Source organism: Frankia nepalensis (genome assembly GCF_016786325.1).
GTDB lineage: Bacteria > Actinomycetota > Actinomycetes > Frankiales > Frankiaceae > Pseudofrankia > Pseudofrankia nepalensis.
The window spans coordinates 1-57,671 of sequence record NZ_JADWYU010000140.1 but is presented as its reverse complement, the minus strand read 5'-3'; the positions used below and the strand labels follow the sequence as shown (position 1 = coordinate 57,671).

42 protein-coding genes, 1 tRNA gene and 1 pseudogene (1 of these 44 running past the window's edge) are annotated in these 57,671 nt (G+C 72.8%); 19 read left to right on the top strand and 25 right to left on the bottom strand.

Annotation, left to right across the window (positions count from 1 at the left end):
* From msrA to trhA, 4 genes are all read right to left on the bottom strand, one after another.
* Positions 1-639 carry the 5' portion of a peptide-methionine (S)-S-oxide reductase MsrA gene (gene msrA, locus I6A81_RS20635; RefSeq protein WP_203002072.1) on the bottom strand. Its footprint begins 21 nt before the window's first position, so 639 of the gene's 660 nt are visible here — the first part of the coding sequence; it begins with the start codon at positions 637-639; the stop codon falls past the left edge of the window.
* Positions 640-848: 209 nt separating this feature from the next.
* A complete protein-coding gene (locus I6A81_RS45690) occupies positions 849-2,141 on the bottom strand; it encodes a PhoH family protein (protein WP_203002071.1) in 1,293 nt (430 codons plus the stop codon).
* A gap of 464 nt (positions 2,142-2,605) precedes the next feature.
* A complete protein-coding gene (locus I6A81_RS20625; RefSeq protein ID WP_203002070.1) occupies positions 2,606-4,666 on the bottom strand; it encodes a thioredoxin domain-containing protein in 2,061 nt (686 codons plus the stop codon).
* A 183-nt stretch (positions 4,667-4,849) separates the two neighbouring features.
* Positions 4,850-5,575: a PAQR family membrane homeostasis protein TrhA gene (gene trhA, locus I6A81_RS20620; RefSeq protein WP_203002069.1), complete on the bottom strand. Its 726-nt coding sequence runs from the start codon at positions 5,573-5,575 to the stop codon at positions 4,850-4,852.
* A gap of 306 nt (positions 5,576-5,881) precedes the next feature.
* Between trhA and I6A81_RS20615 the strand changes: the two genes are divergently transcribed.
* Positions 5,882-7,705 (top strand): phosphoenolpyruvate carboxykinase (GTP), encoded by a 1,824-nt coding sequence (locus I6A81_RS20615; protein ID WP_203002068.1) that lies wholly within the window; start codon positions 5,882-5,884, stop codon positions 7,703-7,705.
* Positions 7,706-7,826: 121 nt separating this feature from the next.
* On the opposite strand, the gene arfB is transcribed toward I6A81_RS20615, so the two are convergent.
* The 4 genes from arfB to mca form a co-directional block, all read right to left on the bottom strand.
* Positions 7,827-8,279: an alternative ribosome rescue aminoacyl-tRNA hydrolase ArfB gene (gene arfB / locus I6A81_RS20610; RefSeq protein ID WP_203002067.1), complete on the bottom strand. Its 453-nt coding sequence runs from the start codon at positions 8,277-8,279 to the stop codon at positions 7,827-7,829.
* 119 nt (positions 8,280-8,398) lie between these two features.
* On the bottom strand, positions 8,399-11,380 hold the full coding sequence (locus tag I6A81_RS20605) for a leucine--tRNA ligase (RefSeq protein WP_203002066.1): 2,982 nt from the start codon (positions 11,378-11,380) through the stop codon (positions 8,399-8,401).
* A 209-nt stretch (positions 11,381-11,589) separates the two neighbouring features.
* Positions 11,590-11,895: a hypothetical protein gene (locus I6A81_RS20600; RefSeq protein ID WP_203002065.1), complete on the bottom strand. Its 306-nt coding sequence runs from the start codon at positions 11,893-11,895 to the stop codon at positions 11,590-11,592.
* Positions 11,896-11,967: 72 nt separating this feature from the next.
* Entirely contained in the window at positions 11,968-12,906 is a 939-nt protein-coding gene (mca, locus tag I6A81_RS20595; RefSeq protein ID WP_407661342.1) for a mycothiol conjugate amidase Mca, read from the bottom strand.
* 749 nt (positions 12,907-13,655) lie between these two features.
* Between mca and greA the strand changes: the two genes are divergently transcribed.
* From greA to I6A81_RS20580, 3 genes are all read left to right on the top strand, one after another.
* The gene (greA, locus tag I6A81_RS20590) at positions 13,656-14,141 is read left to right on the top strand and encodes a transcription elongation factor GreA (RefSeq protein ID WP_203002064.1); all 486 of its coding nucleotides are present in this window, start codon (positions 13,656-13,658) and stop codon (positions 14,139-14,141) included.
* A gap of 129 nt (positions 14,142-14,270) precedes the next feature.
* The gene (locus I6A81_RS20585; RefSeq protein ID WP_407661341.1) at positions 14,271-15,809 is read left to right on the top strand and encodes a magnesium chelatase; all 1,539 of its coding nucleotides are present in this window, start codon (positions 14,271-14,273) and stop codon (positions 15,807-15,809) included.
* A 351-nt stretch (positions 15,810-16,160) separates the two neighbouring features.
* Positions 16,161-18,188 (top strand): vWA domain-containing protein, encoded by a 2,028-nt coding sequence (locus I6A81_RS20580; protein ID WP_203002094.1) that lies wholly within the window; start codon positions 16,161-16,163, stop codon positions 18,186-18,188.
* Positions 18,189-18,208: 20 nt separating this feature from the next.
* Here the strand turns inward: I6A81_RS20580 and I6A81_RS20575 are convergent, their stop codons facing one another.
* On the bottom strand, positions 18,209-18,829 hold the full coding sequence (locus I6A81_RS20575) for a PadR family transcriptional regulator (RefSeq protein WP_203002063.1): 621 nt from the start codon (positions 18,827-18,829) through the stop codon (positions 18,209-18,211).
* 138 nt (positions 18,830-18,967) lie between these two features.
* Here I6A81_RS20575 and I6A81_RS20570 point away from each other — a divergent pair, with 138 nt between their 5' ends.
* From I6A81_RS20570 to I6A81_RS20550, 5 genes are all read left to right on the top strand, one after another.
* On the top strand, positions 18,968-19,423 hold the full coding sequence (locus tag I6A81_RS20570; RefSeq protein WP_203002062.1) for an antibiotic biosynthesis monooxygenase: 456 nt from the start codon (positions 18,968-18,970) through the stop codon (positions 19,421-19,423).
* 320 nt (positions 19,424-19,743) lie between these two features.
* A complete protein-coding gene (locus I6A81_RS20565) occupies positions 19,744-20,802 on the top strand; it encodes a trypsin-like serine peptidase (protein ID WP_307874787.1) in 1,059 nt (352 codons plus the stop codon).
* A gap of 319 nt (positions 20,803-21,121) precedes the next feature.
* Positions 21,122-21,586: a hypothetical protein gene (locus I6A81_RS20560; protein ID WP_203002061.1), complete on the top strand. Its 465-nt coding sequence runs from the start codon at positions 21,122-21,124 to the stop codon at positions 21,584-21,586.
* Positions 21,587-22,000: 414 nt separating this feature from the next.
* Positions 22,001-23,761 (top strand): MBOAT family O-acyltransferase, encoded by a 1,761-nt coding sequence (locus I6A81_RS20555; protein WP_203006704.1) that lies wholly within the window; start codon positions 22,001-22,003, stop codon positions 23,759-23,761.
* A gap of 248 nt (positions 23,762-24,009) precedes the next feature.
* Positions 24,010-25,167, top strand: coding sequence for an SGNH/GDSL hydrolase family protein (locus I6A81_RS20550; RefSeq protein ID WP_307874786.1), 1,158 nt, complete (start codon positions 24,010-24,012; stop codon positions 25,165-25,167).
* 13 nt (positions 25,168-25,180) lie between these two features.
* Here I6A81_RS20550 and I6A81_RS20545 read toward each other — a convergent pair whose 3' ends face one another.
* On the bottom strand, positions 25,181-25,567 hold the full coding sequence (locus I6A81_RS20545) for a hypothetical protein (protein ID WP_203006695.1): 387 nt from the start codon (positions 25,565-25,567) through the stop codon (positions 25,181-25,183).
* Between the two features lie 108 nt (positions 25,568-25,675).
* On the opposite strand from I6A81_RS20545, the gene I6A81_RS20540 reads away from it, so the two are divergent.
* Both I6A81_RS20540 and I6A81_RS20535 read left to right on the top strand, forming a co-directional pair.
* Positions 25,676-25,912 (top strand): DUF4287 domain-containing protein, encoded by a 237-nt coding sequence (locus I6A81_RS20540; protein ID WP_203006696.1) that lies wholly within the window; start codon positions 25,676-25,678, stop codon positions 25,910-25,912.
* A gap of 379 nt (positions 25,913-26,291) precedes the next feature.
* Positions 26,292-26,702, top strand: coding sequence for a PPOX class F420-dependent oxidoreductase (locus I6A81_RS20535; RefSeq protein ID WP_203006697.1), 411 nt, complete (start codon positions 26,292-26,294; stop codon positions 26,700-26,702).
* 73 nt (positions 26,703-26,775) lie between these two features.
* On the opposite strand, the gene I6A81_RS20530 is transcribed toward I6A81_RS20535, so the two are convergent.
* The 12 genes from I6A81_RS20530 to mfd all read right to left on the bottom strand — a co-directional run bounded on the left by I6A81_RS20530 (position 26,776) and on the right by mfd (position 43,753).
* The gene (locus I6A81_RS20530) at positions 26,776-27,612 is read right to left on the bottom strand and encodes a Bax inhibitor-1/YccA family protein (RefSeq protein ID WP_203006698.1); all 837 of its coding nucleotides are present in this window, start codon (positions 27,610-27,612) and stop codon (positions 26,776-26,778) included.
* Positions 27,613-28,404: 792 nt separating this feature from the next.
* Positions 28,405-28,479: transfer RNA gene (locus I6A81_RS20525), tRNA-Leu, on the bottom strand.
* A 290-nt stretch (positions 28,480-28,769) separates the two neighbouring features.
* Positions 28,770-30,182, bottom strand: a complete 1,413-nt coding sequence (locus I6A81_RS20520) for an NAD(P)/FAD-dependent oxidoreductase (protein ID WP_203006699.1) — start codon at positions 30,180-30,182, stop codon at positions 28,770-28,772.
* Positions 30,183-30,590: 408 nt separating this feature from the next.
* Positions 30,591-31,421, bottom strand: a complete 831-nt coding sequence (locus I6A81_RS20515) for a uracil-DNA glycosylase (protein WP_203006700.1) — start codon at positions 31,419-31,421, stop codon at positions 30,591-30,593.
* Between the two features lie 12 nt (positions 31,422-31,433).
* Positions 31,434-32,372 (bottom strand): Ppx/GppA phosphatase family protein, encoded by a 939-nt coding sequence (locus tag I6A81_RS20510; RefSeq protein WP_203006701.1) that lies wholly within the window; start codon positions 32,370-32,372, stop codon positions 31,434-31,436.
* Between the two features lie 102 nt (positions 32,373-32,474).
* Complete coding sequence (locus I6A81_RS20505; protein ID WP_203006706.1) at positions 32,475-33,089, bottom strand: DUF501 domain-containing protein; 615 nt, start codon at positions 33,087-33,089, stop codon at positions 32,475-32,477.
* Positions 33,090-33,172: 83 nt separating this feature from the next.
* A complete protein-coding gene (locus tag I6A81_RS20500; protein ID WP_203006702.1) occupies positions 33,173-33,550 on the bottom strand; it encodes an FtsB family cell division protein in 378 nt (125 codons plus the stop codon).
* A gap of 5 nt (positions 33,551-33,555) precedes the next feature.
* Positions 33,556-34,848 carry a phosphopyruvate hydratase gene (eno, locus tag I6A81_RS20495; RefSeq protein WP_203006703.1) on the bottom strand — a complete coding sequence of 431 codons (1,293 nt, stop codon included), beginning with the start codon at positions 34,846-34,848 and terminating at the stop codon, positions 33,556-33,558.
* Between the two features lie 308 nt (positions 34,849-35,156).
* Positions 35,157-37,721: a signal peptide peptidase SppA gene (gene sppA / locus I6A81_RS20490; protein WP_203010275.1), complete on the bottom strand. Its 2,565-nt coding sequence runs from the start codon at positions 37,719-37,721 to the stop codon at positions 35,157-35,159.
* A gap of 174 nt (positions 37,722-37,895) precedes the next feature.
* Entirely contained in the window at positions 37,896-39,092 is a 1,197-nt protein-coding gene (locus I6A81_RS20485; protein ID WP_203005443.1) for a MazG family protein, read from the bottom strand.
* Complete coding sequence (locus I6A81_RS20480; protein WP_203005442.1) at positions 39,089-39,853, bottom strand: SurA N-terminal domain-containing protein; 765 nt, start codon at positions 39,851-39,853, stop codon at positions 39,089-39,091. The genes I6A81_RS20485 and I6A81_RS20480 overlap by 4 nt, the downstream gene beginning before the upstream one ends.
* 213 nt (positions 39,854-40,066) lie before the next feature.
* Positions 40,067-43,753 (bottom strand): transcription-repair coupling factor, encoded by a 3,687-nt coding sequence (gene mfd / locus I6A81_RS20475; RefSeq protein ID WP_203005441.1) that lies wholly within the window; start codon positions 43,751-43,753, stop codon positions 40,067-40,069.
* A 628-nt stretch (positions 43,754-44,381) separates the two neighbouring features.
* On the opposite strand from mfd, the gene I6A81_RS20470 reads away from it, so the two are divergent.
* Entirely contained in the window at positions 44,382-44,822 is a 441-nt protein-coding gene (locus I6A81_RS20470; protein WP_238429940.1) for a MerR family transcriptional regulator, read from the top strand.
* 59 nt (positions 44,823-44,881) lie between these two features.
* Here I6A81_RS20470 and I6A81_RS45685 read toward each other — a convergent pair whose 3' ends face one another.
* Positions 44,882-46,168, bottom strand: a complete 1,287-nt coding sequence (locus tag I6A81_RS45685; protein ID WP_203005439.1) for a glycoside hydrolase family 26 protein — start codon at positions 46,166-46,168, stop codon at positions 44,882-44,884.
* Positions 46,169-47,017: 849 nt separating this feature from the next.
* Here I6A81_RS45685 and I6A81_RS20460 point away from each other — a divergent pair.
* From I6A81_RS20460 to I6A81_RS20435, 6 genes and pseudogenes are all read left to right on the top strand, one after another.
* Entirely contained in the window at positions 47,018-47,857 is an 840-nt protein-coding gene (locus I6A81_RS20460) for a glucose-1-phosphate cytidylyltransferase (RefSeq protein ID WP_203005438.1), read from the top strand.
* Between the two features lie 14 nt (positions 47,858-47,871).
* Positions 47,872-49,248, top strand: a complete 1,377-nt coding sequence (locus I6A81_RS20455) for a DUF4910 domain-containing protein (protein ID WP_203005437.1) — start codon at positions 47,872-47,874, stop codon at positions 49,246-49,248.
* Positions 49,245-49,895 (top strand): annotated as a pseudogene (locus tag I6A81_RS20450) (IspD/TarI family cytidylyltransferase); the annotation flags it as partial. The gene I6A81_RS20455 and the pseudogene I6A81_RS20450, both read left to right, overlap by 4 nt.
* Before the next feature lie 108 nt (positions 49,896-50,003).
* A complete protein-coding gene (locus I6A81_RS20445) occupies positions 50,004-50,927 on the top strand; it encodes a phytanoyl-CoA dioxygenase family protein (RefSeq protein WP_203005436.1) in 924 nt (307 codons plus the stop codon).
* Entirely contained in the window at positions 50,924-51,664 is a 741-nt protein-coding gene (locus I6A81_RS20440) for an SDR family NAD(P)-dependent oxidoreductase (protein WP_203005435.1), read from the top strand. Before I6A81_RS20445 ends, I6A81_RS20440 begins: the two co-directional genes overlap by 4 nt.
* Positions 51,665-51,855: 191 nt before the next feature.
* On the top strand, positions 51,856-53,124 hold the full coding sequence (locus tag I6A81_RS20435; protein WP_203005434.1) for a glycosyltransferase family 4 protein: 1,269 nt from the start codon (positions 51,856-51,858) through the stop codon (positions 53,122-53,124).
* A 153-nt stretch (positions 53,125-53,277) separates the two neighbouring features.
* Here the strand turns inward: I6A81_RS20435 and I6A81_RS20430 are convergent, their stop codons facing one another.
* Both I6A81_RS20430 and I6A81_RS20425 read right to left on the bottom strand, forming a co-directional pair.
* Positions 53,278-54,186 (bottom strand): PIG-L deacetylase family protein, encoded by a 909-nt coding sequence (locus I6A81_RS20430; protein ID WP_203005433.1) that lies wholly within the window; start codon positions 54,184-54,186, stop codon positions 53,278-53,280.
* A 94-nt stretch (positions 54,187-54,280) separates the two neighbouring features.
* On the bottom strand, positions 54,281-55,258 hold the full coding sequence (locus I6A81_RS20425) for a glycoside hydrolase family 26 protein (protein WP_307874785.1): 978 nt from the start codon (positions 55,256-55,258) through the stop codon (positions 54,281-54,283).
* 599 nt (positions 55,259-55,857) lie between these two features.
* Here I6A81_RS20425 and I6A81_RS20420 point away from each other — a divergent pair.
* Complete coding sequence (locus I6A81_RS20420; RefSeq protein WP_203005431.1) at positions 55,858-57,210, top strand: hypothetical protein; 1,353 nt, start codon at positions 55,858-55,860, stop codon at positions 57,208-57,210.
* Positions 57,211-57,671: the final 461 nt, after the last annotated feature.

Sequence of the window (57,671 nt, the reverse complement as noted above, 5' to 3'; positions counted from 1 at the left end):
GCCCACCGGGCAGGAGACGCCGGTGCCGCCGAGGCCGCAGTAGCCGTTCGGGACCTTGTGCAGGTACTGCTGGTGGTAGTCCTCGGCGTAGTAGAAGGGACCCGCAGGGGCGAGCTCGGTGGTGATCGGGCCGTAGCCGGCTGCCGTCAGCCGCTTCTGGTACGCGTCGCGGGAGCGGGCGGCCGCGGCGGCCTGCTCGTCGGAGTTCGTGTAGATCGCCGAGCGGTACTGGCTGCCGACGTCGTTGCCCTGGCGCAGGCCCTGCGTCGGGTCGTGCGCCTCCCAGAAGACGCTCAGGAGCTGGTCGTAGCTGACCTCGGCCGGGTCGTAGACGACCTGGACGGCCTCGGTGTGCCCGGTCAGCCCGGAGCACGCCTCGTCGTAGGTCGGGTTCGGCGAGTACCCGCCGGCGTAGCCGACGGCGGTCGAGTAGACGCCGGGGGTCTGCCAGAACTTCCGCTCGGCGCCCCAGAAACAGCCGAGGCCGAACACCGCGACCTCGAGCCCGTCGGGGAAGGGGCCCTCGATCGAGGTGCCCAGCACGGCGTGCCGCTCCGGCACGGAGTACAGCCGCCGCTCGTGCCCGGGCAGCGCCTGCTCGGGCGAGACCATGGTCGCCGCGCGCCGTCCGAACAACATGTCGCACCACCTCCGGTGGCTTTGGGGATCTCGCCTAGCGCAACACCCCGAAGTCGCGTTCAGTTCCCCGCGCCACCGGACCGCGACAACCATGCCCGCCGCCTCCGCCGCCACCGCCGACGACGGACGGGCCTGGCCGTGCGCTGTCCGAGGACCTGAGACCGGGCCGCGTGGCCCTCGGACAGCGCGTGGCGAGTGACCCCGCCGGGTTACAGGACGAGGTCCTCCAGCATCGTCGTCACCAGGGCGGCGATCGGCGAACGCTCCGAACGGGTGAGCGTGACATGCGCGAACAGCGGGTGGCCCTTGAGCGTCTCGATCACCGACGCGACGCCGTCGTGCCGGCCGACCCGCAGGTTGTCGCGCTGCGCCACGTCGTGCGTGAGCACGACCCGGGAGCCCGCGCCCAGCCGGGAGAGCACGGTGAGCAGCACGCCGCGCTCCAGCGACTGCGCCTCGTCGACGATCACGAACGAGTCGTGCAGCGACCGGCCGCGGATGTGCGTCAGCGGCAGTACCTCGAGCATCCCGCGGTCGACGACCTCGTCGATGACGGCCTCGGAGACCAGCGCCCCGAGGGTGTCGTAGACGGCCTGCGCCCACGGCGCCATCTTCTCGTTCTCGCTGCCGGGAAGGTAGCCGAGGTCCTGGCCGCCGACGGCGTAGAGCGGGCGGAAGACCACGACCTTGCGGTGCAGCCGGCGCTCCATCACCGCCTCCAGGCCCGCGCACAGCGCCAGCGCCGACTTGCCGGTGCCGGCCCGCCCGCCGAGCGAGACGATCCCGATCTCCTGGTCGAGCAGCAGGTCCAGGGCGACCCGCTGCTCGGCGCTGCGGCCGTGCAGCCCGAACGCCTCCCGGTCGCCGCGCACCAGCCGCACCGACTTGTCCGCGCACACCCGGCCGAGCGCCGAGGCGCTGCCGCCGGCCGAGGTCAACACCAGACCCGTGTGGCATGGCAGCTCAGCCGCCTCGACCAGGCGGAGCTGCTCTCCGGCGTAGATCCGGTCGAGGTCCTCCTGGCTGACCGTGAGCTCGGCCATCCCGCTGAAACCGGTGTCGACGGGCGTCAGCGCCCGGTACTCCTCGGCGGCGAGGCCGACCACGGAGGCCTTGACCCGCAGCGGCATGTCCTTGGTCACCAGCACGACGTCGTCGCCCTCGGCGGCCAGGTTGAGCGCGACGGAAAGGATGCGCGAGTCGTTGTCGCCTACCCGGAACCCCGGCGGCAGCACCGTGGGGTCGGTGTGGTTGAGTTCGACTCGCAGTGTGCCGCCGCTCTCCAACGGCAGCGGGTGGTCCAGGCGCCCGTGCTTGATGCGCAGGTCGTCCAGGATGCGCAGCGCCTCCCGGGCGAACCAGCCCAGTTCGGGGTGGTTCCTCTTGGCCTCCAGCTCCCCAATCACAACGAGGGGGAGCACGACGTTGTGCTCCGCGAATCGCAGCAGCGCGCGAGGGTCAGACAACAGCACGCTTGTGTCGACGACATGCGTTCGTGGCACACGCCCACCCGCTTACTCGGAGTTGTCCGGGATCGGGCCCCTCAGGGGCCGGGTCCCGGCCTCCTGGCGTTGTCGCGACAGCGGCACCGAGGGGCCTCCCAGCGGTCCAGCCCAATGCCAGACCACGACTTGAGACATCGGGCATCACGGTAGCCGCAGGTAGCAGCGTTGGCGACCAACTTTGCCGAACACGTCGGGAAGGTATATCGGTGCCTTCGGTAACGCGGATGGCAAGAAGGGCGCGCAACCGCCCGCACGGGTCACAGATCGTCACAGTACGCGTCCGTCACAAGTCGCGATGTCGTAACCCCGCCCGTCAGGCGGCTGACCCGCCCGCCCCTTGGTCACAGTGAGTTCCGTCACGCGAGAATCACATCCGGATCACAAGAAGATCACACGCCGGCGGCCCGGGGCTACCGTCCGCCGGCGACTCTTCGTGACCGTGGCCGCGGGTTGACTGGAGGTCAGCCGGGAAGGCGGACGCCGAGCAGGCGGCGGACCTCGTCCTCGGTCCTGGCGGGACGTTCGCAGACGAAGTGCCGGCAGACGTAGACGCCGGGCTCGGGGCGGTCAGCGGTCAGCGGGCCGGCGGTCACCACGACCGCGCCGGGCGCCGTGCCCAGCCGCGCGAGCCGTTCCAGGTCGGGGCGGCCGACGACGGCGACCTCCGCGGGCCCGGCGAGCAGCGCCTCCGCGACGGCGCCGGCGTGCCCGGCGAACCGGGCGTCCCGGGCGAGCAGCGGGGCGAGCAGGCTGATCGTCGCCTCGGCGTCCTCGCGGTGCTCGGTGGAGCCGGTGAGCGCGGCATAGGTCAGCAGCGCGCCGGCGAGCGCCGCCTGGCCGGACGGGGTCGCCGAGTCCGAGGACTCCCGGGGCCGGCGCAACAGCGCCGGCGCGTCGTCGGCGGTGTCGTGGAAGCCGCCGTCGCCGGCCCGGAAGTGGGCGCGGGCGACGTCAAGCAGCGTGCCCGCGAGTTCCAGCCACTCCAGGTCGCCGGTCACCTGGTGCAGGGCGAGCAGCCCGTCGGCGACGTTGCCGTAGTCGTCGAGCACACCCACGTTCGGGCCGACCCGGCCGTCCCGGCTGGTCCGGCGCAGCCGGCCGTCCACCAGGTGCACGTCCCGCAGCAGCGCCGCTGCCCCGGCGGCGGCCTCGACCCACGCCGGCTCCTCGAACACGGCGCCGGCCTCGGCCAGCGCCGCGATCGCGAGCCCGTTCCAGCTCGCGACCACCTTGTCGTCCCGGCCCGGCTGAGGGCGGCTCGCCCGGGCGGCCAGCAGCGCGGCCCGCACGCGGGCGTAGCGCCGCGGGTCGTCCGGGTCCGCGCGCAGCGTCAGCACGGACGAGCCATGCTCGAACGTGCCCTCGGCGGTCACCTCGAGCAGCCGGGCCGCCCAGGCGGCGTCGTCCGGCTCGAGCACCGCGGCGAGCTGCGCCGGGGTCCACGCATAGCTCGCTCCCTCCACCGGCAACGGGGGGTGCCCGTCCGCGGACGGGGCCGCGTCCGGGGGGACCGCGTCGGCGTCGAGAGCGGAGGCGAAGCCGCCCTGGGGGGTGCGCAGGTCGGCGAGCAGGAACGCCGCGGTCTCCCGGACCACCCGGGCCGCGAGCGGGCTCCCGGTCGCCCGCCACAGGTGCAGGTAGACGCGCAGCAACTGGGCGTTGTCGTAGAGCATCTTCTCGAAGTGCGGGACGGTCCAGGTCGCGTCGACGCTGTAGCGGGCGAAGCCGCCGGCGAGCTGGTCGTAGATCCCGCCCCGGGCCATCCGCTCGCAGGTGAGGGCGACCATGTCGAGCGCGCGCTCGTTGCCGCGGGCGGACTCGGCGGGCTCGGCGGCCACGGGCCGCGTCCTGGCGTCGTGGCGCAGCAACAGCTCGGCGACCATCGACGGCGGGAACTTCGGCGCCCCGCCAAAGCCGCCGTGGCGCGGGTCGAACCGGGCGGCCAGCTCCTCGACGGCGGTGTCGAGCAGGGTGGCGCTCAGCCGGACGGCGGGCCCGCGCCCACCGCCGACGGGCATCTCGGCCGCCTCGGCGAGCTTGCGGGCGATCTCCGCGCCGGAGGACTCGATCTCCTCCCGCCGGCTCGTCCACGCGCCGGACACCGCGGCGAGGACCTGGCGGAACGAGCCCATGCCCGGCCGCGGCGTCGGCGGGAAGTAGGTGCCCGCGAAGAACGGCTCCCCCGTCGGGGTGAGGAACACCGTCATCGGCCAGCCACCGTGCCCGGTCAGCGCGACCGTCACGTCCATGTAGACGGAGTCGACGTCGGGGCGTTCCTCCCGGTCGACCTTGATGTTGACGAAGTGCTCGTTCATGAAGGCCGCGGTCGTCTCGTCCTCGAACGACTCGTGCGCCATCACGTGGCACCAGTGGCAGGAGGCATACCCCACCGAGAGCAGGACCGGAACCTCCCGGTGGGCGGCCTCGGCGAACGCCGCCGGCTCCCACGGCCACCAGTCGACCGGGTTGTCCGCGTGCTGCAGCAGGTAGGGAGAGGTCTGGCCCGCCAGCCTGTTCGCCACGAAATGCTCCTTCTTGCCCGGTCGCCGACCCGGACGCCATTGCTTGCCGGATTCTGCCCCGCGACGACCGTGTGTATGTCGCGAACCGGGTTGCGCCGGCCGCTGGCGCGCGGCGGCCGGACTGTCGATGTAGTCAGTGGGTCGATGTCATCAGTAGGTAGGACGTCGGTCAGCGGCAGGACGTCAGCGGTAGATGGCGAACATCAGGGCGATGTAGTGGCAACATGCCGCGACCAGGGTGAATGCGTGGAAGACCTCGTGATAGCCGAAGATCCTCGGCGCGGGGTCGGGCCGGCGAAGCGCGTAGACGATCGCGCCGGCGCTGTAGCACACCCCGCCGGCGACCAGCAGGGTCAGCGTGGCGACCCCTGCCGTGTGCAGGACCTCGGGGAAGACGAAGACCGCCACCCAGCCGAGGGCTATGTAGAGCGGAATGATCAGGTAGCGGGGCGAGTGCAGCCAGAGCATCCGCAGCACCACGCCGAGCGCGGCGCCGCCCCAGACGACAGCCAAGATCGGCCGCGCGATGTGCGACGGCATCGCCAGCAACGCGAAAGGCGTGTAGGTACCCGCGATGAAGACGAAGATCATGGAGTGGTCGAGCCGCTTCATGACCGAGCGTGCCCGGGCCGTCGACCACAGCGTGCGGTGGTAGAGCGCACTGGTTCCGAACAAGGCCGTAATGCTGATCGCGTAAACGCCGACCGCTAGCCGGGCGCCGAGCGTCGTCGGGAGCGCCACGGCCACCACGCCGAGCGCCAGGCTTACCGGAAATGCCCCCGCGTGTAGCCAGCCCCGCATGCGCGGTCGCACGATGTCACGCGGATGCGTGCCGCGGGCGGCGCGGTCGTCGTCCGGCTTGTCTGCCGGGTCGGGGGCGGTCGGATGCGTCGCTGCCTGAGTGACCACGTGAGAACGATAACCGCACCTGCCGTGACCATGCGGTGCTGGTCGGCCGCGTCGCGGGGGCGATCCGTCCCGATGCGTGATGGAACCAACGTTTCCGCCCCGGCCGTACCGCGCGACTGCGCACGGAAAGAGCGGTACAGTCTAATGATCCTGAACGCGGCCTCGAACGCACCCTCTTGTACCGGTGGCCCAACCGGTTGTGACCTCCGGTACACGAGGACGTTCGGGTGCGTACGCTGCACGCAAGCTGCACCTGTATACCGAGGCGAGAACGCGTCAGGTTCGACGCGACCGGAGGTGTGAGCTGTGACGACCGCGGCACAGATTCCCGGGCTGGATGCCGCCCCGACCAAGCACGCCAGGCTGATCGCCTGGGTGCGAGAGATCGCCGAACTCACTCAGCCGGACAAGGTGGAGTGGTGCGACGGCTCCGCCGAGGAATTCGAACGGCTCACCGACCTGCTCATCGAGCGGGGCACCTTGGTGAAGCTGAACGAGGAAAAACGTCCCAACAGCTTCTACGCCGCCTCCGACCCGAGCGACGTCGCCCGGGTCGAGGACCGCACCTACATCTGCTCCGACAAACGCGAGGACGCCGGCCCGACAAATAACTGGGTCGAGCCGGCGGAAATGCGTGGCACGCTTCGCGGCCTGTTCAGCGGGTGTATGCGTGGCCGCACCATGTATGTCGTCCCGTTCTGCATGGGGCCGCTTGGTTCGCATATTTCCGCGCTTGGCGTCGAAATCACCGACTCGGCCTATGTCGCCATCTCGATGCGCACGATGACCCGTATGGGTGCCCCCGCGCTCGAGCAGCTTGGCGAGGATGGCTTCTTCGTCCCGGCGGTGCACTCGCTTGGCGCCCCGCTGGAGCCTGGTCAGGCCGATGTTTCGTGGCCGTGCAACAGCACGAAGTACATCGTCCACTACCCCGAGACCCGGGAGATCTGGTCATACGGCTCGGGTTACGGCGGCAATGCCCTGCTCGGTAAGAAGTGCTACGCGCTGCGGATCGCCTCGGTGATGGCCCGGGACGGCGGCTGGCTCGCGGAGCACATGCTGATCCTCAAGCTCACCTCGCCCAAGGGCAAGGTCCACTACGTCGCCGCCGCGTTCCCGTCGGCCTGCGGCAAGACCAACCTGGCCATGATCATTCCGACCATCCCCGGCTGGAAGGCCGAGACGGTCGGTGACGACATCGCCTGGATGCGCTTCGGCGAGGACGGCCGGCTCTACGCCGTCAACCCGGAGGCCGGCTTCTTCGGTGTGGCCCCCGGCACCGGCGCCGACACCAACCCGAACGCGGTCGCGACCCTGTACGCCAACGGCGTCTACACCAACGTCGCCAGGACCGACGACGGCGACGTCTGGTGGGAGGGCCTGACCAAGGACAAGCCGGCCCACCTGATCGACTGGAAGGGCCGCGACTGGACGCCGGACTCGACCGAGCCGGCCGCGCACCCGAACGCCCGGTTCACGGTGCCCGCCGGCCAGTGCCCGACGATCGCGTCCGAGTGGGAGGACCCGCGCGGCGTGCCGATCTCGGCGATCCTGTTCGGCGGCCGCCGGGCCACCGCGGTGCCGCTGGTCACCGAGGCGCCGGACTGGCAGCGTGGCGTGTTCTACGGCTCGATCGTGTCCTCGGAGACGACCGCGGCGCAGGCCGGCGCGATCGGCCAGCTGCGCCGCGACCCGTTCGCGATGCTGCCGTTCTGCGGCTACAACATGGCCGACTACATGGCCCACTGGCTCTCGATCGGCCAGAAGGCCGACGCCTCGAAGCTGCCGCGGATCTACTACGTCAACTGGTTCCGCAAGAGCCAGGAGGGCAAGTTCCTGTGGCCGGGCTACGGCGAGAACAGCCGGGTCCTCGCCTGGATCGTCGGCCGGCTGGAGGGTGAGGCCGACGGCGTCGAGTCGCCGCTCGGCGTCCACCCGACCAGGGAGTCGTTCGACACCGCGGGTCTGGACGTCGCCGAGGCCGACCTGGACGCTCTGCTCACGCTGGACGTCGACGTCTGGAAGCAGGAGGCGTCCCTCATCCCGGGGCACTACGAGACCTTCGGCGACCGCCTCCCGGCGGAGCTCTGGTCCGAGCAGCAGGCCCTCGTAGAGCGCCTGGGCAGCTGAGCTCGCCTCACGTAGTTCAGCGGCCCGCTCTTTGACGATCGCCCCCGTCGGTCCCGCCGACGGGGGCGATTGTCATGTGGGTCCCTGGTCGAATGCCCGACCGAGGGATCCCCGGACGAAACTAGTGATCACGGTCCCGGGGCACGCGGCGGGCACTCTTGGCTTCCGAACGGTGGCGTTTGGCGGCCAGGCGGCGTTCGACGGAGCCCTTGGTGGGCTTGGTGGGACGGCGGCTCCGGGGCGGCGGGGCGGTCGCCTGCCGCAGCAGCCCCACCAGACGGTCCAGCGCCGTTTCTCGGTTGCGCAGCTGGGAACGCTGCTCGGACGAGGTGACCGCGAGGACTCCGTCGACCAGGCGGCCCTCCAGCCGGGCGAGCGCCCTGGCCCGCAAGGGCTCGGGGACGCTCGGCGAGCGGGCGAGATCGAAGCGGACCTCGACGCGGCTGTCGGCGGTGTTCACTCCCTGCCCGCCGGGGCCCGATGACCGGGAGAACCGCCACTCCAGCTCGGCCCCGGGCAGCACGAAGCCCGATCGGATCTCGCGCGTGGCGCGCGCGCTCACCTCGTCAGGCATGGGCCCCATGGTGTCACCGATGACACGGCGCGCAAAACGGAAAAACCGACATCGCCTGTCTGTCGGGCGTCCTGGACCGAGCGCCGCGCTCGGTCCAGGACGCCCCGCGGAAGATCCCCCTAAGCGACGGCGATGTTGACGATGCGACCAGGGACGATGATCAGGCGCTTCACCGTCTTGCCGTCGGTGTACTTGGCATAGTCCTCGTGAGCCGTCAGCGCGGACCGGATGTCGTCCTCGCCGGCAGCGGCGGGGACGGACAGCGTGAAGCGGACCTTGCCGTTGACCTGCACCGGCAGCGTCACCGTCGACTCGGCCGCCAGTGACTCGTCGCCCACCGGGAACGGCTCGCGGACCAGCGACCCCTCGTGCCCCAGCCGGGACCACAGCTCCTCCGCGACGTGCGGCGCCAGCGGGGCGATCATCAGCGCCATCGCCTCGGCCAGCGCCCGCGGCGGGCGCCTCGCGTCGCCGTAGTGCTTGCTGACGAAGTTGGTCAGCTCGATCAGCCGGGCGACGGCGGTGTTGAACCGCAGGCCGGCGTAGTCGGCGCGAACCGCCAGGATCGCGCGGTGCAGGGCCCGGTTCGCCTCGTCGTCCAGGTCGGCGTCGACGAAGCGGGGCTCGCCGGTGGCCTCGTCGACCAGGTTGCGCCACAGCCGCTGCAGGAAGCGGTGCGAGCCGACGATGTCGTCGGTCCGCCAGGGCCGGTCGGCGTCCAGCGGGCCCATCGCCATCTCGTAGACGCGCAGCGTGTCGGCCCCGTACATGTCGTACATCTCGTCCGGCGTGACGCTGTTCTTCAGGCTCTTGCCCATCTTCCCGGAGCGCCGGGTGACGGGCTCGCCCTCGTGGCGCGGCGCGCCGTCGGGATCGATCGTCACCTCGGCCGCCGGGACGTACATGCCCCGGGAGTCCAGGAACGCGTCCGCCTGGATCATGCCCTGGTTGAACAGCCGCTTGAACGGCTCCTTCGTCGACACCAGGCCCAGGTCGTACAGGACCTTGTGCCAGAACCGGGCGTACAGCAGGTGCAGGACGGCGTGCTCGACGCCACCCACGTACAGGTCGACGCCGCCGTCGCCCGCGGGCCCGTCGGCCGCCTGCATCCAGTAACGCTCGATCTCCGGGTCGACGAACCGCTCGGCGTTCGTCGGGTCCAGGTAGCGCAGGTAGTACCAGCAGGAACCGGCCCACTGCGGCATCGTGTTCGTCTCGCGCCGGTACTCGCGCGGGCCGTCACCCAGGTCCAGCGTCACCGTCGTCCACCCGGCGGCGCGGGCCAGCGGTGGAACCGGGTCGGAGGTGTCGTCCTCGGCCATCGGGGTCGGCCGGAAGTCCGTCATCTCCGGCAGCTCGACGGGCAGCACCTCGTCGGGCACGGCGATCGGCAGTCCCGTCTCGTCGTAGACGATCGGGAAGGGCTCGCCCCAGTAGCGCTGCCGGGAGAACAGCCAGTCGCGCAGCCGGTAGGACCGAGCGGCCCGGCCACCGCCGGCGGCCTCCAGCCAGGAGACGGTGGTCTTCACGGCGTCGGCCTTGGACAGGCCGGTCAGCACCGGGGCGCCGGGCGGCGCGGGCAGGTACTCGCCCTCGCCGGAGAACGCCACCGGCCAGGCGTCGACCGGGTCGTTCGAGGACAGGCCATGCTCGGCCAGGAACGCGTCGTCCGGCGCCAGCACCGGCGGCGTGGGCAGGCCGAACGTCCGGGCGAACTCGAAGTCCCGCTGGTCGTGCGCGGGAACGGCCATGACGGCGCCGGTGCCGTAGCCCAGCAGCACGTAGTCCGCCAGGAAGATCGGGATCGCCGCGCCGGAGATCGGGTTGCGGGCGTAGGCGCCGGTGAACACGCCGGTCCGGTCGAACTCCTCGCCGCGCTGGCGGTCGCTGCGCTGGCCGGCGAAGTCCCGGTAGGCGGCGACGGCGGCGGCCGGGGTCCAGTCCACGCCAGCGGGCCGGGCCTCGCCGAACTTCCAGCCGTCGGGGGTGTCCCCGGGCCAGGCGGCGGCGGTCAGGGCGTCTACCAGCGGGTGCTCCGGAGCCAGGACCATGAAGGTCGCGCCGGGCAGGGTGTCCGGACGGGTGGTGTAGACCTCGACGGCGGGGCCGGCCGGAGCGCCGGGGCCCTCGGCGGAACCGACGACGGTGGCGAACGTGACGTGCGCGCCTTCCGACGGGCCGATCCAGTTGCGCTGCATCTGCTTGATCGAGTCCGGCCAGTCGACCAGGTCCAGGTCGGCCATCAGCCGCTCGGCGTACGCCGTGATCCGCAGCGTCCACTGGCGCAGCGGCCGGCGGAACACCGGGTAGTTGCCGATGTCGCTGCGGCCCTCGGCGGTGACCTCCTCGTTGGCCAGCACGGTGCCCAGGCCGGGGCACCAGTTGACCAGGCCCTCGGCCAGATAGGCCAGGCGGTAGCCGTCGACGACCTTCCGGCGCGCCGCGGCGTCCAGCTCGGCCCACGGCCGGCCGGACGGGTTCGCCTGGCGGCTCGGGACCCGCGTGCCGGCGTCGAACTCGGCGGTCAGCTCGGCGATCGGGCGCGCCCGGTCCAGGTCCTCGTCGTACCAGCTGTCGAAGATCTTCTTGAAGATCCACTGCGTCCAGCGGTAGTAGGGGACGTCGGTCGTCGCGATCTCGCGGCGGGTGTCGTGACCCAGGCCCAGGCGGGCCAGCTGGCGCCGCATGTTCGCGATGTTCGCCTCGGTCGTCACCCGCGGGTGCTGGCCGGTGTTGATCGCGTACTGCTCGGCCGGCAGCCCGAAGGCGTCGTAGCCGAAGCTGTGCAGCACGTGCCTGCCGGTCATCCGCAGGTAGCGGGCGTAGACGTCCGTCCCGATGTAGCCCAGCGGATGACCGACGTGCAGGCCCGCGCCACTCGGGTACGGGAACATGTCCAGGACGAAGAACGGGGCCCTTCCCGTGATGTCGTCGAACCCGTCGGACAGCGGGCCGGTCGGGTTCGGCGACGCGTACGTGCCGTGCTCCCGCCACCAGGTCTGCCACCGCTGCTCGATCTCACCCGCCAGCCGCGCGCCATACCGGAACGGCGGCTCGGCATCGGTGACGGGTGGGGTCGTGGCCTCGGCTTTGTCGGTCATTCTCGTCGCATTCACTCGGCTGGTCGTCATCCGTGCCGTCGCGGGATGTCGCGGCTCCGCGGGCCGCTCCGAACGGGGCGACCACCCGGCGCCGATGGGCACGGACAGTGTCGATCGTCTTCGTCCGAGGGTACCGGCGCCACCGAAAATCGAGACGGCACGCCAACCCGTCCCGGCGCGCGGCGGGCTCGGTCAGGTGTTGGGGCCGGTCAGGCCTTGGGGTCGGCGTCCGCCGAGCCGTCGGACTGCCGTGGCACGGCGGGCACGGCGGGCGTCTCGGCGGCCTTCGCGGTGGCGGTCGAGCTGACGGTCGAGCCGACCGCGGAATCGGCGCGGCGGCGGGTGTCCGCGGCGCCGAACTCGCCGCGGGCCACGTTGCCCCGCAACCGCTTGAAGCTGCCGGACATGAAGTAGAAGAGGAAGCCGGCCGCGACGCACAGCACGAGCACGGTGAGGAGCCCGCCCACCGCGTTGATGTCCTCGAGAAACTCCGAGTCGGCAAGCACCTGGTTCACATCATCGACCCTACGTCACTCCCCACCCGAGAGCGATGATCACCCGCGCGGGCGGCCCTGTCGGCGACCGCCTCAACGCAGCCCGGCGAACAGGTCGTTCTCCGGCATGGTGCCGACCTCGATGAGGGAACGGGCGAGCTGGTAGTCCTCCGTCGGCCAGGCCTCGCGCTGCAGGTCGAGCGGCACCCGGAACCAGGGGCCGTCCGGGTCGACCTGGGTCGCGTGCGCGAGCAGCGCCCGGTCGCGCACCTCGAAGAAGTCCGCGCACTCGACCTGGGTGGTGAGCCGGCCGCTGTCCTCCGCCCGGTCGATCCAGTTCTCCAGCCGGTCGCCGTACGGCGACTCAAGGCCCTTGGCCTGCATCGCCGCGTGCAGCGCCAGGATGCGCGTCTTGTGGAAGGTGAGGTGGTAGTAGAGCTTCAGCGGCTGCCAGGGCGCCAGGCCGGCGTCGACGCCGTGCTCCGGGTAGCGGCCGGGGTCGCCCGCGGCCTCGAACGCGACCGCGCTGATCTTGTGGGTCATGATGTGGTCCGGGTGCGGGTAGCCGCCGTTCTCGTCGTAGGTCGTGATGACCTGCGGCCGGAACTCGCGGATCAGCCGGACCAGCGGCGCGGCCGCGGCCTGGGGGTCGAGCGTGCCGAACGAGCCCTCCGGCAGCGGGGGCAGCGGGTCGCCCTCGGGCAGGCCCGAGTCGAGGAAGCCCAGCCAGGTCTGCCGGACGCCGAGGATCGCCCGCGCGCGTTCCATCTCCTCCCGGCGCAGCTCGATGATCCGCTCACGGATCTCCGGTTTGTCGAGTGCCGGGTTGAGGATGCTGCCCGCCTCGCCGCCGGTGCAGGTCACGACGAGGACCTCGATGCCCTCGCCGACGTAGCGCGCCATGGTGGCGGCGCCCTTGCTGGACTCGTCGTCGGGATGGGCGTGCACGGCCATCAGCCGCAGCCCGTGGTCCGGTCCCGGCGACGCGGCCAGAGCCGAGGAGGAGGACGCTGCCCCAGGGTTCACCGGCATGTCGCCATTGTGGCTGACCGCCGCGCCGGCCCCGCCCTCCTGAAGGTCGATTCCCAGCTGGCGCACCTCGATGTGGCCTAGCTCATGTTCCATCCGTGCCGTCCCCGGAGAGATCCGTCAAGGCTTTTATGCCGGACTTCAACCAGCTACGGGGTCCCGTCCTTCCAGGGCGGTCGTCCCGTCCTCCGGCCGGGGACCATCCGGGCGGGTCAGTCGTTGTTCACTGTGCGCGCCGTCTCAGGGCCTCCGCCCGGCCATGCGGGCGGCACGCGAACGGTCCCGGCCCGGCTCCCGGGCAGGGGCCTCGGGTGGGCTCGCGGTGGTCGCTGTCCGCCGCGAGACACGCGATCACGTGACCAAGTTCATGTCCGGTGTGGAAAAGTCACCGAACGCCGTGGCAGAATGCACCGTCCGCGCACGCGCTCCCTGGACAGCGAGGTCTTGGGCTAGGCCGCGAGGTCGCGACGCGGCGCGGCGCGGCGATGCCACCTACCGTGTTCGGGCGACCGCGGCCGGCTGCCCGGAAGTCGGGGTGCCGTCCGGACACGGCTCCCGGACGCTGGGGGCGGGCTGGACCCGACACCGGTGTCGCATCCCCGCACCCCAGGGGAAGTGATGGAGGGTGGCGTCGAGGCGCCCGGCGCACCCGCCAGCCGCCGGCGTCACGGGCGCGTGCCCACGGGTCGTCTTCAGGTTTCCAGATCTTCCCGATAGACTGAACATTTGCTTTTCAACGAGGAGCGTGACGCGTGACCCAGCAGACCTGGCTCACCCAGGAGGCTTACGACCGGCTTCGCTCCGAGCTCGACTACCTCACGACGGTTGGCCGGACCGAGCTGGCGAACAAGATCGAGGCCGCCCGCGAGGAGGGCGACCTCAAGGAGAACGGCGGCTACCACGCCGCCAAGGAGGAGCAGGGCAAGCAGGAGGCCCGCATCCGCCAGCTCACCGACCTGCTGCGCGACGCCAAGGTGGGCGAGCCGGCCGCGGGCAGCGCCGGCGTGGCGGGCCCGGGCATGGTCGTCGAGGTCCGGTTCCCCGGCGAGAAGGCGACGGAGCGCTTCCTGATCGGCTCCCGCGAGGACCAGAGCGCGGCCATTGACATCTTCTCCCCCGCTTCCCCGCTCGGCGGCGCGGTGACCGGTCACAAGGCCGGCGAGAAGGTCTCCTACACGCTGCCGAACGGCCGCACCGCCTCCGTCGAGATCATCTCCATCGCCCCGTACGCGGCCTGAGGCGGTCGCCGCGGCGGGCGCGGAGCGCCCGTCGGCGGCATGACGCGTCCACCCCGGCACCCCCACGCAATCGGGGCGACTTTGCGAACCGCGCTGGTTGACCATTCGACGGGCGGTAGCGTCGGTGGGGTGGTAGACCCGCCGGTCCCGTCCCGTCCCACCCCGTCGGCCCGGGCCTCCCAGATCGGCTCCACCGATCTGGCGGGGACCCCGGCCGCGCCGTCGACGCCCTCCCGGAGTGGCCCCGCCGATCCGGGGTCACGGCCAGCGCCCACGACCCTGGGCGGCCTGCGCGCGTCCGGGCACGTGTACCGGACCGTCCGTGCCGAGCTGCGGGACAACCTGCTCGGCAGGCTGGCGGCGGGCGAGTCCCGGTTCCCGGGCATCGTCGGCTTCGACGACACGGTGCTGCCACAGGTCGAGCGCGCCCTGCTCGCCGGGCACGACATCGTCTTCCTGGGCGAACGAGGCCAGGGCAAGACCCGGCTCATCCGCACCCTCGTCGGCCTGCTCGACGAGTGGTCGCCCGTGATCGCCGACTGTGAGATCAGCGACCACCCGTACGCGCCAGCCTGCGGGCGCTGCCGGGCGCTGCACGCCGAGCTCGGCGACGACCTTCCGGTCGGCTGGCGGCACCGCGACGACCGGTTCGGGGAGAAACTCGCGACCCCGGACACCAGCGTCGGCGACCTGATCGGCGACGTCGACCCGGTCAAGGTCGCCGAGGGCCGCACCCTGGGCGACCCGGAGACCGTTCACTACGGCCTGATCCCGCGCTGCAACCGCGGCATCTTCAGCGTCAACGAGCTGCCCGACCTGGCCGAGCGCATCCAGGTGGCGCTGCTCAACGTGCTGGAGGAACGCGACATCCAGGTCCGCGGCTACCTGTTGCGCCTGCCGCTGGACCTGCTGCTCGTCGCCTCGGCGAACCCGGAGGACTACACCAACCGAGGCCGGATCATCACCCCGCTCAAGGACCGGTTCGGCGCCGAGGTGCGCACGCACTACCCGTTGCGCCTGGACGACGAGCTGCGGCTCATCCGGCAGGAGGCCGTGCTGGCCTGGGAGGGCTCCCCGCTGGGGGCGCCGGTGCTGCCCGACCATCTCGTGGAGGTCGTCGCCCGGTTCACCCGGCTGGTGCGCGACGCCCCCCAGGTCGACCAGCGCTCCGGCGTGTCGGCGCGGCTCGCGGTCGCGGCGGCCGAGACGGTGGCCGCCTCGGCGGTCCGCCGGGCGGCCCTGACCGGCGAGGAGGTGCCGACCGCCCGGGTCGTCGACCTCGGCTCGATCGTCCCGGCGGTACGCGGCAAGGTCGAGTTCGAGGCGCTGGAGGAGGGCCGGGAGGACGAGATCCTCACCCACCTGCTGCGCCGGGCGGTGGCCGAGACGTTCCGGGCCCGGCTGGCGGGCACCGACCTGGCCGGGCTGCAGAAGCGGTTCGACGGCGAGGGGCCGGTGGAGACCGGGGACCTGGTGCCCGCCGCGGAGCTGCTGCGCCGGATCGGCCCGGTGCCGGGACTCGCCGGCATGCTCACCAGGCTCGGGGTGGACGGCGCCGAGTCCCCCGGCCTGGCGGCCGCGGCGCTCGAGCTGGCGATGGAGGGCCTGCACCTCAACCGCAGACTCGCGAAGGAGGAACTGCCCGGCCGAACCGTCTACGGAAATTAGGTGGAATCGGCGCTTCGCGCCTCCCCACCTAATTTCCATCGGGCGCTGAGCGCCCTCCCCGGTTGGGTTCGGGGCTGGGTCTAGAACGGTTGGGGCTGGGTTGGCGGGAGCGGGCGCGGGTCGCTGGGCCTGCGTGGTCGGGTCGGGTCGGGCGCGGGTCGCTGGGGCTGGGTGGTCGGGTCGGGTACGGGCCGCTGGGGCTGGGTGGTCGGGTCGGGTATGGATCCCGCTGAGGGTGGGTTGGTGGGGTCAGGTACGGGCCGCTGGGGCTGGGTGGTCGGGTCGGGTGCTGGAGGCCGGGGGGCGGAGAAACCGGGGTCGGACGGCGGGAAGGGCACGGTCGGACACATGGTGAGTAACGGCGCCTTTCGCTATGGGCCCTGGGCGGGCGGGCCGGACCCGCTGGCCTTCCCTTTCGCGGCCACCGACGCCCTTGACGAGATGTCCCGCCAGGTGCTGGAGGGACGCACCGCCAGGGAGGCGCTGGACTCGCTGCTGCGCCGAGGCCTGAACGGCCGGCGAGGACTGGACGACCTGCGGCGCGCGGTCGACCGCCGCCGCCGGGAGGTGCGCTCACGCGGCCGGCTGGACGGCACCCTGCGGGAGGTGCGCCGGCTGCTCGACACGGCGGTCGGGCAGGAGCGGGCGGCCCTGTTCCCCGACCCGTCCGACGACGCCCGGATGCGTGAGGCGGAGCTGGACGCCCTGCCGAGCGACCCGGCCCGCGCGGTCCGCGAGCTGGCGAACTACGACTGGCGTTCGGCGCAGGCTCGGGAGACCTACGACCAGATCGCCGACCTCCTGCGCCGCGAGGTGCTCGACTCGCAGTTCCGCGGGATGAAGGAGGCACTGGCCGGCGCCACCCAGGCGGACATGGCCCGGGTAGGCGAGATGGTCCGCGCGCTCAACGAGCTGCTCGCGAAGGACGCGCGGGGCGAGGACACGGACGAGGCATTCCGGGAGTTCATGCGCGAGTTCGGCGAGTTCTTCCCCGAACAGCCGAACGACCTCGAAGAGCTGATCGACACGCTGGCCCGGCGCTCCGCGGCGGCCAACCGGCTGCTCGCGGGCCTGTCTCCCAAGCAGCGCCAGGAGCTCGCCGAGCTGATGGCCGCCGCCATCGACGACATGGGCCTGGCCGACGACCTCGCCCAGCTCGGCGACGCGCTGCGGGCCGCGCGGCCGAACCTCGACTGGGGGATGCGCCGGCCGACCGGCTTCGGCGACCCGCGCGACGGCGAGGCCGGGCTCGGCCTCGGCGACGCGACCTCCGCGCTGGAGGAGCTCGCCGAGCTGGACTCGCTGGCCGCCTCGCTCAGCCAGGACTACCCGGGTGCCTCCCTCGACGACGTGGACCCGGACTCGATCGCCGCGGCCCTCGGCCGGTCCGCCGTCGACGACCTGCGTCAGCTCCAGCAGATCGAGCGCGAGCTGGAGCGGGCCGGGTTCATCACCCGCCGTTCGGGCCGCCTGGAGCTGACCCCCCGCGCGGTGCGCCGGATCGGCCAGACCGCGCTGGCCCGGATCTTCCGGCAGATCTCGTCGGGTGCCCGGGGCGACCACGCGCAGCAGGACGCCGGTGCCGCCGGCGAGCTGGTCGGCACCGCCCGGCCGTGGGAGTTCGGCGACACCCAGCCGATCGACGTCGTGCGCACCGTGCGCAACGCGGTGCTGCGCTCCGCCTCGCCCTCGCTCCGTCCGCGGCGCCTCCCGCGCTCAGGGGGGTCGCCCGGGCCGCGCGGGGCGGTCAGCCTGAAGGTCGAGGACTTCGCGGTGGCGGAGACCGAGCGGCGTACCTCAGCCGCCGTCTGCCTGCTCGTCGACCTCTCGTACTCGATGGCGCTGCGTGGCACGTGGGGGATCGCGAAGTCGACGGCGCTCGCGCTGCACACCCTGGTGACCACGAAGTTCCCGCAGGACAAGATCCACCTGATCGGCTTCTCGGACTACGCCCGCGAGCTGCGGCCGGTGGAGCTGGCGGGCCTCGACTCGGAGATGGTGCAGGGCACGAACCTGCAGCACGCGCTGCTGATCGCCGGCCGGCTGCTGTCGCGCTACCCGGAGTCGGAGCCGGTCGTCATGGTCGTCACCGACGGCGAGCCGACGGCGCACCTGCTGCGCGATGGCACCCCCGCGTTCTCCTGGCCGCCGATGCCAGAAACGCTGGAGCTCACGCTCGCCGAGGTCGACCGGCTGACCCGCCGCGGCGTCGGGATCAACGTCTTCATGCTGGACACGGAGCCCCGGCTGGTGCGGTTCGTCGAGGAGATGGCGCGGCGCAACGGCGGCCGGGTGCTCTCCCCCGACCCGAACGCGCTCGGCCAGTACGTCGTCCGCGACTACCTGCGTTCCCGCGGCGGCCGCCGGACCGTCCGCTAGGACGCGATCCAGGACGTGCCCTAGCCCGCTCCCGGCTCGGCGGCCACCGGGCCGGCCGCCTCCCCCTCGACACGGCCCGCCCCCTCGACACGGCCCGCCATCAGGTCGTCCAGCAACCGGGCCCAGAAGTCGATCTGCAGGCGCTCGTAGCCGAGGCCGAGCTCCAGGGCGCGCCGTAGCGACCAGGGCATCGCGTCGGCGGGCAGCGCGGCGAACGCCTCGTAGGTCGCCAGCTGGGAGCGGTGCGCCGCGACCTGCCCTCGCGCGAGCTCGACGGCGTCCGCCGGGCCGCCGAGCTCGGCGAAGGCGAGCTTGAGCAGCCCGGGGGCCCTCAGCTCGCCGAGCGCCGTCTCGCCGCTGGCGAGCCAGGCGCGCAGGGCCGCCCGGCCGGCGTCCGTGATCCGGAAGATCCGGCGGCGGCGTCCGGACTCCTCGCGCTCCTCGACGAGCAGGCCGGCCTCGGCCAGCCGGGGCGGCTCCTTGTAGAGCTGGGCGTGCGCGAAGGACCAGAAGTTCCCGACCGACTGGGCCGCGAAGACCTTCAGGTCGTAGGGGGTGGCGGAGCCATGCCGGGCCACCAGGCCGAGCACCAGGTACGAGACCGGCGTCAGCGACGCCGACGCCGGGGACGGGTCTTCCACGGCTCGCACCCTACCTCTTGCCAATAGTCCGTTTAGGACTATGGTGGAAACCGTCCGAAGGAGACGGTCTCTTACGGAGCTAAAGACCGGGTCGACGGCGCGCCGGCGACCCGGCGACCCGGCCCACGAGGAGCCACGATGGCCACCATTCCCTGGTCCACCCCGCCCGCCGTCGCCGACGCGAGCGCGCCATCCGCGCAGGCGCCCGCCGGGCCGCCCGTCGTCATGGCCTCCCGGTTCGCGCTCACCTCGCGCCGGCGGCACACCGTCGCGATGCTCCGGCACGCGCTGCGGGTGCGCCGCGCGCTGCTGGCCACCCGGGGCGCGCTCGGGGTGTCGCTCGTCGCCCACCCACTGCGCGGCGAGTACTGGACGCTGTCCGCCTGGTCCGACCGCGGGTCGCTGGACACGTTCGTCCGGGCACCGGAGCACCTGGCGGCGATGCGCGCGCTCGCCCCGGCCATGGCGGACTCCACGTTCGTCTTCTGGGCGCACGACGCCGGCGCCGAGCCGCCCACCTGGGCGGACGCGCGGGCCCGGGTCGCCGCCGAGCGGTCGGCCCGGCAGCCCGCGGCGCCGCCCTCGACCACCTGACCGGGCTCACGACCACCTGACCGGGTCCAGGAGCGGCCCCGGGCCAGGACGGGAGATTGCCCAACGCTAACCCGAGTGCCCAGACTGACCTCGCTGCCCAGGCTGGCCCAGCCCGCTCGAAGCGGCGGAGCAACCTCCGCTCCCTGCTACCGTCCGCGCCCATGGCTTCACAGATCGGGGTTGGATCTCCAGAGATCCCGGCCTGTCCCGATGACGCGGGCGCGAGCGGGCACCACCAGCCCGGTCCTGGCCGGCACCGCCGCGGCGGCCAGCGAGGCCTGCCCCGGCGACGGGCCAGGACCGGCCGGCGCCATGCTCGCGTGAGCGCCCGGCCCAGGCCCGGCTGGCGGCGGGGACGACGGCGCGCGGCGCTCGGAGCGGTCGGGGCGGCCGTCCTGGCGCTGGTGCTGATGGAACCGCCCCCGTCGGCGGCCCCGACCCCCGGCCCGGCGCCCGCCCCGGCGACGGCCAAGGCGGCCGCGGTCGAGGCGGCCCCGCCCGCCCAGGCCGGCGTCGCGTCGCATCATCAGTGGCAGACCGACGTCGAGCTCACCCGCTACTGGACGCCGGAGCGCCTGGCCGGCGCGCTCGACGCCGACGTGCTGCGCCGCACGGCGCCGGGCGCGCCTTCGGCCGCCGCGCCCGCGCCCGAGCCGCCACTTCCCGCGCCGGCCGCGCCCGGGCGGACGCCGCTCGCGGGCAACCCCGTGCAGCCCTACGACGGCGGCGGCCTCGCCTCGCGGGTCAACGGCGCCCTGTTCTCGACGATCAAGGGCGTCGACCTGGCCTGCTCGGGAGCGGTAGTGGACAGCCCGAACGGCAACCTCGTCGTCACCGCTGGCCACTGCCTGCGCAACGGTGGCGCGGGTGGCTCGTTCGCCAGCAACATCGTCTTCATCCCCGGCTACGCGAACGGCGCCGCGCCGTACGGGATCTGGCACGCCCAGTGGCTGACCGTGACCACGGGCTGGGGCAACCGCGAGGACTTCGACGAGGACGCCGGTTTCGCCACGTTCCGGCCCCTCGGCGGCCGGACGCTGCGGGACACGGTCGGCGGCGCCTTCCCCATCGGGTTCGACCTCGCCCCTCAGCCACAGACCGTCTTTGGCTACCCGAAGCTGCCGCCGTTCAACGGCACCACGCTGATGACCTGCGCGGGCACCCCCACGGCCGACCCGCTGGGAGGCTCCTCGCTCGGCCTGCCCTGCGCGATGACCGCGGGCGCCAGCGGCGGTGTCTGGCTGGCCGGGCTGCAGGGCGGCACCGGCGTGGTCGACTCGGTGGTCAGCTACTCCTACATGGTGGATCCAAACGTCATCTACGGAACCCGCTTCGGCCCCAAGATCCGGGCTCTGTACCAGCACGCGATCGGCACATAACCCGAGCAACACCCCCCGAGAGGCGACCCCCCTCGGGGGGAACCACCCCAATACGACCGCCCCCAGCCCGAGCCACCCCACCCGCGCCAGCCACCCCTCACCCCACCCTCCGCCGCCACCCCCCGCACCCCGATCCGGGCAGCCTGTCAGACGTCAGCGGCACCAAACGAGGGTCGCCAGCCCGCTGATGTCTGACAGAACTCCCCGCCATGTCGGACAGGACGCGCGCCACCGGAGGTTCGGCGCGGGGCTGGGGCCGGCCACCCAGCGGGGCGCCCCACGTGCCGGATCCTCCGGCCGGTCGGTAGCGTCTCTCCGCATGCCGCACAGTGGGCCATACGGGCTGGTATTGACGCTGCACGTCCTCGGAGCCCTGTTCGTCATCAGCCCACTTACCTTCGCCGGACTCTGCCTGCCCGCGCTGGCGTTCGTCGGTCACCGGGCGCTGCCCATCCTGCGGCCGGCGCCGTGGCTGCTCCGAATCGCCGCCGTCGCCTCGCTCGGAGTGGTCGCCCTCGGCCTGTTCCTCGTCCCACGCGGTCCGTTCGGCGAGATCCGGGGCTACGGAGACGGCTGGATCACCAGCTCGATGGCCCTCTGGGCGATCGCGACCCTGCTCACCGTGACCATTCTCGCCGGCGGCGTGTCGACCGCCGTCGCCGAGATCGAACAGACCGGCATGGCCGCGCGGCGCCGCCTGCCCTGGCTGGCCCTCACCGGGCTCATCACCACCGCCTGCTGGATCTCGATCGTCTACCTCATGGTCGTCAAGCCGGGTATGTAAGGCGGTCGGCTCAAGGTCGCCCTAGGGGCGACCATCGCCGCTCCGCCGTCGGGGGGCGGGGGGCCCCGACCCCCCTGGTACCGGGCAAGACCTCAAAGTCCGGGGCCAATGCTGGTCCGAGATCAGGATCACGGCCGGGTTCTCGCGGACGCTCCGAGGCGACCATCGCCGCTCCGCCGTCGGGACGCTGGGCGCCCCGGCCGGTCTGGATCAGGCACGTTCTTGAGACCGGGATCTGGACTGGTCCCAGGCCGGGGCCGCGCCGTGATCCGTGGGGGGAGGTTCTGGCTAGTGGGGCCGCGGCGTGCGGCACAGTCAGCCAGCCGAGAGACGTTCCGTCACTATCCGCATCGGTCACGTTACAATACGTAAGCTATCGACAGCCACCGGTGGTGACGAGAGCGGGTGCGGCGCGTGGTCTTCCCGACGATCGAGTTCGCCGCCTTCTTCCTTGCCGTCATGGCGGTTTCCTGGTGGCTGATGCCGCGGCCCCGCCTGTGGAAGCCGTTCATGCTCGCGGCGTCCTACGTCTTCTACGGATACACCGATCCCCGGTTCGTCCTGCTGCTGGTCGCGTCGACGCTGGTCAACCAGGCCGCGGCCTGCGCGATCGCACGCCGCCGCGACCGCAGGATCCTGATCATCGCCATCGTCGCGGATCTGGGTCTGCTGGGCTGGTTCAAGTACTACGGGTTCTTCGCGCTGTCGGTGGACCGGATGCTCGACGACATCGGGCTCGGCGCGCCGCTGCCGCTGCTGCAGGTCGCGCTGCCGGTGGGAATCTCCTTTTTCACCTTCCAGGCGCTCTCGTACGTCATTGACGTCTGGCGCGGCGACACGCGGCCCGCGAAGCTGATCGACTTCGCGGTCTACGAGGCGTTCTTCCCCCACCTGGTGGCGGGACCGATCGTGCGGGCCCGGGAGTTCATCCCCCAGCTCGCGAGCCCGCGCGACCGGTCGGCCGTCCCGGCGACCCGCGCCGTCTTCCTGATCTGCGGCGGACTGGTCAAGAAGGTGGTGCTCGCCGATCTGTTGGCCCGCCGGCTCGTCGACCCGGTCTTCGACTCCCCGGGGCAGCACTCCTCCGTCGAGGTGCTCGTCGCGATCTACGCCTACGCCGTCCAGATCTACTGCGACTTCTCGGCGTACTCCGACATCGCGATCGGGGTCGCGCTGCTGCTGGGCTTCCGCTTCCCGGACAACTTCGACCGGCCCTACGCGGCCACCTCCCTGCGGGAGTTCTGGCGGCGCTGGCACCTGACACTGTCGCGCTGGCTGCGCGACTACGTCTACATCCCGCTCGGCGGCGCCCGGCGCGGCCCGCGACGCACCCAGCTGAACCTGATGATCACCATGGTTCTCGGCGGGCTGTGGCATGGCGCGGCCTGGACTTTCGTCTGCTGGGGCGCGGTGCACGGCGCGGGCCTGGCCGCCGAACGCTCGCTGGCCCACCGCCACGGCGCGCGTGACACTGGCGAAGCCTCACGCGGACCGTGGCGTCCCAGCCGGCACAGCCACGGCGCGCGTGACACTGGCGAAGCCTCACGCGGACCGTGGCCCGTCAGGTTGCGTGGGCGCCATCGGCCCCGCCGCGGCGAACCCGCGATACCTGTGCCGACGGAAGTGACCGCCGTTGGACTCGTCGCCATCCCGGCGCCACGCTCCGTCGGCGAGGAGCGCGCGCCGGCGAGCCCGCCGGTCACGGCACCCGCGCTCGCCGCCGTGGTCGCTCGAGAGCCCGCGGGGACGGGCCGCGGGGACGTGGCCGTCGACGCGGTGGGGAGCACGTCCGCTCTCGCCGTCGGCAGACCGGCCGCGCACTCCCCCGAGGCGACCGCGACCGGCCGCTGGCTGCGCCGGATCGTCACGTTCCATGTCGTCTGCGGGGCCTGGGTGCTGTTTCGATCTCCCGACCTGGCGACCGCCGGCGAGATCATGCGTCGGTTGGTGACCGGCGGCTTCGCGATCGGGCTGGTCACGCCGACCGTTGTCGCCGCCATCGTGGTGGGGCTCGGCCTCGCTGCCGTGCCGGCGCGCTGGTGGACGGCGGCTCAGGTCGCCTTCGACCGGCTGACGCTGCCCGTGCAGGTTCTTGGCGTCGTGGGCTTCCTGCTGGCGATGTACTCGTTCGTCGGCCAGCAGGACGTCGCCCCCTTCATCTACTTTCGCTTCTAGTGCCGGCGCCGCGCTGGTTCGCCCCGGTTCGGAGCGGCGCGCGAGACGGTTGATCACCGGTCGCTCGCGGAAACAGCGAGACCGGTTGTCCGGCAAGCCGTTTCCGCGGGCATTCGGCGATCATGCCGGCGGTCGCGCGCTTCCTGGCCCGGCGAACGCTGCCAGGCGCACTACTAGATCGACAAGTCAAATAACTCTTCGTGTCGTTGATGCAGACGATGCGTATGGGCGTGGCAGGCTCGTGGTCCGTGGAGACGCAGGCGGACGGGGCGCCAGCCAGGCCGGGCGGCGATCTGGCGACGACCACCGACGCCCACGCGGCGCGGCCGGGGCAGGACACCCGGCCGGTCCCGTCGCCCCGGACACCACCGGCGGACGACCGCTCACCCGGCCACGCCGGGGTGGTCTCGGCCCGGCGCGCGTTCGCGCTGGTCACGTTGTCGCTGGGTGTCCTCGCTCTGCTGCGGACGCCCGCCGCGGTGCACGCCGGGGAGGGGATGCCGCCCGGCCGGACGAGGGACACGGTCCTGGCGGTGGCCCGCCCGCTCGACCGGGTCACCCGCCCGCTGGGCCTGGACCGGCCGGGCGAGCGGCTCGCCGCGCTGTTCGGGCACGACCGCGCGGACAGCCACTCCGAGCTCGCGACGGCCGCGAGCCGTGAGGCGTCGGCGACCGGCTCCGGTCCTGGCGGGACCATCTCCGGTGGCGCGCCGACAGCGCCGGCGCCGGTCCCGCCCCGGATCCCGACCGCGGGCGATCCGCTGCGGGTCCTGGTCACCGGTGACTCGCTCACCGAGTCCCTCGGCCCGAGGATCGTCAACACGGCGCCGCGGACGGTGCGCGCCACGACCGACACCCGGTTCGGCACCGGCCTGGTGAGGCCGGACTTCTTCGACTGGGCGAGCCACGCCCACGACCAGCTCGACCAGGAGGATCCGGAGGCCGTCGTGGTCGCCCTCGGGGCCAACGACGGCCAGGGCATCACCCTGCCGGCCGGCGCGGTCCTGCCGGCGGGGTCGGCCGGCTGGCTCGACGAGTACCGCAGGCGGGCCCTCGTCCTGCTGCGGATCTGGACCGACGGCGGCACGCGCCGGGTGTACTGGACCAGCCTGCCTCCGGCCCGCTCCGACCGGCTCGACGGATTCTTCCGCCAGCTCAACGGCGCCGTCGCGGACGCGGCGCGCCAGGTGCCGGGAGCCCGGTTCCTCGACCTCGCGCCCGCGCTGTCGGATCACGGGCGCTACAGCGACTACCTGCGCGATCCCGCCGGCCACACCGTCCAGGCGAGAACCCGCGACGGCGTGCACCTCACCCTGGACGGCGCCCGACTAGCCGCCGCGCCCATCCTCGCCGCGCTCGCGGCCGACTTCAGCCTCGAGTCACCGATACCCAGGCAGGCCGGGTGACGAACCGTCCCAGTTAGCGGCTGGGCCCGCCGAAGCCGAATCCTGGGCCGTCGAGGTCGGCCCGCGCGGCGGTCACCGCCCCCTGGGCCTCGGCCAACAACGCCGCCCGCCGGGCTGGAGCGAGATCGCCGGCCGCCAGCAGGCCGACCAGTTCGTCGGCGAGGACGGCGACCTGGTCGGCGAGGCCATGCGGGGCGAGCGGCGGCGGGAGGGCGCCGTCGGGAGCGCCCGAGCCGGCCGCGTGGCCCAGCCGGGCCAGCTCGTGAGCCAACACCGTGGTCCTTTCGGCGCGGTTCGGTCCGGCGGCGGTGCTGACCCCCCAGGCCGGCCCGCTCCAGCTCCGGAGCCGGTGGAGCAGACGGTTGATCTCGCGGGTCAGACCGGGGACCGATTCCGACATCCGGGCAGGTTACCTGACGAGGACGGCTCTGGGTCTTGCCCTCCCGTGCGGCGTGATGCACCCTCCATTCATGGTCCGTTGACGACTGGTTCAGCTCAGGAGGCGCGCATGTCTCAGTACCGCTCCGTCCAGACCCAGCAGACTCACCAGATTCTCATCGAGCGCCTTCCCAAGGTCACCGGCCACGATCTATCCCACTGGCTCGCGCGTATCGAGGATGGCCCAGGCCTGCTGCGGTTCCCGGAGCGCGTCAACTGGCTGCGCGACGAGTACAACATCCCGCACCGCTACGCCGCCGCCCTCGTCCACGAGTCCGACCTGCGCCGTCGCGCGATCCGGGTCTGACCGAGCCGCCGTCGCGGGCTGTCGAGGCCGACGCGCTGACGGCCTCGACGGCCCGCCCGGCTCAATGCCGGGAACCGCCCCGCTCCCGCGCACCGGCACGACCCCCGGTGAGCGCGATCTCCCGGTAAGCCCGGTTCCCCGGTGAACCCGGGTCTCCCGGTGACTCGCCCGGGCGCCCGGCCGAGCCTCGGCCTGTGGGTCGTCGTTCCACCACCGCCCTGATTCCGGCCAGCGATCGCAACCATCCCCGATCGCCACGGCTTCGTCTGACGTTCACGCACATGACCGCCAAAGATCTCGTCGAGGCCGACTACCCGAGGACTCGTCAACGACCTGCTGGCCCGCGGGATCACGGGGACCACCGCGCGAGAATGGCGACATGGATGCCGATGCCGCACGCGAGTTCGTCCGGGAGAACCATCGAGCCGTGCTCGCGACCCGTCGCCGGGACGGCGGGCCGCAACTGTCACCGGTCACCGTCGGCGTCGCCGACGACGGCCTGATCATCATCAGCAGCCGGCTCACCGCCTACAAGGTGCGCAACATCCAGCGCGACCCGGCGGTGGAGCTTTGCGTCCTCAACGATGGCTTCTTCGGCGCCTGGGCGCAGATCAGCGGCCAAGCCGACATCGTCGAGCTTCCGGCCGCTATGGACGGCCTAATCGCCTACTACCGCGGTATCTCCGGCGAACACCCGGACTGGGACGACTACCGCGCCGCGATGGTCCGCGACCAGCGCTGCCTGATCCGGGTGACCATCGAGTCCGCGGGCCCCTCCCGCTCAGGCTGACCACCAGCGCCAGCCCTCAGGCGGCGCCGATGGGCGCTCGGGGCGCCCATCGGCGCATGCCCCTTGCGCCGGCCTAGCGGCGCAGCTTGGACAGGAGACGCAGCATCTCCAGGTAGACCCAGAGGAAGCCGACGAGCAGGCCGTATGCGGCTCGCCAGGCCTCCGCCCGAGGCGCCCTGGCCGCGATCGCCTGCTCGATGTAGTCGAAGTCGAGGATGAACTGCAGGCTGGCGAAGATCAATACCACGACGCTGAACAGGATGCCGAGCGGCGTCGCGTCGTTCATCACCGGCAGCTGGCCGGCGCTGGTAAGGCGCAGGACCAGGTCGACCAGGGTGAGGGCGATGACCGTGAGCAGCACCCCGCCGACGACCCGGGCCATCCGCGGCGTCGCCCTGATGCGCCGGCTGCGATAGGCGATCAGCATCGTCACGAAGATCACGGCGGTGCCGAGAAGCGCCTGCGCGATGATCCCCGAGTAGAGCGACTCGTACTGCCGGGAGGCGCCGCCCGCGCCGATGCCCGCGAGCACCGCGAACACGATCACCAGTGGCGGGTTGATCCGGCCGGTGAAGCCGATGAACAGGCTCAGCAGGAGGGCCGCGATGCCGGCGCCCAGGACGAGCCCGGGCGAGCTCGGCAGCAGCAGCCATCCGGCCGCCCCGCCGACTCCCGCGATGCCGAACAGCCCGAGGGTGTGGACGACGACGTCGTCGATGGTCAGGCCGGGCTGCCGGTTCGCCGGGCTCCACGAGTCCGGCGGCTGCCCGAAGCCCGGCTGGCCGTACCCGGGCTGGCCATACCCGGGCGGCGCGCCCTGCGCGGACGGCGGCCAGGTCGCCTCGTCACGCCGCGGCGCCGCCGATCGCATCCGCGTGAACACCGGGTTGGTTGATTGGATCCTGGCCATTCGGATCGTGGCTCCCCTTCGCACTGTCCACCCGGTCGGCTCCCTGCCGCCCGCGTCGTCCAGCACCTACCGCAAACGATAAACGCCAACACGCGACCCCGGGTTCCACCCCGGTTCCGCCGCGCCTTCCCGCGTCCGCTCACCCGCTGCCGCCGCGATCACGCCGGCGTCCGCCGCCGCCCCGGGCGGCCGGTCGGCCGGCCCGGCGACGAAGCGGCCACCCGGTCACGCACCGTTTCACCACAGCCGCCCGGCCTGAGCACCCAGAGCAACAAAAGTGGCGCGGAAAGCGACCCTCGAAAGCGCGGCTCATCGGGAGCGGAGACCGCCCGAAACAAGCAAATACCGACGGCGACCCGGCTCCTACAAATCGTCACACGCCGCCAGTCACCCCGCCGCCGAACATCACAGGCCCGGCGACGAGGCAGGGCCAGACGGCGCGCCGAAGCCGCCGAAGGCGCCGAGCCCTCAGACCCGATGAGGACCGCCACCCCAGCCGAAGGTTCGAGGAGAACGGTGGTCACGCTCTCAGGGTTCAAGAGGGCGAAGCCCGCCGACATGGGTCCGGTGGCCTGGCGCGCGGAACATCATGAGCGCCAGGCCGAATCCCTGGCGTGACCAACGAGAACCGTTGAAGCCAACTCGAAGAACCCGCGGAGAGAACGGATCGCGCCCTCGAGGGCCAGGGGGGCGAAGCCCCCTGGCGCGGGGTCCGGGGCTCGGTCCCGGAGCAACATAACGCGGGAGGCCGGGAGCCCACCAAAGGTGAGCGAACAGGATGGCCCCGATGCGTGCCGGTGGTCGGAGTCGAACCGACACTCGAGCTGTTTTTAGGACAGCCTCCTCTACCTGTTGGGATACACCGGCTCGTCTACATCGCTGATATTTCTACCACGCTACGTACGTTCTGGGAATAACACAACGTGGAGAAATCATCCGGACGTCGGGCGGAGCGGGCAGTCGTCACCCTTCGTGACGTTCGGGTAAACAACGCGCGGACAGGCCGTGGCAGACCGTCATAGGACGTCGCGTGATCACCACAGGCTGGTCACCGACTTCGGCCACCTTCCCGGTGGGGATATGCCCCGACCTTCCGGGATCTTCTCCCTCGCCCGGCCGGCCCGGCCCACCCCCCGACGGGCCGGGCCGGACGCCCTTCAGACGGGTCCGACCGGCCCGTTCCCTCGATGGCCGACGACGCTGGCCCGGCCGGCGGCGCTCACCCTGGCCGGCTCAGGAGCGGCCGCGCCCGTCGGCGCGGGCGCGGCGGTCGCGCGGCGGAACTCGGCTCGCGGGTCGGCGAACGAGCCGAGGGAGACGATCTCGCGCTCGAAGAACAGCGACAGCGTCCAGTCGGCCATCACCCGCGCCTTGCGGTTGAAGGTCGGCAGGCGGCTGAGGTGGTAGGTGCGGTGCATCAGCCACGCCGGCCATCCCCGCAGCTTGACGCCATAGACGTCGGCCACGCCGCGGTGGAAGCCGAGAGAGGCCACGCTGCCCGCGTACTTGTGCGCGTACGGCTCGATCGGATGGCCGCGCAGGTGGGCGACCAGGTTGTCGGCGAGCCTGCGCGCCTGCCGGACGGCGTGCTGCGCCGACGGGCTGGTGGTGGCGCCGTCCGGGCCGGTCAGGTCGGGCACGGCGGCGCAGTCGCCGGCGGTCCAGGCGTCGGCGACCCCGTCCACCTGGAGGAAGGGGGTGGCCCGCAGCCGTCCTCGGTCGTCGAGCGGCAGGTCGGTGCGGCCGAGCACCGGGTTGGCGCGCACGCCGGCCGTCCAGACGATCGTGTCGGCGTCGAACTCGGTGCCGTCGTCCAGCCTGACGTGACCGCCGGTGAGGCTGGTGACCCTGGTTCCCAGCCGGACCTCGATCCCGCGATGCTCGAGCTGCTTCACCGTGTAAAGCCCCATGGCCGGCGACACCTCGGGAAGAATTCTGTTCGTCGCCTCGACGAGGACCCACCGCAGGTCGGCCGGAACAATGCGCGGATAATAGGAGCACGCGTAACGGGACATGTCCTCGAGTTCCGCGAGCGCCTCGATTCCCGCGTATCCACCGCCAATGAACACGAAAGTAAGGGCACGGACCCGCTCGACCGGGTCCGCGGTGGACGCCGCGGCGTCCATCCGGTTTATCACCTTGTTTCTCAGGTAAATCGCCTCGGCCACCGACTTGAAACCGACGCCGAGCTCGCCGAGGCCCGGGATCGGCAGCGTCCGGGCGACCGACCCGGGGGCCATCACGAGGATGTCGTAGTCGAGGTCGTACTCGTCGCCGCCGACGGTACGCACCGTGGCCTTACGACTTGCGTGCGCGACCATGGTCACCCGTCCACTGACCACCTGGCACCGGCGCAGAACCTTGCGCAGCGGCACCACCACGTGACGTGGTTCGAGGTTGCCGGCGGCCGCCTCCGGCAGGAACGGCTGGTACGTCATGTAGGAGTTCGGCTCGACGACGGTGATCGTCGCCTCACCCCGGCGCAGCCGACGCTGCAGCCGCAGGGCTGTGTACATCCCGACGTAACCGCCACCGACGACGAGGATGCGGGGTGCCCGACCAAATCCCATGGGAAAGCGGTACCCACGGCGACTCCCCGTACGCCGGCCGCCGCCGGTCGCCCAGGGGCCCGCACCCAGGCCGAAGGAGATCCATAGGGCACTCAGAAGTGACGTGGGACACGAATATGACATATGGCGTAAGCCACTATGACGCAGCCGACAGCGGTGATTTCGGCCACGCCATGCCGACACGGCTCAAAAGACACCCGATCCGAGGTATTCCGGCCCGGTCAGCCGGAATCTTCCGTCGCCGCCTGGCGGGCCGGGCGCCGGCCAGGCGACGGCGGGGCGTGCGCACGGCCGGCGGCCGATCGAGATCCAGCGCCGGCGAAGGAGACCCAGCCCCGGCGGACCGGTCCAGGACCCGGTGCCCAGTCCAGGACCCGGTGACCAGGTCAGGAGGACCCGTGACCCAGGTCAGGACCCGGCCGGCGACGGCGGGAGAAGGCCCGCGTGCCGGGCCGCGGCGGCCAGGACCTCCTCGAGCATCGCGGCGGTGACCCGGCCGGTGAAGGTGTTCTGCTGGCTCGGGTGATAGCAGCCGAGCACCAGCGGCCCACCGCCCGGTGACTCGACCCGGGCGCCGTGGCCGAACACCGGCCGGCGGGCGGGCGGCGGGAAGCCGGCGGCCGCGAGCGTTGGCCAGAGCGCCTGCCAGGCGAAGCCGCCGAGCACGACGATGGCGCGCAGCGTCGGGCGCAGCAGTTCGAGCTCGCGAACCAGCCAGGGCCGGCAGGCGTCCCGTTCCTGAGGAGTCGGCTTGTTGGCCGGCGGGGCGCACCGCACCGCGGCCAGGACGCGCGTGCCCAGCATCCGCTGGCCGTCACCGGCCGACGTCGAGGTCGGCAGCTCGGCCAGGCCCACCCGGTGCAGCGCGGCGAACAGCCAGTCCCCGCTGCGGTCGCCGGTGAAGATCCGGCCGGTGCGGTTGCCGCCGTGCGCCGCCGGCGCGAGCCCGACGAGCAGCACGCGCGCGTCCGCCGGACCGAACGACGGCATCGGCCGGCCCCAGTAACGCTGGTCGGCGTACGCGGCCCGCCGGACCCTGGCGACCTCCTCCCGCCACTCGACCAGCCGCGGGCAGGCCCGGCAGACCGACGCGCGGGCGTCGAGCCCGACGGCGTCCGCGGCGTCGCGCGCCAGCCGCTCGACGTCCGCCGGCCCCAGCGCCACCGGCGTCGCCGCCGTCGCCGGATCCCCCGGCCACCCCGTCCCCGGCGGCACGGGCTCTCGTCCCTCAGGCCTCACCGGCCGCCTCCGTCAGCGGGCGCGATCGCCGAGCGAGAAGGCGATGCCGTCGAGGATGTCGCGCTCGCTGGCCACGACCGTTGGCAGGCCGACCCGCTCGACGAGGGTCCGCAGCACCAGGGCGCCGGCCGCGATGACGTCGACCCGCCCGGGGTGCATCACCGGCAGCGCCGCGCGTTCGGCGTGCGTCATCGCCAGCAGCTTCCCGGTCACGTCGGCGACGTCGCCGGCGGAGGTCGTCATCAGGTGGATCCGGTCGCTGTCGTACTCGGGCAGCCCGGCGGCCAGCGCCGCGACGGTGGTGACGGTTCCCGCGACGCCGACCAGCGTCGCCGCCTCGCGCAGCGGCACCACCTGCTCGGCCAGGTCGAGCGCGGCGTGCACGTCGGCGACGATGGCGGCCGCCTCGGCCGGCTCAGGAGGATCCGTGCGGAAGTGGCGCTCGGCCATCCGGACGCAGCCGACGTTGACCGACCGGGCGGCCAGCACACCCGAGGCGTCACCGAGCACGAGCTCGGTGGAGCCGCCGCCGATGTCGGCGACCAGGATCGGCTTCGCCGCGCCGGGGAGCTCGGCGGCCGCGCCGGCGTAGGACAGCGCCGCCTCCTCGTCGCCACTGATCACCTCGGGGTCCACGCCGAGGATCGCGCGCACGCCCTCGACCAGCTCGGCACGGTTACGGGCGTCCCGGGTCGCGCTGGTGGCGACCATGCGGACCCGGCCCGCGCCGAGCCGCTCGATCTCGGCGGCGTAGCCACGCAGCGCGGCGAAGGTGCGCTCCAGCGCCTCGGGGGCGAGCTCGCCGGTGCGGTCCACCCCGGCGCCCAGCCGCACGATCTCCATCCGACGGGTCAGCTCGGCGAGCCGGGGCGCGTCCCCGGCCACGTCGACGTCGGCGACCAGCAGCCGGATCGAGTTGGTACCACAGTCGATGGCGGCGACGCGGCTCATCGCTCGCGCTCCCTTCGGTCGTCGGTCCCGAGCCGACGGGGCGGCATCTGGCTTCAGGAGCTTCAGGGGCGTCCGGGCGTCCGGACGCGGGACAGCTGGCCGTCAGGGGCCGCCGAGGCGCTCGTCCCCGCCCGCGGGCTCGCCGGGCGCGGCGTCATCGGGCGCGGGGTCATCAGACGTGGGGGCGTCGGGCGTGGGGGCGTCGGGCGCGCTGACCGCCACGCAGGGGCCGCGGGCGCCCCACTCGCCGATGGCCGCCAGCGCCTCGTCGCCGAACGGGTTCACCCCCGGGCCGACGGCCAGGCTGTGCGCGACCAGGACGTGCAGGCACTTCACCCGCTCCGGCATGCCGCCGGCGCCCGGGTTCCCGGGCAGCGCGCCCAGCGCGTCGCGACGGGCCAGGTAGTCCGCGTGGGCGGCGCGGTAGGCGGCGGCGAGCTCGCTGTCCTCGGCCAGCCGGGCGGTCATCTCCCGCATCAGCCCGGAGGCCTCCAGCCGCGAGACCGCCGCGTTCGCCCGCGGGCAGGTCAGGTAGTACAGCGTCGGGAACGGCGTGCCGTCCTCCAGCCGCGGCGCCGTCTCGAGGACGTCGGGCAGCCCGCACGAGCAGCGGTGCGCCACCCGGAGCACCGCCCTCGGCCGCCGCCTCAGCTGGCGCTCGACCACCGCCAGATCCGCGGCGAGCTCGCCGGACGCGTCGGCGTCGCAGGAGACCACGCGGTCGCTGGAGACCGCGCGGTCGCTGGAGAGCACGCCCTCGCCGGGGAGCACGCCGCCGTGTCCACCCTTCCCGGCCGCGCTCACGGCGCGGTCTGGGACCACAGCTGGCTGTACCACGCGTCGTCGGGGTTGGACCGGCCATGCCCGCCCGGCGCCGGCGGGGTCGCCGACGGCGTCACGGGCATCAGGTAGGTCTTCTCCCCGGGCCGGATGTAGTGCAGGCGGCGCCGCGCCTCGTCCTCGACCCACGCGTCGTCGTCGTACTTCGCCACCCCGGCGCGCAGCGCGTCCACGCGCGCCTGGCTCGCCGCGTTCTGCTTGCGCAGCGCCGCGATCTCGGCCTGCTGGCGCAGGTAGAGCCGCAGCGGATACGCGAGCGTCAGCACGAGCACGCAGATCACCACGGCGAGCAGGGTGGCCCGGGTGGTGAGCGTGGTCCGCCGGGGCAGGCGCGCCATGCCGGTCAGCCAGTCGCGACGGCTCGCCGCGGGAAGGCGCCCGCGCCGGCGTAGCGCGCCGCCGAGTCGAGCAGCTCCTCGATCCGCAGCAGCTGGTTGTACTTGGCCACCCGCTCGCTCCGGGCCGGCGCGCCGGTCTTGATCTGGCCGCTGCCCACCGCGACGGCGAGGTCGGCGATCGTGGTGTCCTCGGTCTCGCCCGACCGGTGCGACATCATCGTCTTGTAGCCGGAGCGGTGCGCCAGGTCCACGGCGTCCAGCGTCTCGGTGAGCGTGCCGATCTGGTTCACCTTGACCAGCAGCGCGTTGGCGGTCTTCGCGGCGATGCCGCGGGCGAGCCGCTCCGGGTTGGTGACGAACAGGTCGTCGCCCACGAGCTGGACCTTGTCGCCGATCTCGCGGGTGATGGCCGCCCAGCCTTCCCAGTCGTCCTCAGCCAGCGGGTCCTCGATCGAGACGATCGGGTAGGCCGCGACCAGCTCGGCGTAGTAGCCGATCAGCTCCTCGGCGCTCTTGTTCACGCCCTCGAACCGGTACGCGCCGCTCTCGTAGAACTCGGTCGACGCCACGTCGAGCGCCAGCGCGATGTCGTCCCCGACGGTGAAGCCGGCCTTCTGGATCGCCTCGGCGATCAGGTCGAGGGCCTCCCGGTTGGTCGGCAGGCTGGGGGCGAAGCCACCCTCGTCGCCGACGCCGGTCGCCAGGCCCCTGGCCTTGAGCACGCTCTTGAGCGAGTGGTAGATCTCGGCGCCCCAGCGCAGCGACTCGGCGAACGTGCTCGCGCCGATCGGCGCGACCATGAACTCCTGGATGTCGACGTTGGTGTCCGCGTGCGCGCCGCCGTTGAGGATGTTCATCATCGGCACCGGCAGCAGGTGCGCGTTCGGGCCGCCGACGTAGCGGAACAGCGGCAGGTTGCTGGAGTCCGCCGCAGCCTTCGCCACGGCGAGGCTGACGCCGAGGATGGCGTTGGCGCCGAGCGACGACTTGCCAGGGGTGCCGTCCAGCTCGAGCAGCAGCTCGTCGACGATCCGCTGGTCGGTCGCGTCGACGCCCTGGTCGGCCAGGGCCGGGCCGATCCGGTCGTTGACGGCCGCGACGGCCTTGAGCACGCCCTTGCCGCCGTACCGGGCATCACCGTCGCGCAGCTCGACCGCCTCGAACGCGCCGGTGCTCGCCCCGCTGGGCACCGCGGCGCGGCCCTGGGAACCGTCGTCCAGGATGACCTCGACCTCGACCGTGGGGTTACCACGCGAGTCGAGGATCTCGCGGGCCGCTACAACCTCGATGGACGGCACGGATTCCTCCGTTGGTGTGCAGGGGGGCAAGCGACAAGGTCCGGACTAATCCGGCCGGGGTGAGACTACCGCCGTGCCGGCGCGCGGGTGCCGGCCACACGCCGACTCCCGCGCCGCCCGCTGCCCTGACACGGGTGGGCTCGGCCACACGAGCGGCCGAGCGCGGCCCACGCGCGCGGCGGCCGGGCCGCCGGCGAAGCGGCTGACCTCGGGCATCCCGAAGATCCCGGCCGGCGGCGGGCGGGGGCCGGCGGGCGGAGCCCGGCGCGGGCGGGCGGCGATCCGCGCCGGGACCCGCGGGAAGCGCCCTAACCGATCGGGCCGATCGGCGGCATCAGGAGCGGACCGGCGGCCGGCAGTCCCGCGCGGGCCGCGAGCCCGGCCAGCGGCCCCCACCCGCCGGCATGGCCGCCGGACAGGACGCCGGCCCAGCCGCCCGCGAGCGCCTCCAGCGCGACGGCGACCGCCGCCGCGTCGCCGGCCGCGCCGAGCCCGCCGGCGCCAGCGGCGGCGCCACCGGGCCGCCCCGCCAGCGCGCCGGCCACCACGGCGACGGCCTCCGCCAGCGCGGTGCCCAGGCCGCCGGCGCCGCCGGACAGGTCGCCGTATCCCACCGCCGCCGCGCGGTCCTCGCTCGACCGGGCGGGGCGGACCTGGTCGACCAGCGAACGACGCGGCACGAGCCGCACCCGCGGCGGGCGGGCGCCGGGCAGCCCGGTCGCTGCCCAGGCCAGCCGCAGCGCCCGGTCCAGCCCGCCGAGCTCGTCGACCAGGCCGCGCCGGTGCGCGTCGGCGCCGGTCCACACCCGGCCGCGGGCCAGCTCCCGCGCCTGTTCCAGGGTCATCGCGCGCGCGTTCGCGACCTTGCCGACGAAGTCGCTGTAGACCCGGTCGAGGAACTCGTCGAGCTTCGACCGCTCGCCGGGGCTGAACGGCCGGCGCGCGGACATCATCAGCGCGTGCTCGCCCTGGGCGACCTCGCCGATCGCCACGCCGAGCTTCTCGAGCAGGCCGCTGATCACCTGTTTGCCGCCGTAGACCCCGATCGAGCCGGTCAGGGTCGACGGGTTGGCGACGATCGTGTCGGCGGCGAGCGCGACGAAGTACCCGCCGGATGCCGCGACCGCGCCCATCGAGACGACGACCGGCCGGCCCGTCGCCCGGAACCGCTCCACCTCGCGGCGCACCAGGTCGGAGGCGACATACGAGCCGCCGGGACTGTCCACCCGGAAGACCGCCGCCATGACGTCCGGGTCCTTCGCCGCCGCCCGGAACGCCGCGCACACCGCGTCGGCGGACAGCACCGGCCCGCCAACCGACGGGCCGACCCGGCGCTGGATCACCGGGCCGGTGCCGTGGATCAGCGCGACGGCCGGGTCAGCTGACTCCTTGTCGGGCGGCACCGACACCGGGTCCAGGCCGACGGCCGCCGCGGAGCCGGCGTCCTGGGCGGCCGGCGGCCGGCGCCGGCCGGCCCGCCGGTCCTGGCCCAGCAGGGAGCCGACCGTGGCGCCGGACGAGCGGGCCGCCCGCCGCAGCGGCGACGCCTCGCGCCGCTCGGCCGAGCGGCGGTACGCGCCCAGGTACATCGGAACCGGCGCGGGGGTTCCTCCCGGGTCAGCCTCGCCGATCCGGGAGGTCCCCGGATCAGGAGCCGTCTTCTCAGCGCCGACGGACGAGCCGCCCACGACGGCCCCGCCGGCGGCCTCGGCACCGACGACCTCGACGCCGGCAGGCTCGACGCCGGCAGGCTCGACGCCGGCGGCCTCGGCACCAGCGGCCTCGGCACCAGCGGGCTCGGCACCAGCCGCGTCGGCGCCGGCCGGCGTACCCGCGCCAGTCAGGGCGGTCATCGCGATGGCGGCCGTCGTCGGGCTCGCGGCCTCCGTCCACTCGCTCGCGGCCGGCTCGGCACGGCCGGGGGCCAGGCGGCCGGGCTCGGGGGCCGCGGCCCGGGCGGCGGACGCCGTCGGGACGGACGGCGCTGGGGCGGCCCCTGGAACCGACGCCGTCGAGACAGACACCGTTGGGACGGACGCCGTTGGGACGACGGGTGCCGCGGCCGCGGCCGGAACGGGGACCTCGGGGCCGGCGGCGGGAGTCGACGCCGCGTCACCGCGAGCGCGCCGGCGCGCCGCCTCGTAGACCTCGTCGCGGTAGCCGAGCCGGTCGACCAGCCCGGCCCGCAGCGCCGCCGCGGCGGCCAGCGGCCCGGCGTCCACGAGCAGGCGTACCCGGTCGGCGGGCAGCCGCCGGCCGGCGGCGATGCCGGCGACGATCTCGTCGGCGCACGACTCGACCACCCGGGTGGTGGCCTCCAGGTGGGCGGACGTGAAGCCGCGTTCGACGAACGTGTTGACGGCGTTCTTGTACTCGTGCCGGGCGCCGAGCTCCGCCTTCACGCCCAGCCGGTCGAGCGCGTCCCGCAGGAACGGGGTGTGGCTGACCACGCCGGTCAGCCCGAGGTCACCGGGCGGCGCGAGCCAGATCTGGTCGAACGCGCAGGCCAGGTAGTACGGCACCGTGCCCCCGCCGAACTCGCCGAAGGTGTCCGCGTAGGCGATCGCGAACTTCCCGGCCGCCCGCAGGTCGGCGACGGCCTCGCGGATCTCCTGCGCCCGGGCGATCGGCATCCCGCAACTCGCGACGTGCGCGACGAGCACCCGGGTCCGGGGGTCGAGCGCGGCCCGGCGCAGGCCGTCGACGATCTCGCGCAACGACTGTCGTCGCCGGCCGAGCCGGGCCGCCAACGGGTCGTCGGCGGCCCCCTCGACCGGGTCGACCGTCAGGTCCAGCTCGAGGATCAGGGGGGCGTTGCGGCGGGCGGCCAGTGCGCGGATCTCGGCGAGCGCGTGCCGAGGCGACGTGTCCATGGCCACAAAGGCTATGACCGCGCTGAAAATGACGAAACCCGACACCGCAAGCCCAACGCGGCGACAATCATCACGATCAGCCGGCTGCGCGGGCTCGCGTGGCCGGCGCGCGGTGCTGGCGGACCTCGTCCGGGGCCTCCGATCCCGAGGCGCCCGGGATCCCGAGGGAGCGGGTCAGGAACGCGGCCAGCGGGCCCGCCAGGCGGTGGCGTCCTGGCTGGCGGGGTCGACGCCGTCGGCCCGCGCGGACTCCTCCGCGGCGGCAAGGCCGTCGCGGAAGGCGCGGGCCCTGGCGCGCAGCGCCACCTCCGGGTCGACGCCGGCCGCGGCGGCCAGCGCCACGGCGGCGAACAGCAGGTCACCGATGCCGGGCTCGTCCAGCTCGCCGGCGAGCGCGGCCGCGACGGCGCCGGCCGGGGCGTCGGCGCCCTCCGGGAGCACCCGGTCCGCCGGGACGCCGATCTTGTCAGCCCGCTTCTGCAGCTTGAGGGCGAGCGCGAGGGCCGGCTGGGAGAGCGGCACCCCCTCGGTGACCGACCGCCGGCCCTTCTCCGCCGCCTTGATGGCGTCCCAGTTGGTGAGCACCTCGTCCGCGCCGGCGACGGCCACGTCGCCGAACACGTGCGGGTGGCGGCGGACCAGCTTGTTCACCAGCCCGGCGGCGACCTCGTCCACGTCGAACCGGCTCCCGCCCTCCCCGACCGGGCCGTCCGTCGCCTCCTGCGCGACCCGGGCGTGGAACACGACCTGCATGAGCACGTCGCCGAGTTCCTCGCGCAGCTCCGCCGGCGCAACGTCCTCGATCGCCTGGTAGGCCTCGTACGCCTCCTCCAGCAGGTACGGCGCGAGCGAGGCGTGGGTCTGTTCGGCGTCCCACGGGCAGCCCCCGGGCGAGCGCAGCCGGTCCATCACGGCGACCGCGTCCAGCAGGGAGCTGCCCGCCACGTCGTGGGTCCCCGCCAGGATCCGCGCGTGCTCCGCGGCGCCCCGGGTGGCGGCGAACGCGCGCAGGCCGCCGTCCAGCGACGCCCGCGGGCCGGGCCAGCCGCCGACGGGGTCCAGCAGCCAGACGATCTCGTCCGCGCCGGCGTCCACGGCCTCGGCGCGCAGCTGGGTCACCAGAGACGCCGCCGGGTCCACCGGCGAGGGCGCGGGCGACGTCGCGGCGTCCCCGTCCGCCGCGCCGGCGGGCGTCGGCAGCGGTCTCGGCTCGACGCCCGCCGCGCGCAGCGGGGCGAGCAGCGGGTGCTCCCCGTCGGCGCAGCGGACGGGCACCCGGCGCACCAGGTCCCAGGCCTCGGCGGTCAGCAGCCCCGGGGCGACCCGGGCGCTGGTCTCGAGCAGCGTGACCCGAGGCCCAGGCCCGGTCACGACAGGTTCAGCTCGGGCATCGGCGTCGGCGTGGTCGCGATCGAGCCGTCGGCCGCCAGCACCACCAGGTCGTCCGCGCTCCACACCCCGAACCGCGGGCTGACGGACACGCCTTCCCGGTTGGCCGCCTTGACCAGCTCCGGCGCCAGCTTCGCCAGCCGCTGGTCGTTCATCAGGTGACGAGACAGGAAGGGCCGCGCCTGCTCGTAGCTGAGCGGTAGCGAGTCGACGCCGAGCTCGGTCAGCTTGGAGTCGTAGTAGCTCCGGATGTCCGCGTCGGTGGCGACCAGCTCGGGCGAGGTCTTGTCCGCGAGCTTCTCGTCGAGCGCGAACCGGCGCACGACCACGTCGTGGAGGTCCTTCGGCGCGTACCCGACCGCGGCGGCGGCCTCCTCCAGCGCGGCGACACCGCCGGTCTCGAACACGGCGTACGCCTGGTAGTAGGCGTCGAGCTCCTGGGGCGAGAGGGTGACGCCCAGCCGGCGCGCCTCCGCCTCCTCGATCTTGAGCTGGACCAGGAAGTTCAGCGCGCGCAGCTGCACGTCCTCCCGGGTGACCGGGTTCTGCTGCGCGACCGCCTCCGGGTTCTTCGCGGCGTATGCCTCGTAGGAGGCCATGCCGCGGTCCACCATGCCGCGCACGGTGGCCGTGTCGATCGTCGTGTCGGCGACCTGGGCGGCGGCACCGGCGTGACTCGTACATGCGGTCGCGGCCAACGCGAGCAGCGCAAGCGCGGCGATCACCAGGCGGGGAAACTTCACGGAGGCAACGTTAGCTTCCCCACCTGGGGTGAGGCAGCCGACCTCCCCCCAATGCCGCGGCATTCACCAACGATCCACTTACCAGGCCTTGCCGGGCAGCGTGACCGGCCGTGGGCCGGCCCCGAAGGTGTGAGGCAACTAACCGCGGCACCGTCGTCACTGACGGCGCGGCCGGCGGCGCGCGCCGTCAGCGCCCGCGGGCGAATCCCCTGGTCACCGCCTTGGCGAGGCCGCGTTCGCGGCCGCGGCGATGTCGTCGCCGACGATGGCGGCGAGCAGGTCAGCCGCCCAGGCGAGCAGGGCGCGGTCGCGCAGCGGCGGGGAGCCGATCCTGCCTGTCTGGGTGGGCGCCGGGACCAGCACCGTGCGCGCGGTGGGCTTGGCGACGGCTCCCTTGTAGAGGCGCTGCAGCCGCAGGGTCTGGCTCTCGCGCAGCTCCAGCTGGGCGAAGCGGATCTGGCGGCCGGCGAGCGTGATCTCGGACAGGCCGTAGCCGCGGGCGAGCACCCGCAGCGACGCCACCGCGAACAGGTTCTCCACCGGCTCCGGGAGCGGGCCGAACCGGTCGAGCAGCTCCGCGCGGACCTCGGCGAGGTCGGCCTCGCTCCCGGCGGCGGCCAGCCGCCGGTACGCGTCCAGGCGCAGCCGCTCGCTGGCGACGTAGTCGTGCGGCAGGCTCGCGTCGACCGGGAGCTCGACCTTGACCTCGGGCAGCTCCTCGGGCGCCTGGCCCTTGAAGTCGGCGACCGCCTCGCCGACCATCCGCACGTACAGGTCGAAGCCGACCGCGGCGATGTGCCCGGACTGCTCGCCGCCGAGCAGGTTCCCGGCGCCGCGGATCTCCAGGTCCTTCATCGCCACCGCCATGCCGGCGCCCAGGTCGGTGTTCAGCGCGATGGTGGCGAGCCGGTCGTGCGCGGTCTCGGTCAGCGGCCTGTCCGGCGGGTAGAGGAAGTAGGCGTAGGCCCGCTCCCGGCCGCGGCCCACCCGGCCCCGCAGCTGGTGCAGCTGGGAAAGACCGAAGACGTCGGCCCGCTCGACGATCAGCGTGTTGGCGTTCGAGATGTCCAGGCCGCTCTCGACGATGGTCGTGCAGACCAGGACGTCGAACCTCTTCTCCCAGAAGGAGACCATCACCTTCTCGAGGGCGTCCTCGTTCATCTGGCCGTGGGCGGTGGCGATCCGTGCCTCGGGGATCAGCTCGCGCAGCCGGGCGGCGGCTCTGTCGATCGACTCGACCCGGTTGTGGATGTAGAAGACCTGGCCCTCGCGCAGCAGCTCGCGCCGGATCGCCGCGGCCACCTGGCGGGCGTCGTAGGGGCTGACCGAGGTGAGCACCGGGTGGCGCTCCTCCGGCGGGGTGTCGATCGTCGACAGCTCCCGGATGCCGGTGATCGACATCTCCAGGGTCCGCGGGATCGGGGTCGCGCTCATGGTCAGCACGTCCACCGCCGTCCGCATCTTCTTCAGGTACTCCTTGTGCTCGACGCCGAAGCGCTGCTCCTCGTCGACGATCACGAGCCCCAGGTCCTTGAACTTCGTCTCGCCCGACAGCAGGCGGTGGGTGCCGAGGACGACGTCGACCGAGCCGTCGGCCAGGCCCGCGAGCGTGGCCTTCTGCTCGGTGGCGCTGTTGAACCGGCTCATGGCCTTCACGATCACCGGGAAGGCGGCGTAGCGCTCCGAGAAGGTCTGGTAGTGCTGCTGGACGAGCAGCGTGGTCGGGACGAGCACGGCGACCTGCTTGCCGTCCTGCACCGCCTTGAACGCGGCCCGTACCGCGATCTCGGTCTTGCCGTAGCCGACGTCGCCGCAGATCACCCGGTCCATCGGGACCGGCCGCTCCATGTCCCGCTTGACCTCGTCGATCGCGGAGAGCTGGTCGGGCGTCTCGCGGAAGGGGAAGGCGTCCTCCAGCTCGCGCTGCCAGGGGTTGTCGGCGGCGAACGCGTACCCCGGCGCGGCCATCCGGGCGCTGTAGAGCCGGATCAGCTCGCCGGCGATCTCCTTGACCGCCTTGCGGGCCCGGCTCTTGCGCTTCGCCCAGTCGGCGCCGCCGATCCGGTCGAGCGTCGGCGCGTCGCCGCCGACGTAGCGGGTGACCTGCTCGAGCTGGTCGGTCGGGACGTAGAGCCGGTCGCCCTTGGCGTACTCGAGCACGAGGTACTCGCGCTTCGCGCCGGCGACCGTGCGGGTCACCATCTCGACGTACCGGCCGACGCCGTGCGCCTCGTGCACGACCAGGTCGCCGGCGGCCAGGGCCAGCGGGTCGATGCCCTTGCGCCGCCGGCTGGGCATCCGGCGCATGTCCTTGGTGGTGACGCCGCGGGCGCCGGCGAGGTCGGTCTCCGTGAGCACGGCCAGGCGCAGCAGGTCGCTGGTGAACCCGGTGACCAGCTGCCCCTGGGTCACGGTGACCACCGCGGGCGCGAGCTCGGCGTCGTCGGCGAGGCGGGCGCCGAGGTCGGCCTCGCGCAGCAGCTCGACGAGGCGCTGCGCGGGCCCGTGGCCGGCGGTGACCAGCAGCACCCGCCACGAGTCGTTCAGCCAGCCCTTGACGTCGGCGAGCATGCGGGCGGTGTCGCCGTGGTAGACGGGCGGCGGGCGCAGGCTGGTCGCGACCGCCTCGTCGGCGACGTCGAGGGCGAGGGCGTCCTCGTCGTCGGGGCCGGCGCCGTCAGGGCCGGTTCCGGGGACCGGACCGAACTGGCTGACGGTCCACCAGGGCAGGCCCAGCTCGGCGGCGCGCGCCCGTACGTCGGCGAGCGACCGGTAGGCCGCCGAGCCCAGGTCGATCGGGGTGTCCGAGCCGAGCGCGGCCGAGCTCCAGGAGGCCGCCAGGAACTCCTGGCTGGTACGGACCAGCTCGGTGGCGCGGGCGCGGACCCGCTCCGGGTCGCACAGGAGCACCTGGGTGTCGGGCGGCAGCTCGTCGAACAGCAGGACCAGGTCGTCGACGAGGACCGGGGCCAGGGCCTCCATCCCCTCCACCGGCACGCCGGAAGCGATCTTGTCGAGCATCTCGACCAGATCCGGGTGCTCCTCGGCGAGCGCCGCCGCCCGCGCGCGCACGTCCGGGGTGAGCAGCAGCTCGCGGCAGGGCGGGGCGAACAGTGTGTGCCCGCCCGTGGGCGCCGGCTGGCCGGGCTCCACGGCGGCCTGGAGAGCGCGCTGGTCGGCCACCGAGAACGGCCGGATGTCCTCCACCTCGTCGCCGAAGAACTCCACCCGCAGCGGGTGCTCCTCGGTCGGCGGGAAGACGTCCAGAATGCCGCCGCGCACGGCGATCTCGCCGCGCCGCTCGACCAGGTCGACCCGGTGGTAGGCCATCTGGACCAGCCGCCGGGCGACCTCGTCCAGGTCGGCGGTGTCGCCCTCGCGCAGCAGCACCGGCTCCAGGTCGCCGAGGCCGGCGACCTGCGGCTGCAGCACCGCCCGGACCGGGGCGACGACGACCGACAGCGGCCCGGCGGCCGCGCGGCCGCCGGGGCCGGTCGTCAGGTCGGGGTGGACGAGCCGGCGCAGCACGGCCAGCCGGCGCCCCACCGTGTCGGCGCGTGGTGAGAGCCGCTCGTGCGGGAGCGTCTCCCAGCTGGGGTAGACGGCGACGACGTCCGGCCCGAGCAGGCTGCCCAGGGCCTCGGCGAGGTCGTCGGCCTCCCGCCCGGTCGCGGTCACCGCCAGCACCGGGCGCCCGGCGCGGGCGAGGGTGGCCGCCGCGAACGGGCGCAGCCCTGGCGGCCCGGACAGGTCGAGAACCTCCCGGGCGGGCCTGGCCGATCCGCCAGCCTCCTGGCCCGCGGCGGGCTGGCCCACGGCGAGGGCGTCCTGGACGCGCAGGAGGGCCGGCTCACCGCCCGGCCGGGCGGTGAGAGCGTCGAGCAGCGGCGCGAGGGTCATGGGATCCGTCCCGGGCCTCTCCCATGTCCGGCGGCGGCCGCCGGACGGCGGATGTCGGTACGCGCGCGGACGCGCGGTCTCGCACTACAACGTCTCGCACTGCAACGTCTGGCGGGCCAGAGCCCATGCCGGCGCGCGGCGGGGTGACGGGGGCGGCTGGGCTCCGGCCGGCGCCTGGGCCAGCGGGCCGACGCGGGGCCGGCACGGTCCCATGGGTATGCCCATACCGAGCCACCCAGCCGGCGGCGCCCCCGACGCCACCATGGTCAGCCTACGGGAAACCTCCGGCCGCCCGGGGCCGGCCACCGGCGGGCGGGCCGGGCGGTCGCCGTGCGCGACCGGGCACGCCGGGCGGGTGGACGAACACGAGGAACCGAGCCGGAACGCCGCGGGGGCGGTTCCGACGAGGAGTCCACGGAGGTGACGCCGACGACTCCGGTGCCCAGGCTTCCCCGGCGCGGCGCCGAGCCGCGCCGGGTACCCGGGGCGGGAGGCACCTCAGGGTCAACTGGGCGGAAAGAGCGGATCTGGCGAACAGACCGGCCCGACCATGCGACGTACAGTCATCTGCCAACCCACCTGGCCGGGCCGCCAGTCCGTGCCAGTATTTCCTCACGTAAGGGTAGAGTTGTCCACAACGCGCCGTGGCCAGTCCACGTCGAAAGCAGGCCGCGCCGACCTCTACCAGATCGGGGACGTCGCGGAGCGGGTCGGTCTGTCGTTGCGCACCGTGCGCTACTACGAGGAGGCCGGGCTGCTACGGCCAGCCGGCCGCACCGCCGGCGGCTTCCGCCTGTACGACGAGGACACGGTCGACCGGCTCTTCATGGTCAAGAAGATGAAGCCACTCGGGTTCAGCCTTGAGGAGATGCGATCACTGCTCACCCTGCGCGACGAGCTGGCGCGTCCGGGAATGGCCCCGGACGCGCGCGCGGCGTTGGAGGAGCGGTTGCGCACCTGGGTGACGCTCGCCGAGGAGAAGCTGGCCACCCTGCGCGAGCAGCTGGGTGTCGCGGAGATCTTCGTCGAGGGCCTGCACGACGACGCCGACCGGTCACGACGGGTGTAGCGCCCGCCGGCGCGCGCCGGTGTCACGGCCGGGCACGGCCCGGCCGGCCGCGACCGTCGCTACCAGAGCTGCTGGTAGAGGTTGGCCGCGTTCGGATGCTGGGTGGGGTTGACGAGCGACGAGCCGACGTTGCCCAGGTCCGGATCGTTGAAGTACGCCTCGTAGGCGAGAATGTCCCGGTTTCTCAGCAGGAGGTTGTACATCTGCTGGATGTAGACCGGGTTGTCGCCGCCGGCCACGCCTCGCCGGCCCGCCGGGGTGTCCTGGTGGACCAGGCCCCACTCCGGCACCGAGAAGAGCTTGTTGTTCTGACGGGCGAAGTTGATCACCCGGCACAGGCCCGGCAGCGGCGAGCCCATCTTGCACTGCTCGTCGAACTTCGCCGCGGTGGGGCTCGGCGGGTACTGGTCGTACGTGTCCATGCCGATCACGTCGACGACGTCGTTGCCCGGGTAGACGGCGAACGGGTCGCCGCCGTCCGGCAGCGGGGTGTGCGCGTTGACGCTCCAGTCGATCCGCGCCTGCGGGGCCACGCTGAGCAGTGCCTTGGCCTCGTTCCGGAAGCACTCTCGCCAGTTGTTCCGGTCGATCGCCTTCCAGACGAACCAGCCGCCGTTGAACTCCCAGCCGATGCGGACGAACGAGTCGCCTCGGTTCTTGCTGTTGAGCCACTGGCCGAACTGGCGGAAGTACTTGTCGTACTCGCCCCGCGCGCAGGCGGCCAGGTGGCTGCGCGCGTAGACGTCCGTGTCCACCGATCCGGACGGCTCCGGGTACATCGGCACGGTGACCACCCAGGTGCCGGGGAAGTTCGAGAAGAACTTCGGCTCCAGCCCGATCCACGGACCGGTGATCGCGCTCCATTTGTCCCGGGCCGTGAACACGACCACCACGTCGTTGGCCCGGCCCCGGAAGTTCGCGAAGGCGTTCGCCTGCGAGGTGTTGGCGGCCGAGACACCCGTCGGGAAGGCGCCGCTGGTCCCCGCCGGCTGCGCGCGAGGGCGGGCCGGCGGCCCGGCGGGCGCGACGGTGGGCTCGGCGGTGGGTTCGGCGGTCGGGCTCGGGGCGGCGGTCACCGCGGCCGAGGAGGCAGCCGCCACCGGGGTGGCCGCGAGGTGGCCGGGGCCCGCGGAGCCGTCCTTGCCCGGCCTCGGGGTCACGGCCCACGCGGTCAGGCCCACGACGAGCGCGAGCCCGAGCGCCACCCCCGGCAGGATTCTGGTCCTGAAGCGCTGCTGACCACCGGAAACCCTGATCAGCCAGTCGTACCACCGGTGCGCTTCGTCTCCGTAATAACGGAGTTCCTCGCGCGCGTGCTCCCGGGTCGTGCCACCACGGCGGGTCACCGACATTCACCTCCGTCGCGGTGCGGCGCCGTCCTGACCGAAGCAGGCTGGGGCAGCGGCGCCGAAAAGGTAACGAAAGTACTACATCCGTCGAACGCGCCCACCGCGCCCGGACGGCGCCGGTACCGTCGCGACCCGCCCGCGCTCATCGAGCCCGTGCGTGAGCATGCGCCATGGCCGCCCATGCCTCTCCAACCAGACAGTCTGGGCAGGACAGTAAAGGGCGGCGAAGCCGGGCATGCCGACGGATGCCGGCACTGCGCCCAAGCCAGGCATACGTGACGGACCAAACAGACATATCACCCGGGCGCCGACGCGCGGCGCCTGCCCGCGCCAACCGGGTCCGCCGACACGCGTCGCGTCGGGGCCAGCACGGTCCGGCTCACGAACCAACGCGAAAGTGACGGCGGCGGCACGGAAACGACCCGGTGGCCCGCGCGGCCGGTGACGGCCAGCGGACGGGGCACGCCGACCGGCGCCGGGGCGGGCCGCGGCCCCGGCCGGCACGGGGCTTTCGGCCGGGAGGTCCCTGACGAACGGCCTGGCGGGGCCACCGGGCGTCGCCGCAGCCTGCGCGGACCGGGAAGTTCAGTACGGTACGGTTACTCCGGCAGCGTCCCGGACGTCACCGCCCAGGACGTGGGCAACCCGCTGGCTGACCGCCTGTCGGCCGGCGCGGACCCGCGATCTCGCCGGGGACGAGCCCCGTACCTCCGGCGGGTGGTCGTGGCCAGGTCATCCCAGCCGCGGTCGCCTGGGTCATGGCGGCCCGGCGTTGCCCCGGCCAGACGCCGGCGGACCCAACGCCCGGGAGCATGCCCGGGTCCGACCCTGGGAGAACAAACAGCCGTGACATCCCCGAGCTCGGCGAACACGCCGGCCCGCACCGTTCCCGGTGCCGCGGACATCCCGGTCGTCATCCTCTGCGGAGGCATGGGCACCCGGCTGCGCGAGGCCAGCGAGAAGCTACCCAAGCCGCTGGTGGACATCGGCGGCAAGCCGATCCTCTGGCACATCATGAAGACCTACGAGCACTACGGCTTCCGGCGGTTCGTGCTCTGCCTCGGCTACAAGAGCGACGCCATCAAGAACTACTTCCTGAACTACCGCGGGCAGGCGGCGGACTTCACGCTCAAGCTCGCCGACGACCACACCCCCACGTTCCACAACTCGGCCGGCGACGAGGACTGGGAGGTCACGTTCGCCGAGACCGGTCTGCTCAACGGCACCGGCGCGCGGCTGCGCCGCGTCCGGGAGTACCTGAACGGCCCGCGGTTCCTGCTCACCTACGGCGACGGCGTCGGCGCGATCGACGTGGCCGCGCTGTACGAGGCGCACGAGCGCGGCGGCCGTCTCGGCACGGTGACGGGCGTGCGGCCCTCCAGCCGGTACGGCGAGCTGGTGACCGAGGGCGACGGCGTCTCGCTGTTCGCCGAGAAGCCCCCGCAGACCGGCTGGGTCAGCGGCGGCTACTTCGTCTTCGAGCGCGAGTTCGTCGACAAGTACGTCGACGACGACCCGGCGCTGATGCTGGAGCGCCACCCGCTGCAGCAGCTCGCCCGCGACCGGCAGCTCACCCTGTACCCGCACGAGGGGTTCTGGATGGGCATGGACACCTTCCGGGACTGGACCGAGCTCAACCAGCTGTGGGACGCGGGTGCCGCCCCGTGGCGGGTCTGGGCCGACTGAGCTCGCCTGCCGCGGTGACTGTTTCCGAGGACCCGGCCGCCGGGCTGGGTGAGCGGCTCCACCAGCTCGTCGGCCAGCTGGCCGCCGCGCCGGTGCGCAGCATCACGGGCGACGGCGTCCGCGCCACGCTCGACATCGTCGCCAAGGCGCTGGCCGAGGGATGGCCGGCGCCGGCCGAGATCCCGTTCGAGATCCACGAGGTGCCGTCGGGCACACCGGTACTCGACTGGACCGTGCCAAAGGAGTGGAACGTCCGGGCGGCCTACCTGGTCGGCCCGGACGGCTCCCGGTTCGCCGACGTCGCGGACCATCCGCTGCACCTGCTGGGCTACAGCGTGCCCACGCGGACGCGCCTCGGCCTGGACGAGCTGCGCCCGCATCTGTTCTCCATGCCGGACCGGCCGGACTGGATCCCCTACCGGACCTCCTACTGGAACGAGAACTGGGGCTTCTGCCTGACCGACCGCGCGCTGCGGGCGCTGCCGGACGGCGAGTACGAGGTGGTCGTCGACACCACCCTGACCGACGGGTCGCTCACCTACGCCGAGATCGTCCTGCCGGCGACGGAACCAGCGCCCGGTGGCGGCGAGCCGGACGAGTTCCTGGTCACGACGCACACCTGCCACCCGGCGACGGCCAACGACAACGGTTCGGGCATCGCCGTCCTCACCGAACTCGCCCGGCACCTCGCCGCGCTGCCCAGCCGCCGGCACACGTTCCGGCTGCTGTTCATCCCGGGCACGATCGGCTCGATCACCTGGCTGGCCCGCAACCGCGACATGGTCGGCCGGATCCGGCACGGCCTGGTGCTCACCGGGCTCGGCGACCGCGGCGGGCTCACCTACAAGCGCAGCCGGCGCGGCGACGCCACCGTCGACCGGGCGGCGGCCGTCGCGCTCGCCGAGAGCGGACAGGAGCACCGGCTGGTCGACTTCTCCCCATACGGCTACGACGAGCGGCAGTTCTGCTCACCGGGCTTCGATCTGCCGGTGGGACGCCTCGGGCGCGGCCAGCACGGGGAGTACCCGCAGTACCACACGTCGGCCGACGACCTGTCGTTCGTGACACCGGAGAGCCTCGCCGGCTCCTTCGCGGCGCTGACCCGGATCATCGAGATCTGCGACGCCAACGCGTTCTGGCGCAACACCAGCCCGTACGGCGAGCCGCAGCTGGGCCGGCGCGGGCTCTACCGCGCGATCGGCGCGACGATGAACCGCCAGGCCGTGGAGATGGGCCTGCTGTGGGTGCTGAACCTCACCGACGGCACCCGCGACCTGCTCGACATCGGGGCGCGCGCGGACATCCCGTTCGACTCCGTCCTCGCCGCCGTCGACGCGCTCGCCGGCGTCGGCCTGCTCGCCCGCGAGGCCGGGCCGGAGGGAACGCCATGACGGGGACGGCGGTCTGGACGGTGGTGCTCGCGGGCGGTGGCGGCACCCGGTTCGGCGGGCCGAAGCAGTTCTTCGACCTGGCCGGGCGCCCGATGCTGGAGCACCCGGTGCTGGCCGCGGGGCCGGTGAGCGACGGGGTGGTCGTGGTGCTCCCGGCCGCGCTCATGGACAGCTGGCGGCCGCCGGCGGGGGTGCTGGTGGCCGCGGGCGGGGCGGCCCGGGCCGAGTCGGTGCGGGCGGGGCTCGCGGCGGTCCCCGCGGACGCGGGCATCATCGTGATCACGGACGCCGCGCACCCGCTGGCCAGCACGGATCTCTACCGCCGGGTGGTCGACGCCGTCCGCGCCGGCGCGGACGCGGCCGTCCCCGGTCTGCCCCTCACCGAGGTCGTCAAGGAGGTCTCCCCCGCGGACGACGCGGCCGGCCCCGCCGGGGGCCTCGTCGCCGGGCGGTCGCTGGTCCGGGAGACCCACCGCCTGGTGCAGACCCCGCACGCGTTCCGGGCCGACCTGCTGCGCGCCGCGCACGCCGACGCGGCGGTGCCGTCTGAGGCCACAGGCGGGCCGGTGCCGTCGGAGGCCGGGAACGCGACGCTGGCCGTCGAGGACTCCGCCATGGTGGCCGCCCTGGGCGCCTCGGTGGTGGTGGTGCCGGGCGAACCCATGAACATTCACGTCACCACGCCGGAAGAACTCACGATGGCGCGCCGGCTGGCCGCGGCCGGGACGAGCCGGTCGACTCCGAGGGGGAGTTTGATGAGCACGGTACTGGTCGAGTCCCCGCTGTCCGATGACGAGCGGCGCGCCCGCCTGTTCGCGGGCGAGCTGTTCGTCTACGCGCCGAAGCCCTCGACGGTGGCGTTCGTCGAGTTCACCCGGGAGCTGGTGCGCGAGGCGTTCGGTGACCTCGACCCCGAGACGGCGCAGTACCACATGCCGGTGGAGGAGTACGCCGCGCTGCTCGCCGAGTTCAAGCCGCGGTTCATTCACCACCCCCGCTGCAAGGAGCTGATCCGCGACCTGCTGATCGAGCACGGAGCGGACCCGGAGAAGACGTATTTCGACGTGCCGCGGCTGCGGACCTCCACCAGCGACGACTACCTGACCTCCGGCATCGCCTACGCGTTCCACCCGCACCGGGACACCTGGTACTCGGCGCCGTTCTGCCAGCTGAACTGGTGGTTCCCGGTATTTGACATCGTTCCGGACAATGGACTCGCTTTTCACCCAAAGTACTTCACCAACCCGGTGAAGAACAGCTCCGAGACGTACAATTACTACGAGTGGAACGCGACCAACCGTGCGTCGGCGGCCACGCACGTCAAGAGCGACACCCGCGTGCAGCCGAAGCCGCAGGAGGAGGTCGAGCTCTTCCCGCAGACGCGGGTGGTGGCGCCCTCGGGCGGCACGTTGATCTTCTCGGCCCAGCAGTTGCACTCGTCGGTGCCGAACACCTCGGGGCGCACCCGGTTCAGCGTCGACTTCCGCACCGTGCACCTGGACGACGTGGTCGGGCACGTAGGGGCGCCCAACGTCGACTCGGCGTGCACCGGCACCACCATGCGTGATTACCTGAAGGCCGCCGACTCCACCACCCACCTGTCCGAGGAGCTGTGCCTGGAATACGACGAGGTACCGCCGAAGGCCGACGCGATGCTGGTCTACGGGGCCTCCCGGTGACCTCCGGGCGAGACTTCCCGCTCGCCGGCCGGGTGGCGGTCGTCACGGGCGCCTCCAGCGGTATCGGCCGGGCGGTCGCGCTCCGGCTGGTCGCCGACGGGGCGACGGTGACCGCGGTCGGCCGGGACAAGACCCGCCTGGACGCGCTGCCGGCCGAGCCGGCGAGCGGGCCGGGCCGGCTCGTCCCGGCCCAGGTCGACCTCACCGACGACGAGTCGCGCCGCGCGTTCGTCGCCGGGCTGCTCGCCGGACAGCGGGTGGACGTGCTCGTCCACAGCGCTGGCGGCTACGGCAGCGGTCCGCACGCCGACGCCGCCCTCGACGACCTCGACGCGCTGTACGCGGCGAACGTGCGGGCGCCCTACGCCCTCACCCAGGAACTGCTGGGCGCGCTGCGCGCCGGCGGTGGCGACGTGGTGGTCGTGAACTCGTCGCAGGGGGTGCGTGCCGGCGCGGACGCCGGCCAGTTCGCCGCGACCCAGCACGCGATGCGGGCGATCGCCGACAGCCTGCGCCAGGAGGTCAACGCGGACGGGATCAGGGTGTGCAGCATCCATCTCGGCCGCACCGCGACCCCCCGGCAGGAGGCCATCTTCGCCAAGGAAGGCCGGGCCTACACGCCCGACCTGCTCGTCCAGCCGGGCGACGTGGCCGACGTGGTGGCCGGCGTGCTCGGCCTGCCTCGCGGCGCCGAGGTCACCGAGATTCACCTGCGGCCGGCGAAGAAGAGCTACTAGCGCGAGGTGTGTCGGCCGGCGGACAACAGTAGAGTTACCTAGCCGACTTTCGCCTACAGCCGCGACTAACCCGCCGATCTGCTCGCAAATCTCCACCTACTGCCGGGTTGACATGCGGCCTTGGCCGGAGGTGTGGTCCATTGACCGGTGGTCCAACGGAGGCCCCGCACGGCGATATGGAGTTCGGCCGCATGGAGCGAGAGAACGCTTCCGACGACGGACGGATGCTCGTCACGTTTCTGTGTGAGCAGTATCCGCCGGTCGTCTGGGACGGCGCTGGCATCTACACCGCTGTGCTTGCCTCGGCGCTCGCGACGCTCGGCCACGATGTCCATGTCATCTGTGCGCAAGGACACAAGGTCGTCGACGAGCAGGTGGACGGTGTGCACGTCCACCGCCGCCCCCTGCTGCGCGTGCCGGTCAGCCGCTTCCTCGGCAAGTACGCCCGTTACCTCACCGGCCCGAACTACCCGCGCGACTCGCTGGCGCTGCGGGCAAGCCTCACGTTCTCCTACGCCCTGTACCTGCGCCGCCTGGGGCTCAAGCCGGATGTGATCGAGACGCAGGACGGCGAGACCCGGGCGTTGATGCAGGTCGTCGACCGCTCCTGCCCGATCGTCGTCCACATGCACGCCCCGACCATGCTCACGCTGCGGCTCACCGGCCCGCAGCTGTCGGTGCGCGGCCGGATCGCCGACCGGCTCGACAGGATCACCTCCGACCACGCGACCATGGTCACCGCGCCGTCCCAGCTGCTGGTGGACACCGTCCGCCCCTACGGCTGGCTGAGCCGCCAGGACGTGAAGGTCGTGCCGAACCCCTTCGACGCGACTCCCTGGCTCGACGTGCCGTCGGTGAGCCGGACCGGCCCGGTGATCGCCACGGTCGGCCGGCTGGAGCCGAACAAGGGGATCGACGTCCTGCTCGACGCGCTGGCCCTGCTGGCGGCCCGGGGCGTCGACGCGAAGCTGATCCTCGCGGGCAGCCCCTCCGGGCACATCGACGGCGTGCCCACGGGCCGCTGGCTGGAGCGGCGGGCACAGGAGCTGGACGTGCCCGTCGTGTTCACCGGGCACATCGGCCAGCGGGAGCTCGCCGACGTCTACGGTCAGGCCCGAGTGGTCGCCGTCCCCAGCCGCTTCGAGAGCTTCTCGATCGCCGCGGTCGAGGGCATGGCCTCCGGCCGACCAGTCGTCACCACCACCCGCACCGGCATCGCCCCGTTCATCCGGGAGTGGGAGGCCGGCACGGTCGTCGCCGCGGAGGACCCTGGGGCACTCGCCGACGCGCTCGTGCCCTTCCTCACCGACCCCGGGCTGGCCGAGGCCGTCGGGGCGAACGGCCGGGCCGGCGCCGCCCGCCTCGACCCACTGCGGATCGCCCAGGACCGGGAGGCGGTCTACCGCGAGGCCATCTCGCGTTTCCGGCGGGACAGGCCCGCCGCCAGCCACACGCGCTGAGCCGTCCAGAACGGCCCTCACCGCCGGGCAGGTGGGCCTCGGGCACCTCGGCGGTGATCGCCGGCCGCCACCCGAGGCTCGTCTGCCCGCCCGGCCCGCTACCGGCACCGGCCCGTCCTCCCGCCGGCGCGGCGACTCCCGCCGAGGCGCGCCCTAGTGGGCGGGCGTGAAGTCGAGGTGGGCCAGCGCTCCCGCCTCCAGATACAGCTCGAACGGGGTCCTGGTCGCCGCGAGCAGGGACAGCGGCAGCGCGCCGCCGCCGACGGCCGGGCCGACCTGGCTGCCGTGCGCGGCCAGGGCGTAGGCCTGGCGGGAACGGTAGCCCTTCGCGCCCACCAGCAGCGGGCGCACCTCTCGCACCCGGGTCAGCGGGTCGCGCAGCAGCCGGCGGGAGTTGTAGCCCTCGCTGCCGTAGCCGCGGGTCCACGGCCAGTGCGTCCACAGCCAGACCGCGTACTCCAGCACCTGGCCGGTGAAGCCGGCGCGCTTGGCGGCCTCGATCGCGGCCGCGTTCGTCGCGTCGTGGTCCGGGTGGCCCTCGCAGGACGTCGGGATGAGCAGCTGCTCGGGCTCCAGCTCCTTGATCAGCTCCGCCAGCCGGTCGGCGACCTCGTCGAGGCGCTCGCTCACCGTGGCGTCCGGCACGTCGAGGAACCGGATGTCGGAGGCGCGCAGCCCGAGCCGGCTCCCGGCCCGGCGCGCCTCCTCCTTGCGGAGCGCGGCCAGCTCGGCGGGCGGCAGGATCGCGGGCTCCGCCGCGGCGCCGTCGGTGACGATCACGACGGTGACCTGGGTGCCGGCCTCCCGCTTACGCATGATCGACACACCGCAGCCGAGCGTCTCGTCGTCCGGGTGCGGCGCGACGACCAAACAGGATGCCCGCGTCATGGCCCGGGTGATGTCGCGGCCGCGGCGCATCCACGCCCGCCGGTACGCCGAGCGCGCGGGCAGCAGCGCCCGCTCCCGCAGCGCGGCCGGACGGACCTGACGCGCGACCGCCGCCGCTCGCGCCGCCGCGACGCTCCTCGGTTGAGCGGCCCCACCGTCACTGGACCCGTCCATCGCCACTCCTCCGCGCCGACCGACCCGATAACCGCAAAGAGCGTACCGAAAGGCCGTGAGCACCCGATCTGGCGGCAGCCGCTCAGCCCACGCCTCAGCCTGCGCCGAAGAGCTCCTGATACCGCTTGGCCGACTTGGGGTTCAGTACCGGGCCGACGAGCGACGACCGCACGTTCCCCTCCTCGGCGTTGTTGTAGTACACCTCATAGGCCAGGATGTCCGCGTTGGCGTGGAAGATCTCGTACATCTTCTCGATGAAGAACGGGTTGTCGCCACCGCCGCCTTCGCCGCTGACGACCCCCCACTCGGGCACGGAGAACTTCTTGCCGCGCGCGCGGGCCTCCTTGACGACCGTGCACAGCCCGGACGGCTTGACGCACGTCCTGTTCCAGGTCTCCTGGGTGGGCTTCGGCGGGTACATGTCGTAGTAGTCGATCCCGATGATGTCGACGTACTCGTCACCTGGGTACGCGGCCCACACGTTGTCCCCGTTGGGCATCTCGTCCCGGCCCATGGTCATCGTCCAGTCGATCTGGACGTCGGGCGCGGTGGAGCGGATCGCGGTCACCTCGCGCCGGAAGCATTCCTCCCAGGTCTCGCTATCCTCGGGATACCACTTGAACCAGTTCCCGTTGAACTCCCACCCGAGCCGCACGATCGCGTCGCCACGGCCGTACTTCTGCAGGTTCCGGCCGAACTCCGCCCAGTACTCGTCGTACTCCCCCGCCGCGCACTCCCGCTCGTTCCCCAGCGGGTACTGGCCGTCCTGGACCGGCCACATCGGCACCGCCACCGAGAACTGACCGGGCCACTTGTCCGGGGTGTAGGCGTTCAACGGCCATTCCGGCGACACGACGGTGTCCCAGCTGCTCCGCGTGACGAACATCATCGCCAGGTCCACGTCCCGGCCGGTGAACTCCCGCCACAGCTCCGTGTCCTCGGGATGATTCGCGTTCGCGCCGGAGACCCAGGTGACGCCCGTCCCGTCGATCACCGGGCCCGGGTCGTCGTCGGACCCGCCCGAGCAGGCGACGAGGCCCGTCACCGCGATCAGCAGCGCGACCAGCGCCACCCCCGAGCGCCCCGACCGCGAGACGCGCCTGAGCGCCCCGGTCGCCGCTCGGGACGGGGGATCCACCCGCCTCGGCCCGCCGGATGGGACAGCTCTCGATACCAGCCCGGCCGAGGCCAGATCCGCGCCTTGGCGCACGTGCCACCCCTTCACGACGACGCCCACGGCTCTCCGCACGTCGCTACGCGACGTCCCGGCAGCGGCACCAGCGCGCTCGATTTCCTCGTGTACACCGGTTTCCTTGCATACACCGGCCGACCCGGCCACTCTCACCTTACGTAAGACTTGACGACCAGGGCACGCCTCCGACACCCGACATGACGATGGCCACCCATCAGAAGGTTCCCCGCTCAGGCAGGTCTTGTGGAGCTCGCGAGCTGGACGGCCCCGCTGTCGGGAGAGGGCGGGTACCGGCATAGAGTGAACTACTTGGCGGGGTCGATACTCGTTCCCTGATGTCCGTCGGGAACCACCCCGGACCAACGCCCGCAGGCAAGATCGACGCGACGCGGGCCGATGGCGACAAAGACCGCGGCAGCGGCCTACAGCGACGGAGTGGCAGTGGCAAACCGCGCAAGGTCGGGATCGGACGGCCGGACATGGTGACGACGCTGACCACCCGCATCCCGCGGACGTGGGTCATCCCGACGCCAGACGCTGCCGCCCGCGACGCCGAGGCGGACCGCGCGACGCTACGGATGCTCACCATCCTGCTGGCCTGCGAGATCTTCCTTCAGCGGATCATGGTGCCGATGGGGGGCACCGGCGTCCCGATCGTGCTGCCGATCCTCTTCGTCGGCTCGGCGCTGCTGCTGGCCCGTGGCGCCCTGCGCACCCACCTGGTGCGCACCCGGGCCTATCTCGTGGCGATGGCGGTGTGCGCCTTCGCCGCGTTCGTCTCGTTCAGCCGGGGCGAGCCGAACTCCTCGGTGAACTCGCTGCTGCTACTGCTGGCCACCTACGCACCGTTCTGCCTGGGGCTGGCGCGGGCACACAGCACGGTTGTCCTGCCGCGGCTGCTCGACCGATTCGTCATCATGACGTCGATCCTGGCTGGCCTGGCGGTGCTCCAGTTCGCGATCCAGCTGGCCGGCTGGACCTACACCGACATCATCGAAGACATCGTGCCGCCGAACTTCCTGGCGGAAAACTTCAACACGTCGTACCCGGTGCGCTACGGCTCCGATCTCTACAAGTCGAACGCCTTCATCGGCCTGGAGCCGTCGTTCACCTCCCAGTTCCTGGCCGTCGGCCTGGTCGTCTCGGTGCTGCGCCGCACCACCTGGTGGCGGGTCCTGCTGTTCATCCTGGCCATCCTGTCGACGGTGTCCGGCACCGGGATCCTGCTGCTCGGCGTCGCCAGCGTCCTGCTCGCCATCCACAAGGGCCTCAAGTTCACGCTGAGCGCGCTGGCCGTGGTCGGGATCCTGGCCGGGATCCTGTCGTTCACCCCGGCCGCCAAGATCTTCGCCGACCGGGCGACCGAGACCTCCTCGAGCGAGTCCAGCGGCAACCTGCGGTTCGTCACCCCCTACGAGCGGACATACGACAACCTCGCCGACAGCCCGCAGCGCACGCTGTTCGGCAACGGACCCGGCTGGTCCGACCGGGACGCGGCCGAGTACTTCGCCAGGACCCAACTGCCGCTGAACTACGCGCTGCTACCCAAGCTGCTCCTGGAGTACGGGGTGATCGCGGGTCTCGCCTTCCTCACCTTCCTGGCCACCGCGTTCGTCCGCGGCTCGCCGTCGTTCGTGCTGTCCGGCACCCTGTTGTTCTTCTACGTCGTGCTGTCCAGCAGCCTGCTCAACCCGGTCGTCGGCTACCTGGTCCTCCTGCTGCTGAGCTGGTTCTGTGAGGACAAGCACCCGCTGGTGGCCCGCAAGCCCGCGTACCGGGCGCCACGAGTCCCCACCCAGCGCACCTACGCCGGCCTCGCCGAACAGCGCTAGGAGTTCTGCCGAAAAAGTGGATCTGGCGCAGATCTTGCGCGGGCCCGGTCCGGACTTGTCACGATCGCCCGATGCTTGGGGAACGACGGGCAACGCCGCGTCGCGGTGACCAGATCCACGAGCAAATGACGATCAAGAGGTGGCCCGGCTTGGCCAGGGCCGGCTTGGCCAGGGCCGGCTTGGCCAGGGCCGGCTTGGCTTGGCCCGGCTTGGCCCGCACAGGATCTGCGCCAGATCCGCTGTTTCTCCCCGAAGGCTCCACTCGTCCTGCCTCGTGGTTCGGGACAGCGCGGTAGCCACCGTGATCCACGACAAGGGGCTCATCCGACTCCCCTGCCCACATCGGGTCATAGCCTGTGGGGTATTCGCCCGGTGATCCCATGGGCTGACCGGAAATGCGGACTGGACGTGGGCAGGCTCGCGCCTGTCGGTGTTCTTGCGCGCTGGTGGGGGTGTCTGGT

Excerpts from the sequence above, each read along its gene's own strand:
- arfB (WP_203002067.1), bottom strand. The coding sequence starts at position 8,279 with ATGCCTGACGAGGTGAGCGCGCGCGCCACGCGCGAGATCCGATCGGGC.
- I6A81_RS20605 (WP_203002066.1), bottom strand. The coding sequence starts at position 11,380 with ATGACCGACAAAGCCGAGGCCACGACCCCACCCGTCACCGATGCCGAG.
- mca (WP_407661342.1), bottom strand. The coding sequence starts at position 12,906 with ATGCCGGTGAACCCTGGGGCAGCGTCCTCCTCCTCGGCTCTGGCCGCG.
- I6A81_RS20570 (WP_203002062.1), top strand. The coding sequence starts at position 18,968 with ATGGCCACCATTCCCTGGTCCACCCCGCCCGCCGTCGCCGACGCGAGC.
- I6A81_RS20560 (WP_203002061.1), top strand. The coding sequence starts at position 21,122 with ATGCCGCACAGTGGGCCATACGGGCTGGTATTGACGCTGCACGTCCTC.
- I6A81_RS20545 (WP_203006695.1), bottom strand. The coding sequence starts at position 25,567 with ATGTCGGAATCGGTCCCCGGTCTGACCCGCGAGATCAACCGTCTGCTC.
- I6A81_RS20540 (WP_203006696.1), top strand. The coding sequence starts at position 25,676 with ATGTCTCAGTACCGCTCCGTCCAGACCCAGCAGACTCACCAGATTCTC.
- I6A81_RS20535 (WP_203006697.1), top strand. The coding sequence starts at position 26,292 with ATGGATGCCGATGCCGCACGCGAGTTCGTCCGGGAGAACCATCGAGCC.
- I6A81_RS20530 (WP_203006698.1), bottom strand. The coding sequence starts at position 27,612 with ATGGCCAGGATCCAATCAACCAACCCGGTGTTCACGCGGATGCGATCG.
- I6A81_RS20520 (WP_203006699.1), bottom strand. The coding sequence starts at position 30,182 with ATGGGATTTGGTCGGGCACCCCGCATCCTCGTCGTCGGTGGCGGTTAC.
- I6A81_RS20510 (WP_203006701.1), bottom strand. The coding sequence starts at position 32,372 with ATGAGCCGCGTCGCCGCCATCGACTGTGGTACCAACTCGATCCGGCTG.
- I6A81_RS20500 (WP_203006702.1), bottom strand. The coding sequence starts at position 33,550 with ATGGCGCGCCTGCCCCGGCGGACCACGCTCACCACCCGGGCCACCCTG.
- sppA (WP_203010275.1), bottom strand. The coding sequence starts at position 37,721 with ATGGACACGTCGCCTCGGCACGCGCTCGCCGAGATCCGCGCACTGGCC.
- mfd (WP_203005441.1), bottom strand. The coding sequence starts at position 43,753 with ATGACCCTCGCGCCGCTGCTCGACGCTCTCACCGCCCGGCCGGGCGGT.
- I6A81_RS20445 (WP_203005436.1), top strand. The coding sequence starts at position 50,004 with ATGAGCACGGTACTGGTCGAGTCCCCGCTGTCCGATGACGAGCGGCGC.
- I6A81_RS20435 (WP_203005434.1), top strand. The coding sequence starts at position 51,856 with ATGGAGCGAGAGAACGCTTCCGACGACGGACGGATGCTCGTCACGTTT.
- I6A81_RS20430 (WP_203005433.1), bottom strand. The coding sequence starts at position 54,186 with ATGGACGGGTCCAGTGACGGTGGGGCCGCTCAACCGAGGAGCGTCGCG.
- I6A81_RS20420 (WP_203005431.1), top strand. The coding sequence starts at position 55,858 with ATGGTGACGACGCTGACCACCCGCATCCCGCGGACGTGGGTCATCCCG.